At 54.9% G+C, this 56,449-nt stretch carries 58 protein-coding genes and 1 pseudogene (2 of these 59 only partly in view); 27 read left to right on the top strand and 32 right to left on the bottom strand.

Annotated elements, in window-relative coordinates; all coding sequences use genetic code 11:
- Positions 1-359, top strand: partial view of an EAL domain-containing protein gene (locus ACOTZP_RS11405; RefSeq protein ID WP_271075239.1) — the 3' end only. Its footprint begins 1,240 nt before the window's first position; the window shows 359 of its 1,599 coding nt (coding positions 1,241-1,599); the start codon falls outside the window, past its left edge; the stop codon is at positions 357-359.
- 6 nt (positions 360-365) lie between these two features.
- On the opposite strand, the gene yoaE is transcribed toward ACOTZP_RS11405, so the two are convergent.
- Positions 366-1,925 (bottom strand): CNNM family cation transport protein YoaE, encoded by a 1,560-nt coding sequence (gene yoaE / locus ACOTZP_RS11400; RefSeq protein ID WP_023300354.1) that lies wholly within the window; start codon positions 1,923-1,925, stop codon positions 366-368.
- A gap of 463 nt (positions 1,926-2,388) precedes the next feature.
- Here yoaE and manX point away from each other — a divergent pair, with 463 nt between their 5' ends.
- The 5 genes from manX (at position 2,389) to mntP (ending at position 6,543) form a co-directional block, all read left to right on the top strand.
- Positions 2,389-3,351, top strand: a complete 963-nt coding sequence (gene manX / locus ACOTZP_RS11395) for a PTS mannose transporter subunit IIAB (RefSeq protein WP_022651434.1) — start codon at positions 2,389-2,391, stop codon at positions 3,349-3,351.
- A gap of 47 nt (positions 3,352-3,398) precedes the next feature.
- Entirely contained in the window at positions 3,399-4,199 is an 801-nt protein-coding gene (gene manY / locus ACOTZP_RS11390) for a PTS mannose transporter subunit IIC (protein ID WP_022648448.1), read from the top strand.
- Between the two features lie 12 nt (positions 4,200-4,211).
- On the top strand, positions 4,212-5,063 hold the full coding sequence (locus ACOTZP_RS11385; RefSeq protein ID WP_006810994.1) for a PTS mannose transporter subunit IID: 852 nt from the start codon (positions 4,212-4,214) through the stop codon (positions 5,061-5,063).
- A 54-nt stretch (positions 5,064-5,117) separates the two neighbouring features.
- A complete protein-coding gene (locus tag ACOTZP_RS11380; protein WP_022648449.1) occupies positions 5,118-5,576 on the top strand; it encodes a DUF986 family protein in 459 nt (152 codons plus the stop codon).
- A gap of 400 nt (positions 5,577-5,976) precedes the next feature.
- On the top strand, positions 5,977-6,543 hold the full coding sequence (mntP, locus tag ACOTZP_RS11375; RefSeq protein ID WP_032622454.1) for a manganese efflux pump MntP: 567 nt from the start codon (positions 5,977-5,979) through the stop codon (positions 6,541-6,543).
- On the opposite strand, the gene rlmA is transcribed toward mntP, so the two are convergent.
- The 6 genes and pseudogenes from rlmA to mgrB all read right to left on the bottom strand — a co-directional run bounded on the left by rlmA (position 6,540) and on the right by mgrB (position 10,898).
- Entirely contained in the window at positions 6,540-7,355 is an 816-nt protein-coding gene (rlmA, locus tag ACOTZP_RS11370) for a 23S rRNA (guanine(745)-N(1))-methyltransferase (RefSeq protein WP_063138111.1), read from the bottom strand. The genes mntP and rlmA overlap by 4 nt on opposite strands.
- 39 nt (positions 7,356-7,394) lie before the next feature.
- Positions 7,395-9,140 (bottom strand): peptidoglycan glycosyltransferase FtsI, encoded by a 1,746-nt coding sequence (gene ftsI / locus ACOTZP_RS11365; protein ID WP_421633711.1) that lies wholly within the window; start codon positions 9,138-9,140, stop codon positions 7,395-7,397.
- A 216-nt stretch (positions 9,141-9,356) separates the two neighbouring features.
- The gene (gene cspE, locus ACOTZP_RS11360) at positions 9,357-9,566 is read right to left on the bottom strand and encodes a transcription antiterminator/RNA stability regulator CspE (RefSeq protein ID WP_001062678.1); all 210 of its coding nucleotides are present in this window, start codon (positions 9,564-9,566) and stop codon (positions 9,357-9,359) included.
- A gap of 12 nt (positions 9,567-9,578) precedes the next feature.
- Positions 9,579-9,723: pseudogene (locus ACOTZP_RS11355) on the bottom strand (DUF2627 domain-containing protein).
- 669 nt (positions 9,724-10,392) lie between these two features.
- Complete coding sequence (locus tag ACOTZP_RS11350; protein ID WP_023300358.1) at positions 10,393-10,680, bottom strand: YebO family protein; 288 nt, start codon at positions 10,678-10,680, stop codon at positions 10,393-10,395.
- Between the two features lie 74 nt (positions 10,681-10,754).
- Positions 10,755-10,898 carry a PhoP/PhoQ regulator MgrB gene (gene mgrB / locus ACOTZP_RS11345; RefSeq protein WP_003859906.1) on the bottom strand — a complete coding sequence of 48 codons (144 nt, stop codon included), beginning with the start codon at positions 10,896-10,898 and terminating at the stop codon, positions 10,755-10,757.
- Positions 10,899-11,058: 160 nt separating this feature from the next.
- Between mgrB and ACOTZP_RS11340 the strand changes: the two genes are divergently transcribed.
- Positions 11,059-11,298 (top strand): YobH family protein, encoded by a 240-nt coding sequence (locus ACOTZP_RS11340; RefSeq protein WP_022648454.1) that lies wholly within the window; start codon positions 11,059-11,061, stop codon positions 11,296-11,298.
- Positions 11,299-11,361: 63 nt separating this feature from the next.
- Here the strand turns inward: ACOTZP_RS11340 and kdgR are convergent, their stop codons facing one another.
- Positions 11,362-12,153 carry a DNA-binding transcriptional regulator KdgR gene (gene kdgR / locus ACOTZP_RS11335; RefSeq protein WP_022648455.1) on the bottom strand — a complete coding sequence of 264 codons (792 nt, stop codon included), beginning with the start codon at positions 12,151-12,153 and terminating at the stop codon, positions 11,362-11,364.
- A 178-nt stretch (positions 12,154-12,331) separates the two neighbouring features.
- Here kdgR and ACOTZP_RS11330 point away from each other — a divergent pair, with 178 nt between their 5' ends.
- The gene (locus tag ACOTZP_RS11330) at positions 12,332-13,705 is read left to right on the top strand and encodes an MFS transporter (protein WP_022648456.1); all 1,374 of its coding nucleotides are present in this window, start codon (positions 12,332-12,334) and stop codon (positions 13,703-13,705) included.
- 51 nt (positions 13,706-13,756) lie between these two features.
- On the opposite strand, the gene htpX is transcribed toward ACOTZP_RS11330, so the two are convergent.
- The 4 genes from htpX to ACOTZP_RS11310 all read right to left on the bottom strand — a co-directional run bounded on the left by htpX (position 13,757) and on the right by ACOTZP_RS11310 (position 18,180).
- On the bottom strand, positions 13,757-14,638 hold the full coding sequence (gene htpX / locus ACOTZP_RS11325; RefSeq protein WP_271075238.1) for a protease HtpX: 882 nt from the start codon (positions 14,636-14,638) through the stop codon (positions 13,757-13,759).
- Between the two features lie 193 nt (positions 14,639-14,831).
- On the bottom strand, positions 14,832-16,880 hold the full coding sequence (prc, locus tag ACOTZP_RS11320; protein WP_003859896.1) for a carboxy terminal-processing peptidase: 2,049 nt from the start codon (positions 16,878-16,880) through the stop codon (positions 14,832-14,834).
- Between the two features lie 19 nt (positions 16,881-16,899).
- Positions 16,900-17,586, bottom strand: coding sequence for an RNA chaperone ProQ (gene proQ / locus ACOTZP_RS11315; RefSeq protein ID WP_003859895.1), 687 nt, complete (start codon positions 17,584-17,586; stop codon positions 16,900-16,902).
- A gap of 96 nt (positions 17,587-17,682) precedes the next feature.
- Positions 17,683-18,180, bottom strand: a complete 498-nt coding sequence (locus tag ACOTZP_RS11310; protein WP_006811006.1) for a GAF domain-containing protein — start codon at positions 18,178-18,180, stop codon at positions 17,683-17,685.
- A gap of 132 nt (positions 18,181-18,312) precedes the next feature.
- Between ACOTZP_RS11310 and yebS the strand changes: the two genes are divergently transcribed.
- The 4 genes from yebS (at position 18,313) to ACOTZP_RS11290 (ending at position 24,062) form a co-directional block, all read left to right on the top strand.
- Complete coding sequence (gene yebS, locus ACOTZP_RS11305; protein WP_022648459.1) at positions 18,313-19,596, top strand: membrane integrity lipid transport subunit YebS; 1,284 nt, start codon at positions 18,313-18,315, stop codon at positions 19,594-19,596.
- Positions 19,565-22,198 (top strand): PqiB family protein, encoded by a 2,634-nt coding sequence (locus ACOTZP_RS11300; RefSeq protein ID WP_022648460.1) that lies wholly within the window; start codon positions 19,565-19,567, stop codon positions 22,196-22,198. Before yebS ends, ACOTZP_RS11300 begins: the two co-directional genes overlap by 32 nt.
- Before the next feature lie 56 nt (positions 22,199-22,254).
- Complete coding sequence (gene rsmF, locus ACOTZP_RS11295) at positions 22,255-23,718, top strand: 16S rRNA (cytosine(1407)-C(5))-methyltransferase RsmF (RefSeq protein ID WP_154849531.1); 1,464 nt, start codon at positions 22,255-22,257, stop codon at positions 23,716-23,718.
- A gap of 104 nt (positions 23,719-23,822) precedes the next feature.
- On the top strand, positions 23,823-24,062 hold the full coding sequence (locus tag ACOTZP_RS11290; protein WP_003859885.1) for a YebV family protein: 240 nt from the start codon (positions 23,823-23,825) through the stop codon (positions 24,060-24,062).
- A 34-nt stretch (positions 24,063-24,096) separates the two neighbouring features.
- On the opposite strand, the gene pphA is transcribed toward ACOTZP_RS11290, so the two are convergent.
- On the bottom strand, positions 24,097-24,741 hold the full coding sequence (gene pphA, locus ACOTZP_RS11285; protein WP_271075237.1) for a protein-serine/threonine phosphatase: 645 nt from the start codon (positions 24,739-24,741) through the stop codon (positions 24,097-24,099).
- Between the two features lie 167 nt (positions 24,742-24,908).
- On the opposite strand from pphA, the gene ACOTZP_RS11280 reads away from it, so the two are divergent.
- Positions 24,909-25,889, top strand: coding sequence for a VirK/YbjX family protein (locus tag ACOTZP_RS11280; protein ID WP_271075236.1), 981 nt, complete (start codon positions 24,909-24,911; stop codon positions 25,887-25,889).
- 45 nt (positions 25,890-25,934) lie between these two features.
- Complete coding sequence (locus ACOTZP_RS11275) at positions 25,935-26,132, top strand: hypothetical protein (protein WP_032609507.1); 198 nt, start codon at positions 25,935-25,937, stop codon at positions 26,130-26,132.
- A gap of 125 nt (positions 26,133-26,257) precedes the next feature.
- Here the strand turns inward: ACOTZP_RS11275 and ACOTZP_RS11270 are convergent, their stop codons facing one another.
- From ACOTZP_RS11270 to yobA, 3 genes are read right to left on the bottom strand one after another with little or no spacing between them, the layout of a single operon-like run.
- Positions 26,258-26,596 (bottom strand): YebY family protein, encoded by a 339-nt coding sequence (locus ACOTZP_RS11270; RefSeq protein ID WP_022648464.1) that lies wholly within the window; start codon positions 26,594-26,596, stop codon positions 26,258-26,260.
- 16 nt (positions 26,597-26,612) lie between these two features.
- On the bottom strand, positions 26,613-27,482 hold the full coding sequence (gene copD / locus ACOTZP_RS11265; RefSeq protein ID WP_271075235.1) for a copper homeostasis membrane protein CopD: 870 nt from the start codon (positions 27,480-27,482) through the stop codon (positions 26,613-26,615).
- 1 nt (position 27,483) lies between these two features.
- Positions 27,484-27,855 (bottom strand): CopC domain-containing protein YobA, encoded by a 372-nt coding sequence (gene yobA / locus ACOTZP_RS11260; RefSeq protein ID WP_271075249.1) that lies wholly within the window; start codon positions 27,853-27,855, stop codon positions 27,484-27,486.
- A gap of 137 nt (positions 27,856-27,992) precedes the next feature.
- Between yobA and ACOTZP_RS11255 the strand changes: the two genes are divergently transcribed.
- From ACOTZP_RS11255 to exoX, 3 genes are all read left to right on the top strand, one after another.
- Complete coding sequence (locus ACOTZP_RS11255; protein ID WP_003859784.1) at positions 27,993-28,223, top strand: DNA polymerase III subunit theta; 231 nt, start codon at positions 27,993-27,995, stop codon at positions 28,221-28,223.
- A gap of 111 nt (positions 28,224-28,334) precedes the next feature.
- Positions 28,335-28,973: a nitrilase-related carbon-nitrogen hydrolase gene (locus tag ACOTZP_RS11250; protein WP_421633710.1), complete on the top strand. Its 639-nt coding sequence runs from the start codon at positions 28,335-28,337 to the stop codon at positions 28,971-28,973.
- Positions 28,974-28,997: 24 nt separating this feature from the next.
- Entirely contained in the window at positions 28,998-29,660 is a 663-nt protein-coding gene (gene exoX, locus ACOTZP_RS11245) for an exodeoxyribonuclease X (protein WP_271075233.1), read from the top strand.
- Here exoX and ptrB read toward each other — a convergent pair.
- On the bottom strand, positions 29,642-31,717 hold the full coding sequence (ptrB, locus tag ACOTZP_RS11240) for an oligopeptidase B (protein ID WP_271075232.1): 2,076 nt from the start codon (positions 31,715-31,717) through the stop codon (positions 29,642-29,644). The genes exoX and ptrB overlap by 19 nt on opposite strands.
- A gap of 75 nt (positions 31,718-31,792) precedes the next feature.
- Positions 31,793-32,443, bottom strand: a complete 651-nt coding sequence (locus tag ACOTZP_RS11235; RefSeq protein WP_022648470.1) for a tellurite resistance TerB family protein — start codon at positions 32,441-32,443, stop codon at positions 31,793-31,795.
- Between the two features lie 172 nt (positions 32,444-32,615).
- Here ACOTZP_RS11235 and purT point away from each other — a divergent pair, with 172 nt between their 5' ends.
- Positions 32,616-33,794, top strand: coding sequence for a formate-dependent phosphoribosylglycinamide formyltransferase (gene purT, locus ACOTZP_RS11230; protein ID WP_271075231.1), 1,179 nt, complete (start codon positions 32,616-32,618; stop codon positions 33,792-33,794).
- A 74-nt stretch (positions 33,795-33,868) separates the two neighbouring features.
- Here the strand turns inward: purT and kdgA are convergent, their stop codons facing one another.
- The 3 genes from kdgA to zwf all read right to left on the bottom strand — a co-directional run bounded on the left by kdgA (position 33,869) and on the right by zwf (position 38,071).
- Positions 33,869-34,510 carry a bifunctional 4-hydroxy-2-oxoglutarate aldolase/2-dehydro-3-deoxy-phosphogluconate aldolase gene (gene kdgA, locus ACOTZP_RS11225; RefSeq protein ID WP_206227745.1) on the bottom strand — a complete coding sequence of 214 codons (642 nt, stop codon included), beginning with the start codon at positions 34,508-34,510 and terminating at the stop codon, positions 33,869-33,871.
- Between the two features lie 39 nt (positions 34,511-34,549).
- Positions 34,550-36,361, bottom strand: a complete 1,812-nt coding sequence (edd, locus tag ACOTZP_RS11220; protein ID WP_023300442.1) for a phosphogluconate dehydratase — start codon at positions 36,359-36,361, stop codon at positions 34,550-34,552.
- Positions 36,362-36,595: 234 nt separating this feature from the next.
- Positions 36,596-38,071: a glucose-6-phosphate dehydrogenase gene (gene zwf, locus ACOTZP_RS11215; RefSeq protein ID WP_022648481.1), complete on the bottom strand. Its 1,476-nt coding sequence runs from the start codon at positions 38,069-38,071 to the stop codon at positions 36,596-36,598.
- Positions 38,072-38,425: 354 nt separating this feature from the next.
- On the opposite strand from zwf, the gene ACOTZP_RS11210 reads away from it, so the two are divergent.
- Complete coding sequence (locus ACOTZP_RS11210; RefSeq protein ID WP_003859769.1) at positions 38,426-39,295, top strand: MurR/RpiR family transcriptional regulator; 870 nt, start codon at positions 38,426-38,428, stop codon at positions 39,293-39,295.
- 114 nt (positions 39,296-39,409) lie between these two features.
- A complete protein-coding gene (pyk, locus tag ACOTZP_RS11205; protein WP_003859767.1) occupies positions 39,410-40,852 on the top strand; it encodes a pyruvate kinase in 1,443 nt (480 codons plus the stop codon).
- A 43-nt stretch (positions 40,853-40,895) separates the two neighbouring features.
- On the opposite strand, the gene lpxM is transcribed toward pyk, so the two are convergent.
- The 3 genes from lpxM to znuA form a co-directional block, all read right to left on the bottom strand.
- Positions 40,896-41,867 (bottom strand): lauroyl-Kdo(2)-lipid IV(A) myristoyltransferase, encoded by a 972-nt coding sequence (gene lpxM, locus ACOTZP_RS11200; RefSeq protein ID WP_032624045.1) that lies wholly within the window; start codon positions 41,865-41,867, stop codon positions 40,896-40,898.
- 119 nt (positions 41,868-41,986) lie between these two features.
- On the bottom strand, positions 41,987-43,306 hold the full coding sequence (mepM, locus tag ACOTZP_RS11195; protein ID WP_022648483.1) for a murein DD-endopeptidase MepM: 1,320 nt from the start codon (positions 43,304-43,306) through the stop codon (positions 41,987-41,989).
- Between the two features lie 15 nt (positions 43,307-43,321).
- A complete protein-coding gene (gene znuA, locus ACOTZP_RS11190; protein ID WP_032622452.1) occupies positions 43,322-44,266 on the bottom strand; it encodes a zinc ABC transporter substrate-binding protein ZnuA in 945 nt (314 codons plus the stop codon).
- Positions 44,267-44,343: 77 nt separating this feature from the next.
- On the opposite strand from znuA, the gene znuC reads away from it, so the two are divergent.
- Complete coding sequence (znuC, locus tag ACOTZP_RS11185; RefSeq protein ID WP_003859757.1) at positions 44,344-45,099, top strand: zinc ABC transporter ATP-binding protein ZnuC; 756 nt, start codon at positions 44,344-44,346, stop codon at positions 45,097-45,099.
- Entirely contained in the window at positions 45,096-45,881 is a 786-nt protein-coding gene (gene znuB, locus ACOTZP_RS11180) for a zinc ABC transporter permease subunit ZnuB (protein WP_022648485.1), read from the top strand. Before znuC ends, znuB begins: the two co-directional genes overlap by 4 nt.
- 52 nt (positions 45,882-45,933) lie before the next feature.
- Here znuB and ruvB read toward each other — a convergent pair whose 3' ends face one another.
- From ruvB to aspS, 6 genes are all read right to left on the bottom strand, one after another.
- The gene (gene ruvB, locus ACOTZP_RS11175) at positions 45,934-46,944 is read right to left on the bottom strand and encodes a Holliday junction branch migration DNA helicase RuvB (protein WP_006811035.1); all 1,011 of its coding nucleotides are present in this window, start codon (positions 46,942-46,944) and stop codon (positions 45,934-45,936) included.
- 8 nt (positions 46,945-46,952) lie between these two features.
- Positions 46,953-47,567 (bottom strand): Holliday junction branch migration protein RuvA, encoded by a 615-nt coding sequence (gene ruvA / locus ACOTZP_RS11170; RefSeq protein WP_022648487.1) that lies wholly within the window; start codon positions 47,565-47,567, stop codon positions 46,953-46,955.
- An 80-nt stretch (positions 47,568-47,647) separates the two neighbouring features.
- Positions 47,648-48,169: a crossover junction endodeoxyribonuclease RuvC gene (gene ruvC, locus ACOTZP_RS11165; RefSeq protein WP_014884319.1), complete on the bottom strand. Its 522-nt coding sequence runs from the start codon at positions 48,167-48,169 to the stop codon at positions 47,648-47,650.
- A 34-nt stretch (positions 48,170-48,203) separates the two neighbouring features.
- Complete coding sequence (locus ACOTZP_RS11160; protein WP_003859747.1) at positions 48,204-48,944, bottom strand: YebC/PmpR family DNA-binding transcriptional regulator; 741 nt, start codon at positions 48,942-48,944, stop codon at positions 48,204-48,206.
- A gap of 27 nt (positions 48,945-48,971) precedes the next feature.
- Positions 48,972-49,415 (bottom strand): dihydroneopterin triphosphate diphosphatase, encoded by a 444-nt coding sequence (nudB, locus tag ACOTZP_RS11155; protein WP_023300445.1) that lies wholly within the window; start codon positions 49,413-49,415, stop codon positions 48,972-48,974.
- Between the two features lies 1 nt (position 49,416).
- Positions 49,417-51,189 carry an aspartate--tRNA ligase gene (aspS, locus tag ACOTZP_RS11150; RefSeq protein WP_022648489.1) on the bottom strand — a complete coding sequence of 591 codons (1,773 nt, stop codon included), beginning with the start codon at positions 51,187-51,189 and terminating at the stop codon, positions 49,417-49,419.
- 263 nt (positions 51,190-51,452) lie between these two features.
- Between aspS and ACOTZP_RS11145 the strand changes: the two genes are divergently transcribed.
- Genes ACOTZP_RS11145 through cmoB form a run of 5 tightly spaced genes read left to right on the top strand, consistent with a single transcriptional unit; the run spans position 51,453 to position 55,033 of the window.
- Positions 51,453-52,019, top strand: a complete 567-nt coding sequence (locus tag ACOTZP_RS11145) for a hydrolase (RefSeq protein WP_022648490.1) — start codon at positions 51,453-51,455, stop codon at positions 52,017-52,019.
- A complete protein-coding gene (locus ACOTZP_RS11140) occupies positions 52,016-52,834 on the top strand; it encodes a DUF72 domain-containing protein (protein WP_126291684.1) in 819 nt (272 codons plus the stop codon). The genes ACOTZP_RS11145 and ACOTZP_RS11140 overlap by 4 nt, the downstream gene beginning before the upstream one ends.
- 51 nt (positions 52,835-52,885) lie before the next feature.
- Entirely contained in the window at positions 52,886-53,281 is a 396-nt protein-coding gene (locus ACOTZP_RS11135; RefSeq protein ID WP_003859737.1) for an MAPEG family protein, read from the top strand.
- A gap of 40 nt (positions 53,282-53,321) precedes the next feature.
- Positions 53,322-54,065 carry a carboxy-S-adenosyl-L-methionine synthase CmoA gene (gene cmoA / locus ACOTZP_RS11130; RefSeq protein WP_048965809.1) on the top strand — a complete coding sequence of 248 codons (744 nt, stop codon included), beginning with the start codon at positions 53,322-53,324 and terminating at the stop codon, positions 54,063-54,065.
- A complete protein-coding gene (gene cmoB / locus ACOTZP_RS11125; RefSeq protein ID WP_063146305.1) occupies positions 54,062-55,033 on the top strand; it encodes a tRNA 5-methoxyuridine(34)/uridine 5-oxyacetic acid(34) synthase CmoB in 972 nt (323 codons plus the stop codon). Before cmoA ends, cmoB begins: the two co-directional genes overlap by 4 nt.
- A gap of 198 nt (positions 55,034-55,231) precedes the next feature.
- On the opposite strand, the gene cutC is transcribed toward cmoB, so the two are convergent.
- Both cutC and ACOTZP_RS11115 read right to left on the bottom strand, forming a co-directional pair.
- A complete protein-coding gene (gene cutC, locus ACOTZP_RS11120; RefSeq protein ID WP_023300450.1) occupies positions 55,232-55,975 on the bottom strand; it encodes a copper homeostasis protein CutC in 744 nt (247 codons plus the stop codon).
- 78 nt (positions 55,976-56,053) lie between these two features.
- On the bottom strand, positions 56,054-56,449 hold the 3' portion of the coding sequence (locus tag ACOTZP_RS11115) for a VOC family protein (protein ID WP_023306486.1). 165 nt of this gene lie beyond the right edge of the window; 396 of the gene's 561 nt are visible here — the last part of the coding sequence; the start codon falls outside the window, past its right edge — the gene reads right to left on this strand; its stop codon occupies positions 56,054-56,056.

The raw sequence follows: 56,449 nt of genomic DNA, 5'->3' as shown, positions 1-56,449 counted from the left end.
TTGCGATTGATGATTTTGGTACGGGCAATAGTTCTCTTTCGTGGCTTGAAAAACTTCACCCGGACGTGCTGAAAATTGATAAATCCTTCACCACCGCGATCGGCACCGACGCCGTGAACTCAACGGTAACGGATATTATTATTGCGCTGGGCCAGAGGTTGAATATTGAACTGGTTGCAGAAGGGGTTGAAACCGAGGAGCAGTCACGCTATTTGCGCCGCCACAGCGTACATATTTTGCAGGGGTACTTGTATGCGCGGCCGATGCCGCTGCGGGAGTTTCCGAAATGGCTGGCGGAAAGTAACCCTCCGCCAGCCCGTCACAACAGACACATCGTGCCTTTATTGCCGTTACGCTAGATAGCGTTACTCTTCTTCGTCGTGTACAGAGTGCTCTTTAACAATACGAACCATATCAACGCGATAGTCGTTGGCTTCAACGATGGTAATTTGCAGCGGCGGCAGCTCAAGCACATCACCGATACGCGGGATCTGCCCGTTAACGGCAATCACCAGCCCCGCTACCGTGGCGATGTCTTCATCGTCATTGACCACGTTTTCGACGCCCAGCGTGTGCGAGAGCGCGTGCAGGTCGGTGGTGCCTTTCACCAGCCAGCCGTCACCGTCGGCAACGATTTCTGGCGTTTCATCCGCATCAGGGAATTCACCGGCAATGGCTTCCAGCACGTCCAGCGGCGTTACCAGACCTTGTACCACACCAAATTCGTTGGTGACGATAACAAAGCTCCCGCGAGCACGACGCAACACGCCCAGCAGGTTAATCGGATCCAGCGTCTCCGGCACCACGATGGCAGGCGACGCGGCCGCTACGGCCTCGACGTTGACGCCCTCTTCCAGCGCCACGAGCATCTCTTTCGCGCGCACCACACCGATGATCTCATCCAGCTCGCCCCGACAGACCGGGAACAGGCTGTGCGGCGAGGAGAGCAGCTGCTGGCGAATTTCGTCGACGCTCAGGTTGGCGTCCACCCAGCTGATTTCACCGCGCGGCGTCATAATGCCGCGCAGGGAGCGGGAGGCCAGCGAAAGCACGCCGTTGATCATGTAGCGTTCTTCTTCCACAAACGCGCCTTCCGGCACCGGAACCGGGTTACGGTTCTCGTTATCCGCCTGCACGTTCACCTGACGACGCCCGCCCATCAGGCGCAGGATCGCATCGGCGGTACGCGCGCGCAGCGGCTGATTCGACTGCTGCTTAATGAAGTTACGGCGCGCAATCTGGTTAAACAGCTCGATCAGAATCGAGAAGCCAATCGCGGCGTACAGGTAGCCTTTCGGTATATGGAAACCAAAACCTTCTGCCACCAGGCTCAGACCAATCATCAACAGGAAACTCAGACACAGCACGACGACCGTCGGATGTTGGTTGACGAAACGCGTCAGCGGTTTCGACGCCAGCAGCATTACCGCCATCGCAATCACAACCGCCGCCATCATCACCGGCAGATGGTTCACCATGCCAACCGCTGTAATCACCGCATCCAGTGAGAAGACCGCATCAAGCACCACAATCTGCAGGACCACCACCCAGAAGCTGGCATACCCCTTACCGTGGCCATCATCATGCTGCCGGTTCTCCAGCCGTTCATGCAGCTCTGTTGTAGCTTTGAACAGCAGGAAAAGCCCCCCCACCAGCATGATTAAATCACGGCCGGAGAAGGTGAAATCCATGACGGTGAACAGAGGCTTAGTCAGCGTAACCATCCACGAGATCACGGACAGCAGGCCCAGTCGCATGATCAGCGCCAGCGAGAGGCCGATCAGACGGGCTTTATCACGCTGTTTCGGCGGCAGCTTATCCGCAAGGATGGCAATAAACACCAGGTTATCAATACCGAGAACGATCTCCAGCACGACCAGCGTAAGCAAGCCTACCCAGATTGACGGGTCCATTAAGAATTCCATGACACGCTCCTGCTAAAGGAATGACAAAACGGTGCCCCGCTAATTTCGGGCATTTCAAAGGGAATGGGGGTCGATGCGTGGCGAAGGTCGCCGGTGAATAAGGCGCGGAATGGCCTGGAAGATGACTGACGTCGGTGACGGTCCATATAGTGGGCTGTAGCCCTATACTCCTGAATAATTAAACGGACGCTAAACATATCAGAGACAATGGGTTTTTAGCAAAGATTTACGTTCCTTTGCAAACTTCTGTAACACACGTGGTTTATCTTACAGAAAAATCTGTAAGGCGTAGCTAAATTACGGATCTTCATCACATAAATTATTTTTTCACTATCTAAAATAATTCGCGGAAGTCTTGGTTTTTTAGAACTCTAACCCTTATCTGAATCGATTCGGTTCGCCAATACGATTCTCAGTACGCCTGCCTGGCAGACGTATAAATGATAATAATAGGAGGTAGCAAGTGACCATTGCTATTGTCATAGGCACACATGGTTGGGCTGCGGAGCAGTTACTCAAAACGGCAGAAATGCTGTTGGGCGAGCAGGAAAACGTCGGCTGGATCGATTTCGTTCCCGGTGAAAACGCCGAGACGCTGATTGAAAAGTACACTGCTCAGCTTGAGAAGCTGGATACCAGCAAAGGCGTGCTGTTTCTCGTGGATACATGGGGCGGCAGCCCGTTCAACGCTGCCAGCCGCATTGTCGTCGATAAAGAGCATTATGAAGTCGTCGCCGGGGTAAATATCCCAATGTTGGTGGAAACCTTCATGGCGCGTGACGACAACCCAGGCTTTGACGAGCTGGTGGCGCTGGCGGTGGAAACCGGTCGCGAAGGCGTGAAGGCGCTGAAAGCACAGCCGGTTGAAAAACCTGCCCCTGCCCCTGCTGCACCAAAAGCCGCGGCACCGGCGAAGCCAATGGGTCCGAACGATTACATGGTTATCGGCCTTGCGCGTATTGATGACCGTCTGATCCACGGCCAGGTGGCGACGCGCTGGACCAAAGAGACCAACGTACAACGCATCATCGTGGTCAGTGACGAAGTGGCCGCCGACACTGTCCGTAAAACCCTTCTTACCCAGGTTGCACCGCCGGGCGTCACCGCGCACGTCGTGGATGTCGCCAAAATGATCCGCGTTTACAACAACCCGAAATATGCGGGCGAACGCGTGATGCTTCTGTTCACCAACCCGACAGACGTTGAACGCATTGTTGAAGGCGGCGTGAAAATCACCTCCGTTAACATTGGCGGTATGGCTTTCCGTCAGGGCAAAACGCAGGTCAACAACGCGATTTCAGTGGATGCGAAAGATATCGAGGCCTTCAACAAGCTGAATGCACGCGGTATCGAGCTGGAAGCCCGTAAGGTTTCCACGGATCAGAAACTGAAAATGATGGATTTGATCGGCAAAGTGGGGAAATAAGCCCGGGCCGGTTTTTCATATAGAGCTTATGTAATAGGAGAAGTGCAATGGAGATTACTACTCTTCAGATTGTGCTGGTGTTCATCGTCGCGTGTATTGCGGGTATGGAGTCCGTACTTGATGAATTTCAGTTCCACCGCCCTCTGGTGGCCTGTACGTTGATTGGCGCCGTTCTCGGTGACATGAAAACCGGTATCATCATCGGTGGTACCCTGGAAATGATCGCCCTCGGCTGGATGAACATCGGTGCGGCAGTTGCGCCAGATGCCGCGCTGGCGTCCATTATTTCGACCGTTCTGGTTATCGCCGGTCATCAGAGTATCGGTGCCGGTATCGCGCTGGCCATTCCACTGGCCGCGGCAGGCCAGGTGCTGACCATCATTGTTCGTACCATCACCGTTGCCTTCCAGCACGCGGCGGATAAGGCGGCCGATAACGGCAACCTGACAGCGCTCTCCTGGATCCACGTCTCGTCCCTGTTCCTGCAGGCGATGCGTATCGCTATTCCGGCCGTTATCGTGGCGATTTCCGTTGGGACCAGTGAAGTTCAAAGTATGCTGAACGCCATACCAGAAGTGGTCACCGGCGGTCTGAATATCGCGGGCGGTATGATTGTGGTCGTAGGTTACGCGATGGTCATCAACATGATGCGCGCAGGCTATCTGATGCCGTTCTTCTACCTTGGCTTCGTTACCGCTGCATTCACCAACTTCAACCTGGTTGCGCTGGGTGTGATTGGTGCGGTGATGGCGATTCTTTATATCCAGCTCAGCCCGAAATACAACCGTGTCGCGGGTGCCCCTGCGCAGGCTGCTGGTAACAACGATCTCGATAACGAACTGGACTAACAGGTGAGCGAAATGGTTGATATGACAAAAACTACCACTGAGAAAAAACTCACTCCGGGTGATATTCGTGGCGTGTTCATCCGTTCTAACCTGTTTCAGGGTTCATGGAACTTCGAACGTATGCAGGCGCTCGGCTTCTGCTTCTCCATGGTGCCGGCAATCAAACGCCTGTATCCGGAAAACAACGAAGCACGCCGTCAGGCAATTAAGCGTCACCTGGAATTCTTCAACACTCACCCTTACGTAGCGGCGCCTGTTCTGGGCGTAACGCTGGCGATGGAAGAGCAGCGTGCAAACGGGGCTGAGATCGACGATGGTGCTATCAACGGTATTAAAGTCGGTCTGATGGGGCCGCTGGCAGGCGTGGGCGACCCGATCTTCTGGGGTACCGTGCGTCCGGTCTTTGCGGCACTGGGCGCCGGGATCGCCATGAGCGGCAGTCTGCTTGGTCCCCTGCTGTTCTTTATCCTGTTCAACGCGGTGCGTCTGCTGACCCGCTACTACGGCGTGGCATACGGTTACCGTAAAGGGGTGGATATCGTTAAGGATATGGGCGGCGGCTTCCTGCAAAAACTGACTGAGGGGGCGTCAATCCTCGGCCTGTTTGTAATGGGGGCTTTGGTTAACAAGTGGACGCACGTGAACATCCCGCTGGTGGTATCGACGATCACCGGTCAGGATGGTCAGACGCGCGTCACCACCGTGCAGACCATTCTGGACCAGCTGATGCCTGGCCTGGTACCGCTGCTGTTAACCTTCGCCTGTATGTGGCTGCTGCGTAAGAAAGTGAACCCGCTGTGGATCATCGTTGGCTTCTTCGTCATCGGTATCGCGGGCTACGCCGTCGGCCTGCTGGGTCTGTAATAAAATGCGTTACCGACCGGGGGCTTGCCCCCGGTCTTTTTATCTGGAGGATGAATGACTGTCACGGACACCGTACTGGTTTTATTTATTGTTGCCCTTCTGGCTTACGCGATCTATGACGAGTTCATTATGCCTCGCCGCCACGGCGAGACGCTGCTGACCCTTCCCCTCTTACGCCGTGGGCGCATTGATGCGTTTATCTTCGCCGGTCTGGTAGTCATCCTGATTTACAATAATGTGACCAGCCACGGCGCAATATTAACCACATGGTTATTATGTGCGCTGGCATTAATGGCGATTTACCTGTTCTGGATCCGCTCGCCAAAACTCATTTTTAAAAAACACGGATTCTTCTTCGCTAATGTCTGGATAGAATATAACCGCATTAAAGAGATGAATTTATCCGAAGACGGAGTTCTGGTGATGCAATTAGAACAACGCCGCCTGCTCATTCGGGTCAAAAATATTGACGACCTGGAAAAAATCTACAAATTACTCCTTAAAACTCAATGAATTAATTTTATAGCATCGGCTATGTATTGTATTATTCTCATACCAGAAATATAGCCGATGCTATATCTCCCCTGCGAATTAACTTATATTTATTAACGATACTTTTACGCATAAACCTAAATGAAAATCGTTATCAACATAGTGGCTTTATAAAGCCATCTTCGTTGTTGTTTTATATTCTCAAAATATGTTAAGGTTGCGCCCGTCGTTGGGGAGTAGCCGATTTCCTGCCTGCGGGAAATGTACGTGTCAACATACTCGTTGCAAAACGTGGCGCGTACGGATCGTATTCAGCACACTTACTGTGCCAAAAGCGATCAGGCGAGACCATAGATACATCAACTGCTGTTTACTGGGGGCAGTGATGTGTCATATGGATATCCCCGGTCTGGACGCACTTATGAATATCTCCGCTACGATCCTTCTGGCTTTTGGCATGTCCATGGACGCATTTGCCGCCTCTATCGGTAAAGGTGCCACCCTCCATAAACCTAAATTTTCCGAAGCCCTGCGCACCGGTCTCATCTTTGGCGCAATCGAAACGCTGACGCCGCTTATTGGCTGGGGTCTGGGGATGCTCGCCAGCCAGTTTGTGCTGGAGTGGAACCACTGGATCGCCTTCGTGCTGCTGGTGTTCCTCGGCGGACGCATGGTAATTGAAGGTTTTCGTGGCAACAGCGATGAAGATGATGCGCCGCTGCAACGCCACGGCTTCTGGCTTCTGGTGACAACCGCTATCGCAACCAGCCTGGACGCAATGGCCGTCGGTGTCGGTCTGGCTTTTTTGCAGGTCAATATTATCGCCACCGCGCTGGCGATTGGCTGCGCCACGCTGATTATGTCAACGCTGGGGATGATGGTGGGGCGGTTCATTGGCCCGCTGTTAGGCAAACGCGCCGAAATTCTGGGCGGTATCGTGTTGATCGGAATCGGTGCCCAAATACTCTGGGCACACTTCGCGGGTTAATCTTCGCGCTGCCAGCAATGGATGCTGAAATCCGTCTGGCAGCGAAATTCTGTCTGTGCTGCCAGCGTTTCCCACACCTCTGGTTTTGCCCGCCACGCAAACGGCGTCATTTGCAGTAACGCCACCGCTTCACTTCCCTGCAACGTCATCTCATACGCCACTGACTGTGCCTGCTTTAACGCGAAGCCCGCCAGCTGTTCAGAGTGCGGCGCATGCAGGTGAACTTCATCATAGATCAGCCCTTTTAGCTCCAGCAGATGACGCGGTCCCGGCGTAACGGTGATAACCCACCCGCCGGGCTTAACGACGCGCGCCAGCTCCTCTGCCTTGCACGGGGCATAGATACGCACTACGGCGTCCATACTCGCTTCCTCAAACGGCAGGCGGTGGCTGGAGGCCACGCAGAACGTTACCGCTGAGTAGCGTTTTGCTGCTGCACGGATAGCCACTTTCGACACGTCCAGCCCGTAAGTTTCGGCGCCCTTCCCAGCCGCGACGTCAGCAAACGTGGCGGTGTAGTAGCCCTCGCCGCAGCCGATATCCAGCATGGTGGATGCGCCTTCTGTCAGATATTGACGGAGTAAGTCGACAACGGTATCCCTGAGCGGTTGATAGTGCCCGGCGTCAAGAAACGCCCGGCGCGCCTGCATCATCTCCGCGCTGTCACCCGGATCCCGGGAGCGCTTGTGCTGTACCGGCAGAAGATTGACATAGCCCTCTTTAGCCCGGTCAAACTGATGTCCCAGTGGACAGATAAACGTTTTCTCCGCGCGCGTCAGCGGCGCGTGGCAAAGGGGACAACTGAAAGACATGACAGCTCCAGGGCGAAAACCAAAAGGCGAAGTGTACCGCTATTCGCCAGGGTTATAAACGGCTGGGTGACGCATCACGATCAGATGGTCAGAATCTGCCGGCAGCCCGTCTGGCTTCACGTTTTCCAGGCGCAAGACGTTACCCATAATTTCACTGAACACGGGCGCGGAAACGGCCCCGCCGTAGTAGGCTCCGTTTTTCGGATCGTTGATCACCACCACCAGTGCAAAACGGGGATCGCTGGCGGGCGCAACGCCTGCTGTGTAGGCGACGTATTTATCCACATACTTACCGTGTTCATCGATTTTTTTGGCCGTCCCGGTTTTAATCGCCACACGATAGTTACGCACCGCCGCTTTGATCCCGCCACCGCCGGGTAACGCGACGCTCTCCATCATGTGTTCCACCTCGTGAACAATCTCCCCGGGCATCACCCGTTTGCCAATCACGGGGGGATCGATACGGGTGATGGACAGAGGCCGTTCAATGCCATAGCTACCGATGGTGGCATACACATGCGCCAGCTGGAGGGGGGTAACCATCAGGCCATACCCAAAGGCAAAGGTCGCCCTGTCTAACTGACTCCAGAATTTTCGCTGCGGCAGTAAACCTGAGCTTTCTCCCGTTAAGCCAAGCCCGGTACTCTCGCCAAAACCAAAGTTTTTATAGGTATCAAGTAACAGTTGCACGGGCATCGCGAGAGAAAGACGGGATACGCCCGTGTCGCTGGATTTTTGCAGGATCCCGGTCATTGTCAGCTCGGGGTAGTAGCCCACATCGCGAATACGATGGCCATCAATGGTGTAGGGATGCGTGTCTATCACGCTGTCAGGCTGCACCAGCCCCTGCTGTAGCGCCGTCATCAGCACCAGAGGTTTAACGGTCGAACCCGGTTCAAAGGTGTCGCTGATCGCGCGATTACGAAAGTCATCCAGCGTTGCCCCTTCCCGATTGTTGGGGTTGAAGTCAGGGAAGCTCGCCATCGCCAGAATTTCGCCCGTCTGGATATTAATCAGCACCGACGCGCCTGACTCGGCTTTATTCCACGCCACGGCATTATCCAGCGCGTCTTCGGTGATAGTTTGCAGGCGTTCATCGATACTAAGCTGGATATTATGTGCCGGTACGGGCGCCACCTCCGTGAGGTTCTCAACCACATGCCCGTATCGATCTTTCCTGACCAGCCGCACGCCTGCCTTCCCGGTGAGCTGCGTGTTAAAGCTTTTCTCGACGCCCTCAATACCCTGACCATCAATATTAGTGAAGCCAATCAGGTTTGCCGCCACGTGTCCGGCAGGATAAAAGCGGCGGGACTCATCGCGTAGGTTGATACCGGGAAGACGCAGCTTATCAATCCACTTTGCCTGGGAGGGATCAACCTGACGAGCTAGATAAATGAATCGCCCGTGCGGATTGCTGTTTATTCGCGATGCGAGCGTGCTCAGAGAAAGGTGTAAAGCATTTGCCAGGGCCTGCCAGCGCGAATCAAAGCCAATCCCCCCTTTATCAAGCACAGTTTTGGGATCGGCCCAGACGGCCTGGACAGGTACGCTTACCGCAAGGGGACGCCCTTCACGGTCAACAATCATCCCACGCGGGGCGTCTATCGCCACTTCGCGCAGAGAACGCATATCCTCCTGCTTCACCAGATTATCCGGTTTGATAATTTGTAGCCATGCCACGCGGCCTAACAGAAAAGCAAGGCTACAAAAGATGGCGAGACACAGAAGTGCAAAACGTGCCGGTGTAAAGTTTCCGTTGGCCGTTATTGTCTTTTTTTTCACTTTAACCCCAGGGCTGTTAATCAACGCCCTGATTTAACGGGAAAAAGGGATAATAAGGCGGGAAAACAATGCTAATAATCTCGCGGGTTTGCAACAAGATAATAACAGAGGAGGAATACGTAACATTTTGAAAAATAAGTGAATAAAAAAGCCCCGCATCGGCGAGGCTTATGTCTGAGATCGAAGCGCTGAGCGCTTCAGTCAGCAGTGATTCGATCAGATAGCAGTTACGTTAACCGCAGCTGGGCCTTTCTGGCCGTCCTGAATTTCGAACTCAACGTTCTGGCCTTCAGCCAGAGTTTTGAAGCCGTTACCCTGGATTGCAGAGAAGTGTACGAACACGTCTTTGCTGCCGTCAGCAGGAGTAATGAAACCAAAACCTTTAGACTCGTTGAACCACTTAACTTGACCTTTAATCTTTGCCATTTGCAAAATTCCTTAGAGTGTTTTCTTAGCCCGCAGGCTTTAACATAGATAAAACTGAGACATTACTGCTTGAGGCACTAATATAAGGTTCGGCAGAGAAGCGGTATTCAACGACAACGTGTTTACTCAGGACTTCTTTACTGAAAATGCCACACATAAACAGAACTGTACCTCGTTTGACCCAAAACGTGTTATCACACACAACGTTTAATATGGCAAGCCATTTTTAAACGTGTCTCGATCCGCCGCACAAATTCAGGCGTTACTCCATAACAATCTGCACAGTTATGCGAATTGTCAAATGAAGCGCCACCTGACCTCACCGCCCACAGGGTGCGCTGACGCGCCCTGTAATCAAAGACTTTTTAAACATAGCTCAATCATTTCAAAGCGTCCATCCCAATCCCTGAATTTCTTTAAAGGAATGACTGAGTTAGAACATTTTGTGAAAAGTTATGCTGAAAACATCGCAATGCACCAGAGTGTGACAGTGAATAAACGATGTTAAATACATTTTGCTAACTGTATTAAAATCCACCATTTAATAAGCGTTATTCTGCACCAAAATAATGAAATTTTTATGACTCTGCCTCAAAACAAGGCAAGCAAAACGTTTCGATAAAAATAAAACACTTCAGGAAAGTTAAAGCTCACAATTTATTCAACGAAACGGTATGACTTGTATAAGGATAAATATTCGCCAGTTTTCAGTATACTGAAACAGTAGTTAACTGCTGCTTAATTATATGTTGGGATGTTATGGGTTACATTTGATAAGGGAGGAGATTTACGCCGTACGTCAGGCCACCTCCCCGTTCCGGGCAGACTATCGTTCGGCCACCAGGCGAATGAACTCTTCCTCGTCTTGTTTTTGAGCATCAGCTTCCTTCGGCACCGCTTTCTCCTCCGGCTCGTTGGCTTCGCACAGACGACGCAGCAACGCAGTCTGCCGTTTCTGCTGATCGAGCAATGCTTCCAGCAGCTCAATCTGCTCGTTTGTGCGGGAGCTGGCGCGATTAACGAAGAACCACAGCACCAGTCCAACGACCAGCACCACTAAAGACATTACCAGGGATGCAATGCTCAGCAGCCCCGAATTCATTAACTCACCCATTTCACCACCTCAGTAAAAACAGTCATTTTACCACTGCAGCCACGTAAGGACATCGCTCAGTGCAAAAATAGCCACTACCAGGGGATAAACTTATTGATTGAACAAATGCCGCTAAAGAACTGTACATCCTGATCGCACATCACATTGATAGTCTGCGTCCACAGCACCACGCATGCTATCAGCACTATAATCAGAATTACCCAGCGTATTTTTTTCACTCCACACTCCGTCTTATGACCTGATGTAGCCAGGTTATCACGGCTATCTTAAACAGGGGCTAACTGTACCTTCAACAGACGCTTTTCGGAATCGTGCACTTGTTTCACTGCGTAAACCCGTTACGCTTACTCCATGACAACAAAGAAAAAAGAGGCATCGATGCGTTTACTCGTTCGTACGATAATTGTACTGGCACTTGTGTGGATCGGCCTGCTGTTAAGTGGGTATGGCGTATTAATGGGAAGCAAAGAGAATGCCGCGGGTTTGGGTATTCAGTGTAAATATCTCACCGCCCAGGGGGTAAGCACGGCTCAGTACATCCATTCCGACAGCGGGATCATCGGGTTAACCAACTGTCCTGTGCTGCGTAAATCATCTGTTGTGGTGGATAACGGCTAATCAGAGCTAAATTTCGCTTACAAAAACGCCGCAAGAGTGCGGCGTTTTTATTGGAGGCATTGATCAGAACGGGTATTCGTTATAGCCCATCTGCTCTGAAATTTTGCGCGCTGCGGTATGCAGAATTGCCACATACTCATGAAGTCGCTCTTCGGAGAAACGCAGCGTTGGGAAAGAGATGCTCAGTCCCGCAATGACAACGCCGAAGCGGTCAAACACCGGCACACCGATGCAGCGCAACCCTTCTTCCTGCTCTTCGTTATCTTCCCCATAACCCTGCTCACGCACTTTATCCAGCACGCTCAGTAGTTCATCCGTACTGGTAATCGTGCGATCGGTGCTGCGTTTGTATTCCACACCGTCAAGGATTTGCTTAACCTCTTCACGATCGCGCCAGGCCAGCAGGACTTTACCAATTGCGGTACTGTACAGCGGGTTACGACGACCGATGCGTGAATACATGCGCAGGTTGTACATGGAGTCAATTTTGTGGATGTAAACGATGCTGTCTTCATCCAGTGCGCCGAGGTGAATTGTCTCTTTCGTCAACCGCGAAAGTTCACGCATCTGAATGTCAGCGCTGCGGATCAGATCCACGTTCTGCAAGGCGCGGGCGCCCAATTCAAACAGTTTCAGGGTCAGAGAATATTTTTCTGATTCTCCTTCCTGCGCGACATAACCCAATGATTTCATCGTCTGCAAAAAGCGATAAACGGTGCTTTTCGACATCATCACACGCTGCGACAACTCTGTAATACCAATTTCACGCTCTTCTCCGAGCGCCTGCAAGATGCCAAACACCTTCAGCACGGAAGAAACAGAATCTGGCTGCTTATCCAAATCTGCGATTGCCATTTATCACCTCATGGAGAGTGTTTTATAAAAATCAGAACCGGTTTTTATTATAAATTCGTGTGATGCGCGCTGCAATCTATCTGGGTTTACTTCGTTACAAATCTGCGACATAAAACCGAAATAACGATGCTAAAATAGTTACTCTGAAAATAATTTCACACTGAGTCATTCTTTTCCCATGCAAAAAAACGTTTCTGATGGCCTGCCCTTACCACAGCGGTACGGGGCAATTGCCACTATTGTCATCGGCATTTCGATGGCTGTCCTTGACGGTGCGATTGCCAATGTGGCTCTTCCTACCATTGCCAAAGACCTTAATGCTTCTCCGGCAAGCTCCATCTGGATTGTGAACGCGTACCAGATAGCGATTGTGATTTCCCTTTTGTCACTCTCTTTCCTGGGCGATATGTTTGGTTATCGCCGGGTTTATCAGTGCGGGCTGGTGGTCTTTACTCTCACCTCGCTCTTCTGTGCCCTTTCCGATTCACTGCACACCCTTACGCTTGCGCGTATCGCACAGGGTTTTGGCGGTGCGGCGCTAATGAGCGTGAACACGGCCCTGATACGGCTTATCTATCCTCATCGCCATCTGGGGCGCGGCATGGGCATTAACTCCTTTATTGTGGCCGTGTCGTCCGCCGCCGGGCCGACGATTGCCGCCGCCATTCTGTCCGTTGCCTCGTGGCAGTGGCTGTTTGCCATTAACGTGCCGCTGGGCATTGTGGCGATCTTCTTCGCCCTGCGCTATCTTCCGGAAAATGGTCCGAAAAACACCATGCCACGTTTTGACCTGCCCAGCGCTGTGATGAACGCGCTGACCTTTGGCCTGCTGATTACTGCGCTGAGCGGATTTGCGCAGGGACAGTCTTTGTCGCTCATTGCCGCAGAAATCGTTGCCCTGCTTATCATCGGCTTTTTCTTTGTACGACGCCAGCTGGCGCTGCCCGTGCCGTTACTGCCGGTCGATTTGCTGCGTATTCCGCTGTTTTCGCTATCAATTTGTACCTCCATTTGCTCGTTCTGCGCCCAGATGCTGGCGCTGGTTGCGCTGCCATTCTTTTTGCAGAGCGTGCTTGGCCGTTCGGAAGTGGAAACAGGCTTGTTGCTCACACCCTGGCCTTTGGCAACCATGGTGATGGCCCCGCTGGCCGGGTACCTTATTGAGCGCGTTCATGCCGGACTGCTGGGGGCTATCGGGCTGATCGTCATGGCAGCAGGACTGTTTGCGCTGTCGCTCCTGCCCTCCTCGCCGGGGGATCTGGATATTATCTGGCGCATGATCCTGTGCGGGGCAGGTTTTGGTTTGTTCCAGTCACCTAACAACCACACAATTATCACCTCTGCCCCACGTCATCGCAGCGGTGGTGCCAGCGGGATGCTGGGTACGGCAAGACTGTTAGGGCAAAGCACCGGGGCCGCAATGGTGGCGTTGATGTTTAACCTTGCCGGGCAAAATGCGACACACGTTGCGCTGATTACCGCAGGGACACTGGCGACCCTCGCGGCTATCATTAGCGGCCTTCGTGTGACCCAGCCAAAGGCGCAGGCATAAAAAAACCGGGCGGAGATTGTCTCCTGCCCGGTTTTTTTCATCCGGCGGGTATTACTTCAGGTATTCGCCGCTTCGCAGCGCTTCAATACGTTTATCCAGCGGCGGGTGTGACATAAACAGCTCGCTCAGCGACTTTGATTTACCATTGATGCAGAAGGCCATCATGCTGTTTGCTTCCTGCGGCTCGTAGCTGGTTTTCAGACGTTGCAGCGCAGCAATCATCTTCTCACGACCCACCAGTTTCGCAGAACCGGCATCCGCGTGGAACTCACGATGACGGGAGAACCACATGGTAATGATGCTTGCCAGGATACCGAACACCAGCTCCAGCATCATTGAAACAGCAAAATAGATCAGCGGATTACCGTTGCTCTCTTCACCCTCATCACGGTTGCCACCCATAAATCCGGCAGCAATCTGCGCCAGAATACGGGAAATAAAGATAACGAAGGTGTTCACCACGCCCTGGATCAAGGTCATGGTGACCATATCGCCGTTAGCGATGTGGCTGATCTCGTGAGCAATAACCGCTTCCGCTTCGTCACGGCTCATGTTTTGCAGCAGACCGGTACTGACGGCCACCAGGGACGCGTCACGACGCGCACCGGTAGCAAACGCGTTGATATCCGGCGCGTGGTAGATCGCCACCTGCGGCATGGCTATGCCCGCCTGCTTTGACTGCTGAGCAACCGTGCTCATCAACCACTGTTCCATATCGTTACGCGGCTGCTCAATAACTTCACCGCCCACGGATTTCAGTGCCATCCACTTCGACATCAGCAGTGAAATGAAAGAGCCACCGAAACCAAACAGCAGCGCCATAATCAACAGACCCTGAACGCTGCTCGACTGAATTCCCGTCAGGCTTAGCACCAGCCCGAATACCACCATCACCGCCAGGTTGGTGAGCAGGAAGAGCGCGATTCGCATCATAATATTCTTTTAACCTCAGTTTAACAAAACGCACTATGCGATTACCCACATCGTATGGGTATTGCGGCTATTTTCAAGCATCCAGACGGCGTAAGTCACCAGAAAGACACAACTTTACACAATTGGAAATCTGCCTGACGGAAGGATGAGGAACAAAAAGAAACAGGCACAATTTCTTGTGCCTGTTGGGGGATTATTTTGTCGGAGCAGGTTGTACGGCAGGTTTCTCTTTTTCCAGCTTCGCGAGATCAAGCGCGATATGCACCGTCTCGTCCAGATACGGATCGGGCTCCTGGTAATCCTTAGGCAGATCGTCCAGTTTTTTGAGCAGAGGCTTGCCTTCACGTTTGAAGCGATCGTTGATACGCGCCAGACGTGTCGCGTCATCTTCATTGTTCTCTTTCTCACGCTGGGCGTAGTTCAGAGAGACAATGTTCCGTTTCGCTTTCAGAGCGTTGAAACGCGCGATGTCCTTCATGATGTACTGGAATTCCGGATCCTTCCCGATGCGGTCGTTGTGATTTTTCAGCAGTTCCGGACCGAACTGTTTCATATCACCCGATTTCACGAATGTCGCGGCATCAATGCTATCCCACGGCAGCGCGTTATCTTCAAACTTCTCGCCCGTTTCCGTCTCTTCGGTACCTGTCGGCATCATGATGTCCGGCGTCACGCCTTTGCGCTGCGTACTGCCGCCGTTAACACGGTAAAACTTCTGAATGGTGTACTGTACTGAGCCCAGCGCCGGCCATTCAGGGCGCAGCATCTGGTCGTAAATACGGTTCAGAGAGCGGTACTGCTGAACGGTGCCCTTGCCAAACGTCGGTTCGCCGACGATTAACGCCCGGCCGTAATCCTGCATGGCAGCAGCGAAGATTTCCGATGCAGAGGCGCTGAAGCGATCGACCAGCACCACCAGCGGCCCCTTATAGTAGACCACGCCATCGGTATCGGCATCTTCACGCACTTTACCGTTGTTATCGCGCACCTGAACCACCGGGCCAGACGGGATAAACAGCCCGGAGAGCGAGACGGCCTCGGTCAATGCCCCGCCGCCGTTGCTGCGCAGGTCGATGATCACACTGCTGACATTCTGCTTTTCAAGCTTCTGGAGCTGCACTTTTACATCATCGGTCAGGCCAACGTAGAAGCCAGGGATATCCAGAACGCCAACCTTCTCTTTACCCACGGTTTTCACCGACATTTTCACCGCGCGATCTTCCAGACGGATACGCTCACGGGTCAGAGTAACGATACGGGTTTTGGTCCCCTTTCCGGCTGGCAGGATCTCCAGGCGAACTTTGCTGCCCTTCGGCCCTTTGATCAACGCAACTACGTCATCAAGTCGCCAGCCAATCACGTCCACCATGCTCTTTCCGGTTTGACCTACACCGACAATACGGTCGCCTACGCTGATCGCTTTGCTTTTCGACGCAGGGCCACCGGCCACCATGGAGTTGATAACGGTATAGTCATCATCCATCTGAAGCACAGCACCGATACCTTCCAGAGACAGGCTCATTTCGGTATTGAACTGTTCGGTGTTACGTGGAGAGAGATAATTAGTGTGCGGATCAATTTCGTGCGCAAACGCGGTCATCGCCAGCGAGAAAACATCTTCACTGTTGGTCTGCGCCAGACGACGAATTGCGAATTTGTAGCGACGGTTTAACGTCTCACGGATCTCTTTCTCGTCTTTGCCTGTGAGCTTGAGGCTCAGTTCGTCATATTTGACTTTTCCGTCCCAGAGCGCATTCAGTTCAGCCTCATCTTTCGGCCATGGCGCTTTGCTGCGGTCCAGATTAAAGGTGTCGTTGCCGGTGAAGTCCATCGGACGTTCCAGCACTTTCAGCGCGTATTGATAACGCTCAAAACGGCGCTTTTGCGATAAGTTGTACAGATCGTAGAAAAGATCCAGCTTTCCGGAGCGCAGCTCATCACCCACTTCGGATTTGCGTTTAGCGAACTGTTCGACATCGCTGGCCAGCAGTACGTTATGGCTGTAATCCAGCAAGTTCAGATAACGGTCAAAGATTTTGGCCGAAAAGGCCTGATCGAGATCGAACTGACGATAGTGCGAACGAGTAAAGCGCGACGTCACGCGCTCACTCACCGTCGCGTGCTGAGTCTCTTCCTTAAGAACCGGAATTTGATCAACACGCGTAATATCGTCCACAGCGAAAGCGTGGCCTGTTATAGCAAACAGGCCAGCCAGCGCGGTGAGCTTAAAAAAAGTGTTCATGCCAGGCTCGGCCTCCGTTTCAGAACAACAAGTGTTCTGCGCGTACAATCATTGACATACCAGAAGTCAGCTGTACACGAACGCCATCTTTGGTGATTTCCAGTACGGTGGCATCCATCGCATTGTTACCCGCTTTAACCTTCAGAGACTGACCTACGCTCAGGGCGTTGATGTCCGAAACTGGGGTGTGGCGCGGCTCTTCGCGCGGCGCACGTGGGGCTTTAGCTGCTGGTTTGTCAGCACGCGGTTTGCGATCGTTATTTTCAGTACGACGCGGTGCCGGACGCGGTTTACGCTCGCGACGAGGGGCGTCTTCCTGACCGTTTGCCGCTGCGGCTTCGCGTTTTTTGGCCTGCTGTTCAGCACGCTGTGCCTGAACGCGAGCTTTAGCTTCTTCAAGCTGCTTACGCGCATGTTCTACGTGCTGCTCGTCCAGCTCACCACACGGGTTGCCGTCAAGGTCGACACGGGTCGCACCCGGCTTGATACCGTACAGGTAACGCCAGCTCGAGGTATAAAGGCGCAAGGCAGAACGAAGCTGCGTTTTGCTGAGGTTCATCTCCCCCTCAACGCGCGCGACCAGATCCTGAAAGATACCGACTTTCAGAGGACGCGCTTCACCTTCAGCGCTGAAGCACTGCGGGAAACGCTCGGCCAGAAATGCGATAACTTCTTTACTGCTATTCAACTTAGGTTGATTTTCCATGAAATTTCCTGATTACAACGGACGTTGCCAACAAGCGCAGGCATGAACAGGCGACATTATAATGACGCTATCAGTAAATGCTACGTTATCCGTTGATTATCCTGCGACGCTCGCAAAGAATTTATGATAATCGGTCTCTGCCAGAACATTTTCCAGGTTTGCGGCCAACGCGCGCAGCCCCTGCTCATCCTCGGCAGTAAAGCGGCTGAAGACCGTGCTGTCGATATCCAGAACGCCAATAATCTGATTTTTAACCACCAGCGGCAGTACGATTTCAGAATTGCTGCTGGCATCGCAGGCAATGTGGCCGTCAAACGCATGTACATCTTCGACACGCTGAACCTGACGGGTCGCCACTGCGGTACCGCACACGCCGCGACCTACCGGGATGCGTACGCAGGCGAGTTTCCCCTGGAAAGGCCCCAGCACCAGCGTGTCGCCTTCCAGCAGATAAAAGCCCGCCCAGTTCACGTCAGAAAGGCGTTCGAACAGTAACGCACTGGTATTTGCCAGAGTGGCTAAGAAACTGGTTTCCCCTGCCATTAATGCCTTAAAATCGCGATTCAGATCCGCGTAGAATTCTGTTTTGTTCATTATTCAATCACTTAGTTATCTTACATAATTACCGCATAGCCTATTAAAATAAGCATTAAATGCGCTCATGCTCAAGATGAATCCGTTCATGAGTTATTATAACTTTCAACAATACTTATCTGTGTGCGACTGATGGCCCTAAAAACACCCCAAATTACGCCGACAAGAAAGATCGTTGTCCGTACGGTAAGCCAGGCTCTGCCTCGTGCACATTATCAGCGTTGTCCCCAGTGCGATACGCTTTTTATGTTGCCGAAGATGAAATCGCACCAAAGTGCTTTTTGCCCTTGCTGCGATGCCAAAATTCGCGATGGCCGGGACTGGTCATTGACGCGTCTGGCGGCAATGGCGGTTACCATGCTGCTGCTGATGCCGTTCGCCTGGACCGAGCCGCTGTTAAAGCTCTACCTGCTTGGCGTGCGTATTGACGCTAACGTATTGCAGGGGATCTGGCAGATGACGCGCGAGGGCGATCCGCTCACCGGCGCTATGGTGCTGTTCTGCGTCGTCGGCGCACCGCTGGTGCTGGTCGCGGCAATTGCCTACCTGTGGTTTGGCAACATTCTGGGGATGAACCTGCGCCCTGTCCTGCTCATGCTGGAAAAGCTCAAGGAGTGGGTGATGCTGGACATCTATCTGGTGGGCGTCGGCGTGGCCTCCATTAAGGTGCAGGATTATGCGTTTTTACAACCCGGCATTGGCCTTTTTGCGTTTATTTCACTGGTCCTGCTGAGTATTTTGACCCTGATTCATCTGAATGTTGAACAGCTTTGGGAGCGATTTTACCCTCAGCGTCCCGCGACCCGGCCTGATGAAAACCTGCGCGTCTGCCTGGGGTGCCATTACACCGGTTTTCCGGATAAACGCGGGAGGTGTCCTCGCTGCCACATTCCGTTAAGATTGCGGCGCAACAACAGCCTGCAAAAATGCTGGGCGGCGCTTATCGCCTCACTGATATTTTTATTCCCGGCCAATATGCTGCCGATCTCCGTAATTTATGTGAACGGCGCCCGACAGGAAGATACTATCCTTTCGGGGATTATCTCTCTGGCGCACAGTAACGTGGGGGTTGCCGCCATTGTGTTCATCGCCAGTATTCTGGTGCCCTTTACCAAAGTGGTGGTGATGTTTACGCTACTTATCAGCATTCACTTTAAATGCGAACAAGGACTACGCACCCGCATCCTGCTTCTGCGATTCGTGACCTGGATTGGTCGCTGGTCGATGTTGGATCTGTTCGTGATTTCGCTGATGATGTCGCTCATCAATCGCGATCAGTTACTTGCTTTTACCATGGGACCCGCAGCTTTTTATTTCGGCTCTGCGGTGATATTGACTATTCTTGCAGTGGAATGGCTGGACAGCCGCTTACTTTGGGACGCACATGAGTCAGGAAACGCCCGCTTCGCCGACTGAAGCGAGAATTAAAACAAAACGCCGCATTTCGCCATTCTGGTTGCTGCCTGTCATCGCGCTGATGATCGCAGGCTGGCTTATCTGGACGAGCTATGAAGATCGCGGAAGTACCATCACGATTGATTTCCAGTCTGCGGACGGCATTGTCGCCGGACGTACCCCCGTTCGCTTCCAGGGGGTGGAAGTGGGTACCGTGCAGGATATTTCCCTCGGCAAAGGGCTGAACAAAATCCAGGTCCGGGCGAGCATTAAGTCTGACATGCAGGATGCCCTGCGCGCCGAAACGCAGTTCTGGCTGGTCACGCCTAAAGCCTCCCTGGCCGGCGTTTCCGGGCTGGATGCGCTTGTGGGCGGTAACTATATCGGCATGATGCCTGGCAAAGGTGAGCCACAGGATCACTTTGTTGCGCTGGATACCCAGCCGAAATATCGGCTGAATAACGGCGATCTGATGATCCACCTCCGCGCGCCGGATTTGGGCTCGCTGAACAGTGGTTCTCTGGTCTATTTCCGCAAAATTCCGGTTGGCCGCGTTTACGACTACGCCATTAACCCGAACAAAGATGGCGTGACCATTGATGTACTGATCGATCGCCGTTTTACCAACCTGGTAAAAAAAGGCAGCCGCTTCTGGAACGTCTCCGGCGTCGATGCTGACCTGAGCTTAAGCGGTGCGAAAGTGAAGCTTGAGAGCCTGGCGGCGCTGGTGAATGGCGCTATCGCCTTCGACTCACCTGCTGACTCCAGCCCTGCCGCCGCAGAGGATACCTTTGGTCTGTACGCCGACCTGGCGCACAGCCAGCGAGGTGTCATCGTCAAGTTGACCCTGCCGGATGCCAAAGGCCTGAAAGCCGGTTCGACCCCGCTGATGTACCAGGGTTTAGAGGTCGGGCAACTGACAAAATTAACCCTCAACGCGGGCGGCTCCGTTACCGGCGAAATGACGGTGGATCCGAGCGTTGTGGACCTCCTGCGGGAAAAAACACGCATCGAGCTGCGTAATCCGAAGCTCTCCCTCAGCGACGCTAGCATCAGTTCCCTGCTGACGGGAAGCACCTTTGAGCTGATCCCCGGTGAAGGTGCGCCGAATAAAAACTTTGTCATCGCGCCGGCGGATAAAGCTCTGCTGCAAAAACCGGGCGTGTTGACGGTTAAGCTGAATGCGCCGGAAAGCTATGGTATCGAAGCCGGTCAACCGCTAATCCTGCACGGTGTGCAGGTGGGTCAGGTTCTGGAACGAAAGCTGACGGAAAAAGGGGTCTCCTTCTCCGCCGCCATCGATCCGCAGTACGGCAACCTTGTGCACGGCGACAGTAAATTTGTGGTGAACAGCCGGGTCGACGTGAAGGTGGGTCTGGACGGCGTTGAGTTCCTCGGCGCCAGCGCCAGCGAGTGGGTTAACGGCGGGATCCGCATTCTGCCGGGCAGCAAAGGCGCGCTGCGTGAGAGCTATCCACTGTTCGCCAATCTGGACAAAGCCATTGAAAACAGCCTCGGCGACCTGCCGACCACCACGCTGACCTTAAGCGCTGAAACGCTGCCGGATGTCCAGGCAGGCTCCGTCGTGCTTTATCGTAAGTTTGAGGTCGGAGAAGTGATCACCGTTCGTCCTCGTGCGGACGCGTTTGATATCGAACTGCATATCAAGCCGGAGTATCGCAAGCTGCTCACGCCAAACAGCGTGTTCTGGGCTGAAGGCGGCGCGAAAGTGCAGCTCAACGGCAACGGGCTGACCGTACAGGCGTCTCCCCTCTCCCGTGCCCTGCGCGGTGCGATCAGCTTCGATAACCTGAGCGGCGCGGGCGGCAACATGCGTAAAGGTGACAAGCGGATCCTCTTCCCGTCTGAAACCGCGGCGCGCGCCGTCGGGGGACAGATTACCCTGCACACCTTTGATGCCGGTAAACTGGCAGAAGGCATGCCTATCCGCTATCTCGGAATTGATATCGGGCAGGTTCAGAAGCTGACGCTGATCACCGCGCGCAATGAAGTTCAGGCTACCGCCGTGCTTTATCCGGAATATGTACAGACGTTCGCCCGGGCAGGCTCGCGCTTCTCGGTGGTTACGCCGCAAATTTCTGCCGCAGGGGTTGAGCATCTCGACACCATACTTCAGCCGTACATTAACGTTGAACCGGGTCGGGGCAACGCGCGTCGTGAGTTTGAGTTGCAGGAGGCGACCATCACCGATTCCCGTTATCTGGACGGTCTGAGCATTGTGGTTGAAGTACCGGAAGCCGGTTCGCTGGGCATCGGTACGCCGGTCCTGTTCCGCGGTATTGAAGTGGGGACAGTAACAAGCCTGACGCTGGGTAATCTGTCCGATCGCGTGATGGTTGGCCTGCGCATCAGCCAGCGTTATCAGCATCTGGTTCGCAACAACTCAGTGTTCTGGCTCGCTTCAGGCTACTCGCTGGACTTCGGCCTGACCGGTGGCGTGGTCAAAACGGGGACCTTTAACCAGTTCATTCGCGGCGGCATTGCCTTCGCGACGCCGCCTGGCACGCCTCTGGCGCCTAAGGCGCAGGCAGGAAAACACTTCCTGCTGCTGGAAAGTGAACCGAAAGAGTGGCGTGAATGGGGAACGGCGCTGCCGCGTTAATCTCGCAGGCTCCGGTGTCAACGCGCCGGAGCCTTTATGTTACACTGCGCGCCTGAATGTTTCCCTGTGGTGTGCCCGTGGCTCAAAACTCCGTATTTCTTCCTGAACAATTCCTCGCACAGATGCGCGAGGCGCTTCCTGCTCATCTCTCTTTCGACGATTTCGTCGCCGCCTGCCAGCGCCCTTTGCGTCGAAGTATTCGCGTCAATACGCTGAAAATCAGCGTCGGAGCGTTTCTGGATCTCGTCTCCTCCTACGGCTGGCAGCTGACGCCGGTGCCGTGGTGTGAGGAAGGGTTCTGGATCGAGCGGGATGACGAGGAGAGCCTGCCGCTCGGCAGCACCGCCGAGCACCTGAGCGGGCTGTTTTATATTCAGGAAGCCAGCTCCATGCTGCCGGTTGCCGCGCTGTTTGCCGACGGAAACCAGCCTGAGCGGGTGATGGATGTCGCGGCGGCGCCGGGCTCTAAAACCACGCAAATTGCCGCCCGGATGAACAACCGGGGCGCGATCCTCGCCAACGAATTTTCCGCCAGCCGCGTCAAAGTCCTGCACGCCAATATCAGCCGCTGCGGGATCCACAACGTCGCGTTAACACACTTCGACGGTCGCGTGTTTGGCGCTGCCTTGCCGGAAGCTTTTGATGCCATCCTGCTCGACGCGCCCTGCTCCGGCGAAGGCGTAGTGCGTAAAGATCCTGATGCGTTAAAAAACTGGTCCGTTGAAAGCAACCTGGAGATCGCCGCCACGCAGCGTGAACTGATCGACAGTGCGTTTCATGCCCTGCGCCCCGGTGGAACGCTGGTTTACTCCACCTGCACGCTGAACCGCGATGAAAACGAGGACGTCTGCCTGTGGCTCAGGCAACGCTATGCGGATGCCGTCGAGTTTCTGCCGCTGGACACCCTCTTCGATTCGGCCAGTCACGCGGCCACCCCTGAAGGCTTCCTGCACGTCTTCCCGCAGATTTACGATTGCGAGGGGTTCTTTGTCGCACGACTGCGTAAAACCCGCGCCGTCGATCCTCTGCCTGTTCCTAAGTTTAAGGTCGGCAATTTCCCGTTCGCGCCGGTCAAAGGCCGTGAGGCGGCACAGGCGCAAGCGGCTGCCAGCAAAGTGGGACTGCACTGGGATGAGAGCCTGCGCCTCTGGATGCGTGACAAAGAGCTGTGGCTGTTCCCGGTCAACATCGAACCGCTGATTGGTAAGGTGCGTTTCTCCCGCCTCGGTATTCGCCTGGCGGAGATCCACAACAAAGGCTATCGCTGGCAGCACGAAGCGGTCATTGCGCTGGCAGGAAGTGAGAACTCCTTCGCCCTAACGCATCATGAAGCGGAAGAGTGGTATCGCGGTCGTGACGTTTACCCGGAAGACGGCCCGTCACAGGATGAAGTCATCGTGACGTATCAGGGCTATCCGCTCGGGCTGGCGAAAAAAGTCGGCTCGCGGCTGAAAAACAGCTATCCGCGTGAACTGGTACGCGATGGTCGCCTGTTTACCGGTAACAGCCGCACTGACTGAAAAAACGCATTTTTTTACTGGCGATTTCGCTCTCCTTGTCTAGGATCAAAAATGGGTGACTGCACTGGTCATACCAGATTTTGGGCAACAAACCGGAGAGCATTATGACGAAAACCAGCGTACGCATTGGCGCTTTCGAAATCGACGACGCTGAATTGCGCGGCGAATCACAAGGCGAACGAACGTTAAGTATTCCCTGCAAATCCGATCCGGATTTGTGCATGCAGCTGGACGCCTGGGATGCAGATACCAGCGTCCCGGCAATCCTTGATGGGGAACATTCCGTTCTGTACCGTGAGCATTACGACAGTAAAACCGATGCCTGGGTCTTGCGTCTTGCATAACCCAAAGAGAACCCGCCCGAAGGCGGGTTATTTATTACTGAAGCTGCGCCAGCGTCAGAAAGCCCCCGAACACCGCCCCCGTATCAATGTAGTGCAGATTGTTGAAATCGTAGCGCTTGTCCACAGGCGTATGTCCGAACCAGAAGTGATCCGCACCGCTAATGCCCTGCCCTCTACCCACCATAAAGCCCATTAACCGGTCGCGATCCCACAGCACCCGCTGGGCATCTACCGGCTTATGCCAGGCATATTCGGCGGCGGGATAATCCGCATGAGCAATCACGTTCAGACCGTTTTTGCAGGTTATTTCAATAATGTGCGGTAAGTCCCGACACGCGTCGAGTAAATCCTGGGCCTGCTTTTGTTGAGCGACCGTAAGCCCGGTAAACCAGTTACCGCCATTTATCTTCCAGAGACTAAAATCATTATTTTCAAGCGCATCTAACGCCATTTGCTCGTGATTACCGCGTACCGCATAAAACCACTTTTCCTGCATCAGCTGTAAACATTTCATGCTGTCGGGACCGCGGTCGATAATATCCCCCACCGAGATAAGCAGATCCGCAGCAGGATTAAAATGCCGTCGTTTCAGCTCATCCATAAGCCACTGATAGCAACCATGAATATCGCTGACAACCCAGACATGACGCCAGTGTTCTCCCTCTATTTTCTGATACATAACGCCTCCTGTAAGAAGTATAGCTGCCACAGAAAATGTCATGCGCTGGCGTTGGATATCGCGAATCCAAACAAACCATAAACCAGCCGGAAATAAAGATCGCTGCGCTATTAATCCCTTATTCCCTGGCCTTTAAAATAATGCGGAATAAAAAGAGGGATTTTCACGTGTCAAACATACACCTGCAAAACGATGTTTTTTATCCGCATCGTACAAATATTATTTCTGAACTGGTGAGAGGGAAACGCGTTCCCGGCCCAATCTGGCACAAACGTGATTACCGGTTAAAGTTCCTTCTGCGCTCGCTTTTATTCTGGTCCTCCACCCATCGCATGCTGGAGGCGCTATCCGGGCGCGATGATTTCGACAGGCTGCTCACCTCTCAAATTACCTTGCCGAGCAAAACTCACCGCCAGTATCTGATGCGTGGCCTGAACTCAAACGACCGGGCCGATGCTATCGTCAGCCACTATCAGTGGATTGATAGTCTGACAAATACCGCCCTCGCCCACGCGCTGACCAATCCGCAAGAGGTGCCGGTTGTCCGGTTCGAGGCAAAAAACGGCGAAATCTATACCGTCCACGCCTCGTCCGCAGGTAAGGCTGAACGTGAAGGCGAAAGCACGCTTTGGCTGCATGACAATGACAACACGCTGCTTGCCAGCCTGACGTTCTGTGTCGCACGCAGTAACGGCCGTATGGTGCTGGTGATCGGCGGCCTCCAGGGTCCCCGTCGTCATGTTTCACGGGAGGTGATTAAGCAGGCTACCCGTGCCTGCCATGGGCTTTTCCCGAAACGCGTGCTGATGGAGGTGATCTTCCAGCTTGCCTCACGCTCGAACATCAGCGCGATTTTTGCCGTCAGCGATGAAGGCCATGTTTTCCGCGCGCTGCGCTACCGTCTGAGCAAAGGGCGTCATTTTCACGCCAGCTACGACGAGTTCTGGGAAGGCCTGAACGGAAAGAGACTCTCCCCCTTCTGCTGGCAGTTGCCGCTCCAGATGGAGCGTAAAGCACTGGAGGAGATTGCCAGCAAAAAACGCGCCGAATACCGTCGCCGCTTTGCGTTACTTGATGATATTGCGGCTTCCGTACATGCGCGCATTGATCCCGCACTCGTCTCAGGCAAAATACAAACAAAAATTTAACAAAACAGCCAAAAAGGACTGGACTTACGCCTGCCGGGTTGTGGTATGTTTGAAGCAGGCGCACAGGAAGTGAACCTTCTGCTGAGACGAAAACCGGATTTTATCGTTTATTTTCATGCAGATAAAAAGAGACCGAATACGATTCCTGTATTCGGTCCAGGGAAATGGCTCTTGGGAGAGAGCCGTGCGCTAAAAGTTGGCATTAATGCAGGCTCAATCGCCTTGCCCTTTAAGAATAGATGACGACGTCAGGTTTTCCAGTCCACAGTAAAAGTGGTCTGAAAAAAAGCGTCAGAACATCACTAAATGTGAAAAACCGCAGAGCTTTTACAAGCACCTGCGGTTTCTTTTTACTGGAAACCTGACGGCTAGCAGAGCTTTTTAGCGCGCTCAATAAACGGTGCCAGACTCTTCTTCTGCCCGGGGTTTGCCGGGTCATCCACCTGGATCACGCTGACAGGCTGTCCGTTACTTTTCCCGCTGGCAACCTGCTGCTCCGCTACGTCATTTAACGGATACTGCACGAGCGTACTGGGATTGATGACATACAGCGCGTTACCGGGACGGCAGGTGAGCATGACCTCTTCACGATTAAATGCCCAGTTGTCCTTACCCACTTCAAACCTGCTGACGGTGATGACCTGCGGCGCGGCCAGCGCACTGCTGGCACAGGTGAGAAGTAAAAGAGAAAGCAGTGTCTTTTTCATAAATTATTTAACCTTGTCAGAAGGGTTCCCAGGTCGCGAACAGGCTGACGGCCACCAGTACCAGCGCGCCCAGCACCACTTCTGCCTGTGTCATCCTGATAAAAATCTGTTGTTCCCGCCCGGCATCAGGGCGAAAGCGTGGCACAAGAAAATACCGATTCGCCAGCGCAATTGCCACCATCATGATGACCAGCGCACATTTGAACAACAACAGCCGTACATAAGGCGCTTCCCACGGCACGTCTATGCCCACAATAAAGAGCGTATTGATTATCCCGGTCAGCAGCACGCCCGCCACGGCATAATGCCCCACGCGGGAGAAGCGCATCATGGTAAAGATAGCGGCTGGCTGCCAGCGGCCTTTCGCCAGCCGCATACAGAACAGCAGCGGCAGTAGACCGCCCACCCAGGTGGCGGCGCAGAGCAGGTGAAGCGCATGGTTCAGACGATGCAACGCACCCGGCGCGCCACCGTTCATCGCGGCATGTCCCACGCCCGCCAGCAGCACCAGTTGCCCCATCGCGAGCAGTAACAGCCGTGAGCCCTTTTGCGGGGTAAGCCATGCAGCACCCGCGGTCACAGCGGCCAGCACCATTTGCCACAGCCAGACGCCACCAAACTGCGTGCCCAGCACGCTGCGCCAGACCGCCGGGCGAATGACATCACCCCAGCCATTGCCCATTAACCCACTTTGCAGGCCGAACATCAGCAGAGCAGCCATCAGGCTGATTAAGGCCGCGATATTCTGCTGGCGCTGGAAACGCTGCGTCATGAGGCGCTGCAACGAAGACGGTGCAAACCAGACACTGTATAACGCGTTGCCGAACAGTAGTATCAGCGCAACAAAATGGATAAAGCGAAACGCTATGTAGCTCAGGGCCAGCATACTATTTCACGCTAAAGTGATAGCTGCCCTTGGTTTTGTGGCCGTCCACGGAGACCACATGCCAATCCACCGTATAGGTGCCGGTCGTCAACGGTTTCTCAAGAGGAACAATCAGCTTTGCGTTATCCTTCTTGTCACGCTTCACCCCGCCGGTCTGGATTTTGTGCTGCTGCGCGTCCGTCACCACGACGCCGCTGAAGGCAGGTTCAATGCCTTCCGAGAAATTCAGGGTAATGACATCGGGTGCCGTCGCGACGGTATTTTCCTGCGGGGATTGTTGCTTAAGGTGCGCATGGGCCAGAGCTGATGGCGCGATTGCCGAAGAGAGCAGAAACACCAGCGCACACGCGACGCGGGAAGGGGTAAAGTGCATCACAATCATTCCTTTTCGTTATGCCTGAATGCTAAAGAATAACTCTGTATAATTTACGAGTCGAGGAACATCCTTTGCTCCCTTGTCATCGTTGAACAATCGCGGTAACGTTGCCGCCGCAGAAAAAGGAGAAGGAAATGAACGTTAACCTGGCCGCCCTTCCTCAGGACGAGATGGACAAAGTGAATGTCGATCTCGCCGCCGCGGGGGTCGCATTCAAAGAGCGTTACAACATGCCCGTCGTGGCTGAAGTGGTAGAGCGTGAACAACCCGCGCATCTGCGCGACTGGTTCCGCGAACGTCTTATTGCGCATCGCCTCGCCTCCGTTAATCTCTCGCGCCTGCCGTACGAACCTAAAGTTAAATAAGCTTAACGTCCCGTTACACTTCCTTACGCGTTATGTGGCAGGATAAGAAAACCCTGATAAATTTAGGTGTAATCTTAAAATCCCAGCGACTTAGTGTATAAGGAAGTCACGATGTCACGATGGACTATTGCCGCGGCTCAGTATGCTCCGCGGCACAACTGTGTTGATGAGCACGTAAAACATCACCTGCACTTTATTGACGAGGCTGCCTCACATGGGTGCGAATTAGTCGTCTTTCCGGAGCTTTCGCTTACTGGCCCTGGCGGAACAACCTTACCCCCACCCCCTGACGATTTGCAGCTTGCCCCCCTCCTTCACGCGGCGCAGTCACGTTTCATCACGGTGATTGCCGGTATTACGCTCCAGCAACAGAAAGGACTCGCGCTTTTCACCCCTAACCTGTCGACCATCCGGCGTTATCCCCAGGGTAACGGTGCGGGTGTTATTCCTGGCAATAAACGGTTAACCATCGTTGATAATCAGGCTGACGCCCCGGAACTGGACCCAGAGGCAACGCTGTTCACCAGCAGCCTGGCGGTGGGTGAGCAACGCTGGCGGCAATCCATCAGTTCGTTACAACGCTTCGCGCATAAGTACGCCATCGCGGTATTAATGGTGAACGCGCGCAGCGGTAGCGCCTTATGGGATGAAAAAGGTCAGCTGATCGTGCGTGCCGATAAGGGAGAGTTGCTGTTAACCGGTTCTTTGGGCCGACAGGGTTGGCAAGGGGATATCATTCCATTAGGCTAGGCATTTTAGGATCAGGAGCGATCAATGCTGCGCGTTATCGATACCGAAACCTGCGATTTGCAGGGTGGAATTGTGGAAGTCGCCTCTGTCGACGTGGTTGACGGAAAGATAGTCAATCCAATGAGCCACCTGGTGCGCCCGGACCGTCCCATCAGTGCGCAGGCGATGGCAATTCATCGCATTACGGAATCGATGGTGGCGGATAAGCCGTGGATTGAAGAGATCATCCCTCTTTACCACGGTAGCCAGTGGTATGTCTCCCATAACGCCAGCTTTGACCGCCGCGTGCTGCCGGAGATGCCCGGTGAATGGATTTGCACCATGAAGCTGGCGCGCCGTCTGTGGCCGGGGATCAAATACAGCAATATGGCGCTGTATAAGTCGCGCAAACTAAGCGTGCGGACGCCGGAAGGGCTGCATCATCACCGCGCCCTCTATGACTGCTACATCACCGCAGCGCTCCTGATTGATATCATGAATACTTCCGGCTGGACGCCGGACGATATGGCGACCATTACCGGCCGCCCCGCCCTACTGACCACCTTCACGTTCGGTAAATATCGTGGAAAACCGGTATCGGAAGTGGCGGACAACGATCCGGGCTATCTGCGCTGGCTGTACAACAACCTCGACAGAATGAGCCCGGAACTGCGCCTGACGCTGAAGCATTATTTAGGCGAAGCCTGAGTTCCCGCGCGGCCTGGCAGCGTATTCTGCGCCAGGCCAATCAAAAAGGCGTACTCCAGCGCCACCCCTTCATAGGATTTAAATCGCCCTGATTTCCCTCCGTGCCCCGAGTCCATATCGGTACACAGCAGCAGCAGATTATCGTCAGTTTTTAGCTCACGCAGCTTCGCCACCCATTTCGCGGGCTCCCAGTACTGCACCTGGGAATCGTGCAGGCCGGTGGTCACCAGCATATGCGGATAGGCTTTCGCCTCGACGTTATCGTACGGACTGTACTCTTTCATGTAGCGGTAATAGGTTTCATCCTGCGGGTTCCCCCACTCCTCAAACTCCCCGGTGGTCAGCGGAATGGTTTCGTCCAGCATGGTCGTCACCACGTCCACAAACGGCACCTGAGCGATAACGCCTTTAAACAGTTCAGGCCGCTGGTTTACCACGGCTCCCATTAACATGCCTCCGGCGCTGCCCCCCATGCCAAAGCAGAGTTGCGGATCGCCATAACCCTGCGCGATCAGCGCATCGCAGACATCAAGGTAGTCATTGAAGGTATTTTTCTTTTTGAGAAATTTTCCGTCTTCATACCAGTGCTGACCCAGCTCGCCGCCGCCGCGAATATGGGCAATCGCATAAACAAAACCGCGGTCGAGCAGGCTCAGCCTGCTGCTGCTGAAATCGGCGTCCATGCTGGATCCGTAGGAGCCGTAACCGTAGATGAGGATGGGGTTTTTACCTTTGTTGAAGTGATCCTTGTGGTAGACGAGAGACACGGGGACTTCAACGCCGTCGCGCGCGGTCACCCACAGGTGTTCACTGCGATAATTTTCCGACTCAAATCCCCGGACCTCAGCCTGTTTAATCACCTGACGCTGCCCGGTGTCCATATCCAGCTCAAACAACGTGTCCGGGGTAGTCATTGACGAATAGCCGTACCGCAGGCGGGACGATTCCGGTTCCGGGTTAAAGCCGATCCACGTCACGTAAGCCGGGTCATCGAACGCAATGCCCACCACTTCGCGGGTTTTGCGGTTGATTTGGCGGATACTGGTCAGTCCGCGCTGACGCTCTTCCACCACCAGCCAGTCGGTAAACAGGGTGAACCCCTCCAGCATCACCTGATCGCGCGCAGGAATTAACACTTCCCACTTCCGTTCATCGCGCACTTTGGTTTTATAAAGGCCAAAGTTTTTGCCCTCGCGGTTCGAACGCAGGTAAAAGCTGTGCTGGAAGTGATCCAGACTGTACTCATGATCTTTACGGCGCGGCAGGAAGCACAGCGGCTGGGCATCCGGCAGTTCGGCATCCAGCAGCAGCACCTCAGAGGTAGTGGCGCTGGCAAGGAAGATAATCACGTAGTGGCGAGACGAGGTTTTATGCAGGCTGACGTAGAACGTCTCGTCTTTTTCTTCATACACAAGCTCATCGTCGGCGGAATCAGTCCCCACCGTATGACGCCAGACCTGATAAGGCAGCAGCGTTGAGGCATGCTTTTTAACGTAGTAGACCGTTTCTGAATCGTTACCCCAGACGAAATCGGGGGAGACATTATCCAGCATTTCGGGATACCAGTTTCCCGTTTCAAGATTGCGGAAACGCAAACCGTACTGGCGGCGGGAGAGGTAATCCTCAGCCAGCGCCATAATGGCGTTATCGGGGGAAATGGACATGCCGCCCAGCGTATAAAACTCACTGTGGGCAGCACGTTTGTTAGCATCCAGCAGGATCTCCCATTCGTCCCACTCGGCGCTTAGCACAGACTGGCGCTGGTAGATGGGATATTCGTTTCCCGGCTCATAAATATGGCGATAGCGATAACCGTTTTTGCACCACGGGGCAGAGACATCACGCTGGGGGATACGCTGCACCATTTCGTTCAGGAGCTGATCCTGAAGCGCCTGCTGGCTGGCCATGACCTGGCGGCCATAGTCGTTTTCCTCGTGCAGATAGTCGAGCACCTCTGGCCGGGAACGAGAATCGTCCCGCAGCCAGTAGTAGTTATCGATACGCGTATCGCCATGCGTGGTGATCGCATAAGGAGTACGTCGGGCTTTTGGAGGCATGGCATTCTTACTTTTTCGTTTTACATCCTATAAGGTTGGCAAAACACGCGTATGATGCAAGCGAAACATGGCCTTCTAGCCCGCGAGGGTCTGCTTCTGCTGCTGAATATCCTGCTCAATTCCCTCACGAACGTCCTGTGGGATCTTCAGCGCATCACCCAGGGCGTTCAGGTAGCTGCGCTCCATAAAGTGATCGATATCGATGGCGGCACAGCTCAGAAAATAGAGTTCCAGCGCCTCTTCTTCGTTTTTCACGCTTTGCGCCAGACGCTGCGGATCGAGCGGCTGTTCGATGGCCTGCGCCACCAGCGCCCTGCCCTGCTCCTCAACGCCCGCTTCCCGCATCTGCTGCTCAATCGCAGCACGTTCACTGGCATCAATATGCCCGTCGCTCTTGGCCGCAAAGACCAGGGCGAGGATCAGACGCTCGGTGCGTAAATCTAACGGCGATACCTGCTTCCCGTACTGCGGTTCATCCTGATGCGCGTTGCGCACCTTGTCTTTGTATTTGTTCCATAAGACGGAGCCTGCAATAGCCCCTCCGCCCGCCAGCAGCGCGCCGGTACCGTATTTGGTAAGCAGTTTCCGCGATGATTTATTGGCAACCAGCAAACCGGCCAGCCCGCCGAGCGCACCCGGCACAAGCAGCTTGCTCAGACCCTGCTCGCCGGACGACGAGCCTTTTTGTCCCAACAGGGATTGCAGTTGATTCATCCAGCCTGACATATTTTTCCTCACGTAACAGTGCGTAACCTTCACAGCCTAAGCGAGCGGGTGTCAGGAAATGTCTGTCAGTGCTAAAGAAGCGCAAATTTCTCCCCTGTCCGGGTTATCCCTATACAAGACATACGCAAACGTTTTCGTTTATACTGCCCGCATCTTTTTCAGGGGGATTTTTATGACTCGTTTAGGAACTGCGCTGCGTCCTGCCGCGACGCGCGTCATGCTGTTGGGATCGGGTGAACTGGGTAAAGAAGTGGCCATTGAATGCCAGCGTTTGGGTGTGGAAGTGATTGCGGTGGACCGTTATGCGAATGCGCCCGCCATGCACGTCGCGCATCGCTCGCACGTCATCGATATGCTTGACGGTAATGCCCTGCGGGCGTTAATTGCCGACGAAAAACCGGATTTCGTGGTACCTGAAATTGAGGCCATTGCCACTGAGATGTTGGTTGCCCTTGAACAGGAAGGCCAGCGCGTGGTGCCCTGTGCCACAGCGGCAAAACTGACCATGAACCGGGAAGGCATTCGTCGCCTGGCGGCAGAAGAATTACAGCTCCCGACCTCCAGCTACCGTTTTGCCGGGGATAAAGCTGCGTTTCTCCAGGCCGTAGAGGAGATTGGCTACCCGTGCATCATTAAGCCGGTAATGAGCTCCTCTGGCAAAGGGCAGAGCTTTATCCGCGACAGCAGCACGCTGGACAAGGCCTGGGACTATGCCCAGCAGAGCGGCCGTGCCGGAGCCGGGCGCGTCATCGTAGAAGGTGTAGTGAAGTTTGATTTTGAAATTACCCTGCTCACCGTCAGCGCCGTGGACGGTGTTTATTTCTGCGACCCGATTGGTCATCGCCAGGAAGACGGCGATTATCGCGAATCCTGGCAGCCGCAGCAGATGAGCGCGCTGGCGCTTGCACGCGCGCAGGAGATCGCCCGCAAAACGGTGCTGGCGCTGGGCGGCTACGGCCTGTTCGGCGTGGAATTGTTTGTTTGCGGCGACGAGGTGATCTTCAGCGAAGTCTCCCCTCGCCCGCACGATACCGGGATGGTCACGCTGATTTCGCAGGATCTCTCCGAGTTCGCGCTGCACGTACGTGCTTTCCTCGGCCTGCCGGTTGGCGGCATCCGTCAGTACGGCCCTGCAGCCTCGGCGGTGATCCTGCCGCAACTGACCAGCCAGAATGTCACCTTTGACAACGTCGAAGGTGCGGTAGGCGCAGGCTTGCAGGTTCGGCTGTTCGGCAAACCGGAGATCGACGGAGCCCGTCGTCTGGGCGTGGCATTAGCGACCGGGGAAAACGTGGACGAAGCCGTCGCGAGAGCAAAAAGAGCGGCTGCAAACGTCAGCGTAGCAGGATAAAAAAACGGGCCGAAAGGCCCGTTTTAACTGTCTGGCTGGCCGGGTTAGGCGCAGCCGACACCCGGCAAACAAACTTACTGTTTCGCGCCTTCTACCGCTTCGCGAGCCAGTTTAGTAATGCGATCCCAGTCGCCTGCTTCCAGCGCATCCGCCGGAACCAGCCAGGAGCCACCGATGCACAGCACGCTTTTCAGCGCCAGGTAGTCGCGGTAGTTGGCCGGAGAGATGCCACCCGTTGGGCAGAAACGCACCTGGGAGAATGGGCCTGCAATCGCCTGCAACGCTTTGGTGCCGCCGTTCGCTTCAGCCGGGAAGAATTTAAACTCTTTCAGGCCGTAGTCCATGCCCAGCATCAGTTCAGAAACGGTGCTGATACCCGGGATCAGCGGAATAGTACCTTCGGTTGCGGCTTTCAGCAGCGGCTCGGTCAGGCCCGGGCTGATGGCAAACTGTGCGCCCGCTTCGGTCACTTCCGCCAGCTGCTGCGCATTCAGAACCGTACCAGCACCGATGACCGCTTCCGGCACTTCTTTGGCGATAGCGCGAATCGCATCCATCGCACAGGCAGTACGCAGGGTCACTTCCAGAACACGAACGCCACCCGCAACCAGCGCCTTCGCCATTGGGACAGCGTGCTCCAGTTTGTTTACCACAATAACCGGCACGACAGGGCCAGTAGTCAGGATTGCTTCTGCACTTGTTTTCCAGTTTTTCATCAGAGTTTTCTCTCGCCAGATCGTTAAAATCAAGTCGTCTTAAAACGTAATACAGGTTGCGCCCTGCTCCGCACCGGAGAGTTTCTCACGCAACGCACCAAACATCTCGCGTCCGGTACCCACTCGGGATGCGCTCAGGTCAGGAATATGTGGCTGACGCGCCGCCAGCTCTGCTTCGTCCACCAGCAGGGTTAACTCGCCTGTCTGACCGTTAACGCGGATCATGTCTCCATCATGGACTTTCGCCAGCAGGCCGCCGTCGTAGGCTTCCGGGGTGACATGAATCGCTGAAGGCACTTTACCGGATGCCCCCGAGAGGCGTCCATCGGTCACCAGCGCAATTTTGAAACGGCGGTCCAATAATACACCAAGCGGCGGCATAAGTTTATGTAATTCTGGCATCCCGTTCGCTTTTGGTCCCTGATGACGCACCACGACTACGCAGTCTTTATCAAGCAGACCCGCGTCGAAGGCAGGTAAAACGTCGTGCTGGCTTTCAAACACCACCGCCGGGGCTTCGATAACCTGATTCTCTTCCGGCACGGCAGAAGTTTTCATTACGGCACGCCCAAGGTTACCGCTCAGCACTTTGGTGCCGCCGTGAGGAGAGAACGGCTGTTCGAAGGTCGCGATAACCTGAGGATCGAGCGAGTTGCTCGCCCCCTCGCGCCAGTCCAGCTCACCGTTGTTCAGCCACGGCTCAAGGGTATAGCGATGCAGGCCAAAGCCCGCCACCGTGTTGACATCCTCATGCAGCAGGCCGCCTTTCAGCAGCTCGCGCATCAGCACCGGCACGCCGCCCGCGGCCTGGAAGTGGTTAATGTCCGCCGGACCGTTCGGGTACAGACGCGCCATCAGCGGTACCACGGAGGAGATCTCGGAGAAGTCATCCCAGTTGATCAGAATGCCCGCCGCGCGCGCCATCGCGACAAGGTGCATGGTATGGTTGGTTGAACCGCCGGTCGCCAGCAGGGCGACAATCCCGTTGACGATGACTTTTTCATCCACCATTTTGCCCATTGGCATCCACTCGTTGCCGTTACCGGTCAGACGCGTCACCTGACGGGCTGCGGCTTCGGTCAGCGCTTTACGCAGTGGCGCATCCGGCTGGATGAACGACGAGCCCGGCAGCTGCATCCCCATAAACTCCACCACCATCTGGTTGGTGTTGGCCGTACCGTAGAACGTACAGGTGCCCGGCGCGTGATAGGACGCGGCTTCCGCTTCCAGCAGCGCCTGACGGTCCGCTTTTCCTTCGGCATACAGCTGGCGGATACGGACTTTTTCCTTATTTGGCAGACCGCTTGCCATCGGGCCTGACGGCACAAAAATCGCTGGCAGATGGCCAAACGACAGCGCGGCCATCACCAGCCCCGGGACGATTTTGTCGCATACGCCCAGGTAGAGCGCGCCATCAAACATATTGTGAGAGAGGCCCACTGCCGCCGACATGGCGATCACTTCGCGGCTCAACAGAGACAGCTCCATACCGTCCTGTCCCTGAGTCACGCCATCACACATGGCCGGCACGCCGCCTGCAACCTGGCCCACCGCGTTCACGCTGTGCAGCGCATTGCGGATGATAGACGGGTAAACCTCATACGGCTGGTGGGCTGAAAGCATGTCGTTATAGGAGGTAATAATGGCGATATTGTTACGCAGCATGCTTTTCAGCGCGTCTTTATCACCAGGCTGGCAGGCGGCAAAGCCGTGGGCCAGATTCCCGCAGGCCAGCTGTGAGCGATGGACCGTTTCACTCTTCGCCTGTTCGATGCGGGCAAGGTAGGCAGCACGGGTCTCTTTCGAGCGTTCAACGATGCGTTGTGTTACGCGTAACAATGTCGGATTCATAAAAGCTCCTCTAATTTATCTGTCCAGGCTCGGGAGTTTACACAGTTTCTGACGGTTGTTAACAACGCTGAAACGCCTGATATCCGGAGCGCAGGGGCAAAATGTCTGAAGGGAGTGTAATAAAAAAAGCTCCGCGGGTGAATCCACGCGGAGCTTAAAAGATTAAAAATTATGCCACTTGCTGTGTTAGATCATGTTACCGGTAAAATAACACCTTTGGGCTAGAGATGGGGGTTATTCAAACTCGTTCCAGGAGCGGCCATCACGGGTGATCATCGCAACGGAGGCGACAGGTCCCCATGTTCCCGCCTGATACGGTTTTGGCGCGTCCTGGTCGGCTGCCCACGCTTCGGTGATTGAGTCCACCCACTTCCACGCCTCTTCCACTTCATCGCGGCGGACGAACAGCGCCTGGATACCACGCATGGTTTCCAGCAGCAGACGCTCGTAAGCATCGGCCAGATGCGTCTGGTTGAAAGTTTCAGAGTAACTCAGGTCGAGCTTGGTGGTTTGCAGGTTGTGTTTGTGATCAAGACCCGGCACTTTGTTCAGGATCTGAATATCCACACCCTCGTCCGGCTGTAAACGGATGGTCAGTTTGTTCTGCGGCAGTTCCTGCCAGGATTCTTTGAACAGGTTTAGTTCCGGATTTTTGAAGTAGACCACCACTTCGGAGCATTTTGCCGGCAAACGTTTCCCGGTACGCAGGTAGAACGGCACGCCGGCCCAGCGCCAGTCGTCGATATCCACGCGGATCGCCACAAACGTCTCGGTGTTGCTGGACTTGTTCGCGCCCTCTTCTTCCAGATAGCCAGGGACTTTTTTCCCCTGGGCAAAACCTGCGGTGTACTGGCCGCGCACGGTTTTCTCACGCACGTTGGAGCGGTCAATACGGCGCAGTGATTTCAGCACTTTCACTTTGGCGTCACGAATGCTGTCGGCCGTCAGATCTGACGGTGGAGACATGGCAATCATGCACAGAATTTGCAGCAGGTGGTTCTGGATCATGTCACGCATCTGGCCGGCCTGGTCGAAGTAGCCCCAGCGGCCTTCAATGCCCACCTCTTCCGCCACGGTAATTTCCACGTGGTCGATAGTGCGGTTGTCCCAGTTGTTCACAAACAAGGAGTTGGCAAAACGCAGCGCCAGCAGGTTCAGAACCGTCTCTTTACCCAGATAGTGGTCAATACGGTAAACCTGACACTCCTCAAAGAACTCGCCCACCTGGTCGTTGATTTCACGCGAGGTTGCCAGCGACGTACCCAGCGGCTTCTCCATCACCACGCGCGCCGGTTTGGCGTTCAGCTTCGCTTCGCCCAGACCTTTGCAGATGGCGCCGAAGGTGCTTGGCGGCATGGCGAAATAGTTAATGGTGACGCGATTTTCCTGGTCCAGCATTTCACCCAGACGGGTAAAGGCGCTTACATCGTTGACGTCCAGATTGCAGAAATCGAGACGCCCGCTCAGCTTATCCCAAAGGCTTTCATCGATTTTCTCTTTCATGAAGGTTTCGAGCGCCTCGCGCACGACTTTGGTATAAGCCTCCTTATCCCAGTCGGCGCGCCCTACCCCAAGGATTCGGGTATCGGGATGGATCTGGCCCGCTTTTTCGAGCTGATACAGGGAAGGCAGCAATTTTCGGCGTGCAAGATCGCCTTTCGCGCCGAAAATGACCAGGTCACATGCCTGGGCTGTTTGCGTTACCGCCATGTCATTCTCCTCAGTTAGATCTCCTGGTACTCTGCCAGGTATCGTTGTAATTTTATTACAATGCACTGTACTGCTTTTACGCGTTTCCTGAAACCATTAGCGCTTAACGACGCGTGCGATACGGTGATTTTTCGTCGCCGGTGCCATAATGCCCGTCTGGTGACGCAACTAATGTCGATTCTTTGCGCAACAGGGTCAGAGCAAAACCCGACGTCGATCAAGTAATGAAAAAAAACAACAACATTTCTTGTCGACGATTACCCTTTCGGGTGTCCCGGGGGTAATATCGGCTAAATCGAATCAAGGTTTCATCTCTATGAAATCGTTTATGCCCTCACGAGCGTCTTGTTAACAATGAACATGCTGGAAAAAATCCAGTTTCAACTGGAACACCTTAGCAAATCCGAGCGCAAAGTGGCTGAAGTTATTCTCGCCGCGCCCGCTCAGGCGATTCATTCAAGCATCGCCGCTCTGGCACAGGAATCGGGCGTCAGCGAACCGACGGTCAATCGATTCTGTCGTAGTCTGGACACCCGCGGCTTTCCTGATTTTAAACTGCATCTGGCACAAAGTCTGGCAAACGGTACCCCGTATGTTAATCGCAATGTAGATGAAGACGACAGTGTTGATGCTTACACCGCAAAAATATTTGAATCGGCAATGGCCACGCTCGACCATGTTCGCCAGTCTCTGGACATGAGTTCAGTGAATCGCGCGGTCGATCTTCTTACGCAGGCCAAACGGATTGCTTTCTTTGGCCTTGGCTCGTCCGCCGCCGTGGCGCATGACGCCATGAATAAGTTCTTTCGCTTTAACGTGCCGGTGATTTACTCCGATGACATTGTGCTGCAACGCATGAGCTGTATGAATTGTAGCGAAGATGATGTCGTGGTACTCATCTCCCATACGGGCCGCACCAAGAGCCAGGTGGAGCTGGCGCAACTCGCGCGTGACAACGATGCGATGGTCATCGCCCTGACGACGGCAGGTACGCCGCTGGCCCGGGAAGCAACGCTCGCCATTACCCTGGACGTACCGGAAGACACCGACATGTACATGCCGATGGTCTCCCGCCTGGCGCAGCTGACGGTCATCGACGTGCTGGCGACCGGTTTTACTTTACGCCGGGGCGCAAAATTCCGGGATAACTTGAAGCGGGTCAAGGAAGCCCTGAAAGAATCGCGTTTTGATAAAGAATTGCTTATAAAGAGCGATGTTCCCTAATAACGACGATGTACGATTTACGGCATTCGGTCCCCTCGCTACTGCCTTGCGATAGATGAAGGCCGATTCTATGTTCACGCAACACCAAAGTTGTTTCAGTCAACGGAGTATTACATGTCCAGAAGGCTTCGCAGAACCAAGATCGTCACCACCCTAGGCCCGGCCACCGACCGCGATAATAACCTCGAGAAAATTATCGCCGCGGGTGCCAACGTGGTGCGCATGAACTTCTCTCACGGTACGCCAGAAGACCATAAATTACGTGCCGACAAAGTGCGTGAAATCGCAGCTAAACTGGGCCGCCATGTTGCTATCCTCGGTGACCTGCAAGGTCCAAAAATCCGCGTATCGACCTTTAAAGAAGGCAAAGTCTTCCTCAACATCGGCGATAAATTCCTGCTGGATGCCAACCTGAGCAAAGGCGAAGGCGATAAGGAAAAAGTGGGTATCGACTACAAAGGTCTGCCTGCTGACGTTGTGCCTGGCGACATCCTGCTGCTGGACGACGGACGCGTACAGCTGAAAGTGCTGGAAGTTCAGGGTATGAAGGTGTTCACCGAAGTGACCGTCGGCGGCCCGCTCTCCAACAACAAAGGCATCAACAAACTCGGCGGTGGCCTGTCTGCCGAAGCGCTGACCGATAAAGACAAAGCGGATATCGTGACCGCAGCGCAGATCGGCGTGGATTATCTGGCCGTCTCCTTCCCCCGCTGCGGCGAAGATCTGAACTATGCTCGCCGCCTGGCGCGTGATGCAGGCTGCGATGCGAAAATTGTTGCGAAAGTGGAACGCGCTGAAGCGGTCTGCGATCAGGACGCGATGGACGACGTGATCCTGGCGTCTGACGTGGTGATGGTTGCCCGTGGTGATCTGGGCGTGGAAATTGGCGACCCTGAACTGGTCGGTATCCAGAAAGCGCTGATCCGTCGCGCGCGTCAGCTGAACCGCGCGGTGATCACCGCCACCCAGATGATGGAATCCATGATCACCAACCCAATGCCAACCCGTGCGGAAGTCATGGACGTGGCGAACGCCGTGCTGGATGGTACTGACGCGGTGATGCTGTCAGCAGAAACCGCTGCGGGTCAGTATCCGGCGGAAACCGTGGCCGCCATGGCGCGCGTCTGCCTGGGTGCGGAGAAGATCCCAAGCATTAACGTCTCCAAGCACCGCCTGGATATCCAGTTCGACAATGTGGAAGAAGCGATTGCGATGTCCGCGATGTACGCAGCCAACCACCTGAAAGGGGTCACGGCGATCATCACCATGACCGAATCTGGCCGTACCGCGCTAATGACGTCTCGCATCAGCTCCGGTCTGCCGATCTTCGCCATGTCCCGTCACGAGCGTACGCTGAACCTGACGGCGCTGTATCGCGGCGTGACGCCAGTCTACTTCGACAGCACCAACGATGGCGTGGCCGCCGCGCACGATGCTGTGAACCTGCTGCGCGACAAAGGTTATCTGGTATCCGGTGATATCGTTATCGTGACGCAGGGTGACGTGATGAGCACCATCGGCTCAACCAATACCACCCGCGTACTAACCGTAGAGTAAGCTCCGATCCCCTCTCCCCTAAGGGGAGAGGGGTGAAGGTTTCCTATTTCTTCGGGAAAAGCTCTTTACGCTTGTACGGCTCTGTTTCGCCAGGTTTACGCGTTTTGAGCAACTTCAGGATCCACGTATATTGCTCCTTATGTGGCCCCACCAGCACTTCCACCTCTTCATTCATGCGGCGTGCAATGGTGCGATCGTCCGCGGTCAGCAGATCGTCCATCGGCGGACGAACCTCAATGCTCAGGCGATGCGTTTTACCGTCATAAACCGGGAACAGCGGGATCACGCGGGCGCGGCAGACTTTCATCAGGCGACCAATCGCGGGTAGCGTAGCTTTATAGGTCGCGAAGAAATCGACAAACTCGCTGTGCTCAGGACCGTGATCCTGATCGGGCAGGTAGTAGCCCCAGTAACCCTGACGTACGGACTGAATGAAAGGCTTAATGCCATCGTTTCGGGCGTGCAGACGTCCGCCAAAGCGACGGCGCACGGTATTCCAGACGAAATCGTAGATTTTGTTTCCCTGATTATGGAACATCGCCGCCATTTTCTGGCCCTGCGATGCCATTAACATTGCCGGAATGTCGACCCCCCAACCGTGCGGCACCAGGAAAATCACTTTTTCATCATTGCGACGCATCTCGTCGATGATTTCCAGCCCTTTCCAGTCAACGCGGTCGACGATCTTTTCCGGCCCTTTCAGCGCCAGTTCCGCCATCATCGCCATGGCCTGTGGCGCGGTAGTATACATGTCATCAATGATTGCTTCGCGTTCGACGTCGGTTTTATCCGGGAAGCAGTACAGAAGGTTTATTTGCGCCCGGCGGCGTGCGCTTTTACCTAAGCGCCCTGCCAGGCGCCCCACATTGCCGAGCACCGGATCGCGGAGGGAAGCAGGTAGCAACGCCATGCCAGCAAACACGTATACGCCAAGCCAGGCGCCCCAGTTACGCGGGTGGCGAAAGGATTTTTCAAACTCGGGAATGTACTCAATATTGTTTTTTTTGGTTTCCATGCGGGTTCCAGGGTCTGGTGACGCAAAAATATATTCAGATAGTGTAGCGAGGCAGCCGTCCGCGTACAAAAGAAAAAGCCGGCGCACACTGACGCCGGCTTATTTTTGAGGGTGTTAGCTTAGTCGAAGCGCAGCTGTGGCATCACCTCTTTCACCTGCGCCAGGTAATCTTTGCGATCTTTCCCGGTCAGCCCTTCGGTGCGCGGCAGTTTCGCCGTCAGCGGGTTAACCGCCTGCTGGTTGATCCACACTTCGTAGTGCAGGTGCGGCCCCGTCGAACGGCCTGTGTTACCGGACAGCGCGATGCGATCGCCACGTTTCACTTTCTGGCCCGGTTTGACCAGCAGTTTACGCAGGTGCATGTAGCGGGTGGTGTACGTACGACCGTGACGAATAGCCACGTAGTAGCCAGCAGCACCACTGCGTTTCGCCATGACCACTTCACCATCACCTACCGCCAGCACTGGCGTGCCCTGCGGCATGGCGAAGTCAACACCACGGTGCGGCGCTACGCGACCCGTTACCGGGTTCAGACGACGCGGGTTAAAGTTGGAGGAGACGCGGAACTGTTTCGCCGTTGGGAAACGCAGGAAGCCTTTTGCCAGGCCCGTACCGCTGCGGTCATAGAACTTACCGTCTTCCGCGCGAATGGCGTAGTAGTCTTTGCCGTCTGAACGCAGACGAACACCCACCAGCTGGCTCTGCTCGCGCTTACCGTCCAGCATTTCGCGGGACATCAGGACAGAGAACTGATCGCCTTTTTTCAGTTTGCGGAAATCCATCTGCCACTGCATGGCTTTGATCACCGAGCTGATTTCAGCGCTGGTCAGGCCAGCATCGCGGGCACTGGAAACAAAGCTGCCGCCGACGGTCCCTTTCATCACGCTGTTAACCCAGTCGCCCTGCTGCATTTCACTGGTCATTTTGAAACCGTTTGCGGTGCGATCGTAGGTGCGGGTTTCGCGACGGGACATCTCCCAGGTCAGACGTTGCAGATCGCCGTCGGGCGTTAAGGTCCAGGAAAGCTGCTGACCAATTTTCAGGTTACGCAGCTCTTTATCGGATGCGGCAAGCTGGCTAATGTTGCCCATGTCGATACCGTACTGGTTCAGGACGCTGCTCAGCGTATCGCCAGTAGAAACAACATATTCATGAATGCCGGTTTCATTCTGGATCTTGTCATCCAGCTCATCCTGGGGAATAGCTTCATCTTCCTGTGCGGCCTGATCGATAGGCTCGCTGGCCTCAGGCAACAGAGAGCGGATCTCGCTCTTCTCCAGTTCGATGGTTTTAATAATAGGGGCAGAACTCGGGTGGTAAACATAGGGCCGCCAGACGGCGACCGCTAACGTGAGAACTGTAAGCGACCCCAGCATAACGCGGTGGGGTCGAGGCAGATTGTTAAATGCCAGGGCGACAGAGCGGGCTATCTGTTGCACGTATTCACTTCCTCGTTAATCTCCTTTCAGGCAGCTCGCATACTGATTCGCCAGTTGGCTGAGGAACTGCGAATAGCTCGCTTTGCTCAACTGGATGTTCGTACCTAGCGGGTCAAGGGTTCCCATGCGCACGGATGTTCCCCTGGCCACGGCTTCTACGACCGCTGGCCTGAACTGTGGCTCAGCAAAAACGCATGTCGCTTTTTGCTCAACCAACTGTGTTCTGATTTCATGTAAACGCTGCGCACCAGGCTGAATTTCAGGGTTGACGGTAAAATGCCCCAATGGGGTCAGACCGTAATGTTTCTCGTAATACCCGTAGGCATCATGAAAAACGAAGTACCCTTTTCCTTTAAGCGGTGCGAGCTCGTTACCTACCTGTTTGTCGGTTGCGGCTAATTGAGCCTCAAAATCCTTCAGGTTGGCGTCGAGTTTGATTCGACTTTGCGGCATAAGTTCCACTAATTTGTCGTGGATTGCAACCGCTGTAAGCCGCGCTATCTCTGGGGAGAGCCAGAGATGCATGTTGTATTCACCGTGATGGTGATGGTCGTCACCTTTTTCGCCATGAGCATGGTCGTGGTCGTGTTCGTCGCCCTCGTCCTCAGCCCCTTTCATCAGCAACGGTTTCACAGCGGACAGCTCACCAATCGTCACCTGTTTCTCCGCAGGGACCTGTTTAGCGGATTTCTGCATGAACGCTTCCATCTCAGGACCAATCCAGACGACTAAGTCCGCGTTCTGTAAGCGTTTTACATCAGACGGACGCAGAGAATAATCATGCTCGGAGGCCCCGTCAGGCAGAAGAACCTCTGTGTCCGTCACACCGTCGGCGATGGCAGCGGCGATAAAGCCAAGTGGTTTAAGCGAAGCGACAACGGCAGCGTTAACATCTTGTGCTGTTGTCCCCCAAAGAGCAGCGGATAATGCTGCGAAAAGAAGCGTATTTTTCTGTAACATAATGCGACTAATCATCGTAATGAATGCGTGGAATGTGATATTATAACATTCGATGACTTCTGCAAGCTTAAATTGACATGACGACTTTAGTTTCTCTTGAAAATGTTTCGGTCTCATTCGGCCAGCGCCGCGTCCTTTCTGACGTGTCGCTGAATCTGAAGCCCGGCAAAATACTCACGCTGCTCGGCCCTAACGGTGCAGGCAAATCGACGCTGGTGCGCGTCGTATTAGGCCTGGTAGCCCCTGACGCAGGTGTTATCGTCCGCGAGGACAAATTGCGTATCGGCTATGTGCCGCAAAAATTACATCTTGATGCCACCCTGCCCCTGACGGTGAGCCGCTTCCTGCGTCTCCGTCCCGGTACGCGTAAAGCGGATATCCTACCGGCGCTAAAACGCGTTCAGGCGGGACATCTTGTTGAGGCGCCTTTGCAAAAGCTGTCGGGCGGTGAAACCCAGCGCGTATTGCTTGCCCGCGCCCTGCTCAGCAGCCCTCAGCTGCTGGTCCTGGACGAGCCGACGCAGGGTGTCGACGTCAACGGTCAGGTTGCGCTGTACGATCTTATCGACCAGCTCCGTCGGGAGCTTAACTGCGCGGTGCTGATGGTCTCCCATGATCTGCATCTGGTAATGGCCAAAACCGACGAAGTGCTGTGCCTGAACCATCACATCTGTTGTTCCGGCACGCCGGAAGTGGTGTCAATGCATCCCGAATTTATCTCCATGTTTGGCCATCGTGGCGCCGAACAGCTGGGCATCTATCGCCATAATCACAATCACCGCCATGATTTACAGGGACGAATTGTCCTGCGTCGGGGAAATGGACACTCATGATTGAACTGTTATTGCCCGGCTGGCTGGCCGGGATTATGCTTGCCTGCGCCGCGGGTCCACTCGGCTCGTTTGTCGTCTGGCGCAGAATGTCCTATTTCGGCGATACGCTGGCCCATGCGTCATTGCTGGGTGTCGCGTTTGGTTTGTTGCTGGACGTGAACCCTTTTTATGCGGTGATTGTCGTCACGCTGCTGCTGGCCGCCGGTCTGGTCTGGCTGGAAAAACGCCCTCACCTGGCCATTGATACCCTGCTCGGCATTATGGCGCACAGCGCCCTGTCGCTGGGCCTGGTGGTGGTGAGCCTGATGTCCAACATCCGCGTGGACCTGATGGCCTATCTGTTCGGCGATCTGCTGGCCGTCACGCCCGAAGATCTGATTTCCATTGCCATTGGCGTGGTGGTGGTGCTCGGGATCCTGCTGTGGCAGTGGCGGAATTTACTGGCAATGACCGTCAGCCCCGATCTGGCCTTTGTCGACGGCGTGAAGCTTCAGCGCGTGAAGCTGCTCTTGATGCTGGTGACGGCGTTAACCATCGGGGTAGCGATGAAATTTGTTGGCGCGCTGATCATCACGTCGCTGTTGATAATCCCTGCCGCCACGGCGCGTCGTTTTGCGCGTACGCCGGAGCAAATGGCCGGTATCGCGGTGATAATCGGGATGATCGCAGTGACGGGCGGATTAACCTTCTCGGCGTTTTATGACACGCCAGCGGGGCCGTCGGTGGTATTGTGCGCGGCGGTGTTGTTTATTTTCAGTATGATGAAAAAAACCGCGCAGTAGTCAGCATGTCCCCGGTGGCGCTTCGCTTACCGGGGCTACCATTAATCGCTACTTACGGCATCGCGGGCGGCGTAATGCCGAAATGATTCCACGCCCGCACCGTCGCCATACGACCACGCGGGGTACGCTGTAAAAAGCCCTGCTGGATCAGATACGGCTCCAGCACATCCTCGATAGTCTCACGCTCTTCGCCAATTGCCGCCGCCAGGTTATCCAACCCCACCGGCCCGCCAAAGAACTTATCCAGCACTGCCAGCAGCAGCTTACGGTCCATATAGTCAAAGCCTTCGGCATCAACGTTCAGCATATCCAGCGCCTGCGCAGCAATGTCAGCCGAAATGGTGCCATCGTGCTTCACCTCGGCAAAATCACGCACGCGACGCAGCAGGCGGTTGGCGATACGCGGCGTACCGCGGGAACGTTTCGCCACTTCAAACGCTCCCTCTTCGCTCATATCCAGCCCCATGTAGCGCGCGCTGCGACCCACAATATGCTGAAGATCGGGCACCTGATAAAACTCCAGACGCTGCACGATACCAAAACGGTCACGTAGCGGTGAGGTCAGCGAGCCGGCTCGCGTCGTGGCACCAATCAGAGTAAACGGTGGCAGATCGATTTTGATCGAGCGCGCGGCCGGGCCTTCGCCGATCATGATATCCAGCTGGTAATCCTCCATCGCCGGATAGAGCACTTCCTCCACCACCGGTGACAGGCGGTGGATTTCATCGATAAACAGCACGTCATGCGGTTCGAGGTTGGTCAGCATCGCCGCCAGGTCCCCTGCTTTCTCCAGCACCGGGCCGGAGGTGGTACGCAGGTTAACGCCCATTTCGTTGGCGACGATATTCGCCAGAGTGGTTTTACCTAACCCCGGCGGACCAAAAATCAACAGGTGATCGAGCGCATCGCCGCGCAGCTTTGCCGCCTGGATGAAAATCTCCATCTGAGAACGAACCTGCGGCTGGCCAATGTACTCATCCAGCAGTTTTGGACGGATCGCGCGATCCACCACGTCATCTGGCTGAATGGTGCCTGCCGATACCAGGCGGTCTGCTTCAATCATCCTTTACCTCACAATGCAGCGCGCAGCGCTTCACGAATCAGAGTTTCACTGCTGGCATCCGGTTTGGCAACTTTACTCACCATACGGCTGGCCTCCTGAGGTTTATAGCCCAGCGCCACCAGCGCGGCAACCGCTTCCTGCTCGGCATCATCATCCGTCGCTGGCCCGCCCGGTGAAGTCAGCACCAGATCGGCTGCCGGAGTGAACAGATCGCCATGCAGACCTTTAAACCGGTCCTTCATCTCGACAATCAGGCGCTCGGCGGTTTTCTTGCCGATGCCCGGAAGTTTAATTAACGCAGCCGGATCTTCGCGCTCAACGGCATTCACAAACTGTGGCGCTGACATACCGGACAGAATCGCCAGCGCCAGCTTGGGCCCGACGCCGTTGGTTTTGATTAATTCGCGGAACAGGGTGCGTTCCTGTTTGTTATTGAATCCGTACAGCAGCTGAGCGTCTTCACGCACCACAAACTGGGTAAAGACAACCGCCTCTTTGCCCGCCTCCGGCAACTCGTAGAAGCAGGTCATCGGCATATGGACTTCATAGCCCACGCCACCCACTTCCAGCAGCACTAACGGGGGTTGTTTTTCAATGATGATGCCTCTGAGTCTGCCTATCACGTGACGCTCCTGCGTTCTGGATGAAATTAACTGCCGACATAATAAAAAAAGGCTGGATAAACATCCAGCCTGATTTGTCATTATCGTAATCTGCCTCGCGCCAGATTGAGCCGCGACTCACTCATTTGCATCGCGTTCTGGCTGACGTGGCAGTGGGTAATCGCAATGGCCAGCGCATCGGCGGCGTCGGCCTGCGGGTTCGCCGGGAGCTTCAGCAGGGTACGCACCATGTGCTGCACCTGGCTTTTCTCCGCGCTACCTATGCCCACCACCGTCTGCTTAACCTGACGGGCCGCGTATTCAAACACTGGCAGGTCCTGGTTCACGGCGGCAACTATCGCCACGCCGCGCGCCTGCCCGAGCTTTAACGCCGAGTCAGCGTTCTTCGCCATAAAGACCTGCTCGATGGCGAAAAAGTCCGGCTGAAACTGGGTGATGATCTCCGACACGCCCGCATAAATGAGCTTCAGGCGCGACGGCAGATCGTCCACTTTGGTACGAATACAGCCGCTGCCGAGGTAGGTTAGCTGGCGTCCCACCTGACGGATAACGCCATACCCGGTGACGCGTGAGCCGGGGTCAATCCCGAGGATAATCGACATCACGCGTCTCCCGTAAACGGTTTACAGGCTCTCATCAGAGAGTCGCTGCAACCTCATCAGAGATTTCACCGTTGTGATACACTTCCTGCACGTCGTCGCAGTCTTCGAGCATGTCGATCAGACGCAGCAGTTTCGGTGCGGTTTCTGCATCCATGTCCGCTTTTGTGGAAGGGATCATGGACACTTCAGCGTTATCCGCTTTCAGACCTGCCGCTTCCAGCGCATCGCGCACGGCACCCATCTCTTCCCATGCGGTGTAGACATCGATAGCGCCGTCGTCGTAGGTCACAACGTCTTCCGCACCGGCTTCCAGCGCCGCTTCCATGATCGCATCTTCGTCGCCTTTCTCGAAGGAGATGACGCCTTTTTTGCTGAACAGGTAAGCAACGGAACCGTCAGTGCCCAGATTACCACCGGTTTTGGTGAACGCGTGGCGCACTTCCGCAACGGTACGGTTACGGTTGTCGGACAGGCACTCTACCATCACCGCCGTACCGCCAGGACCGTAACCTTCATAAATGATGGTTTCCATGTTCGCGTCTTCATCACCGCCAACGCCACGTGCGATTGCACGGTTCAGGGTGTCTCGCGTCATGTTGTTGGACAGGGCTTTATCCACCGCCGCGCGCAGACGTGGGTTAGAGGCCGGATCGCCGCCACCCAGACGCGCCGCTGTTACCAGCTCACGAATGATTTTGGTAAAGATTTTACCGCGTTTGGCATCCTGTGCCGCTTTACGGTGTTTGGTGTTGGCCCACTTACTATGACCTGCCATAAAAAGTTCTCCAAAAATCGCGCCTTCTCAGGCAGCGTTAATTACAAATTCTTCTATCGCCTGCCGGTTGCTCCATGACTTGGTCAGTGCGGCGGCATCCGCCGCATCCACCCAGCGGTAGGTCAGGTGTTCCGTGAACACGATCTCCCGCTCATGGGGAAGCGCAAGGCAGAACCACGATTCCGTATTGCGCTCAATTCCCGGTGCATAGCGATGACGTAAATGGCTAAAAATTTCAAACTCCACCGTGCGCTGACAGTCCTTCAGGGTCAGTTGCTCGCGAGCAACGTCAATGGCGACCTCTTCCTTTACTTCACGCGCGGCGGCCTGCGGCGCGGACTCCCCCTCTTCCAGACTGCCGGTAACCGACTGCCAGAAATCCGGATCGTCGCGCCGCTGCAACATCAGCACCCGCTTCGAGTCTTCTGCATAAATGACCACCAGAACCGAAACGGGACGCTTATATGCCATATCAGTTTTTCTCTTCCTTCTTCACCACCTCAATGCCCAGCTCAGCCAGCGCGGCCGGGTTGGCAAAGCTTGGCGCTTCAGTCATCAGACACGCCGCTGCGGTGGTTTTCGGGAAGGCGATAACATCACGGATGTTGTCGGTGCCGGTCAGCAGCATGGTCAGACGGTCAAGACCAAAGGCCAGACCCGCGTGCGGAGGCGTACCGTATTTCAGGGCGTCCAGCAGGAAGCCAAACTTCTCGCGCTGCTCCTGCTCGTTAATGCCCAGAATGCCGAACACGGTCTGCTGCATTTCACCGCTGTGAATACGCACGGAGCCGCCGCCCACTTCGTAGCCGTTGATAACCATATCGTAGGCATTCGCTACCGCATCTTCCGGTGCAGCCTTCAGTTCCGCCGCCGTCATGTCTTTTGGCGAGGTGAACGGGTGGTGCATCGCGGTCAGGCCGCCTTCACCGTCGTCTTCAAACATCGGGAAGTCGATCACCCACAGCGGCGCCCATTTGCTTTCATCGGTCAGGTTCAGGTCTTTGCCGAGCTTCAGACGCAGCGCGCCCATCGCATCCGCAACGACTTTCTTGTTGTCTGCGCCGAAGAAGATCATGTCGCCGTCCTGCGCGCCGGTGCGCTCCAGAATAGCTTCCACGATGTCCGCATTCAGGAATTTCGCAACAGGGCTGGTAATGCCTTCCAGACCTTTAGCACGCTCGGTTACTTTAATATAGGCCAGACCTTTCGCACCGTAGATCTTGATGAAGTTGCCGTAGTCGTCAATCTGCTTACGGCTCAGCGCAGCACCGCCCGGTACGCGCAGGGCAGCCACGCGGCCTTTCGGATCGTTAGCCGGACCAGCAAAGACCGCGAACTCAACGGCTTTCACCAGGTCTGCCACGTCCACCAGCTCCATTGGGTTACGCAGGTCTGGTTTGTCGGAGCCGTAGCGACGCTCGGCTTCCGCGAAGGTCATGATTGGGAAATCGCCCAGCTCAACGCCTTTCACGTCGTTCCACAGGCTACGCACCAGGGCTTCCATCACCTCACGCACCTGCCCGGCGGTCATGAAGGAGGTTTCCACATCGATCTGGGTAAATTCTGGCTGACGGTCTGCACGCAGATCTTCATCGCGGAAGCATTTCACGATCTGATAGTAGCGGTCGAAGCCGGACATCATCAGCAGCTGCTTGAACAGCTGTGGTGACTGTGGCAGCGCGTAGAATTTGCCCTTATGGACGCGGGATGGCACCAGGTAGTCGCGCGCGCCTTCCGGCGTGGCTTTGGTCAGCATCGGGGTTTCAATATCGAGGAAACCGTGGTCATCCATAAAGCGACGCACCAGGCTGGTGATTTTCGCACGGGTTTTCAGGCGCTGAGCCATCTCCGGGCGACGCAGATCCAGGTAGCGGTATTTAAGACGCGCTTCTTCGGTGTTGACGTGGTTGGAGTCCAGCGGCAACGCTTCTGCGCGATTGATAATCACCAGATCGGACGCCAGCACTTCGATAGCACCGGTCGCCATATCGGCGTTGATGTTTTTCTCGTCACGCGCACGCACGGTGCCCGTCACCTGAATGCAGAACTCATTACGCAGCTCAGAGGCCAGCTTCAACGCATCAGCGCGATCCGGATCGAAGAACACCTGAACGATACCTTCGCGGTCACGCATATCAATAAAGATAAGGCTACCAAGATCGCGACGACGATTGACCCAACCACACAGGGTGACCTGCTGCCCGACGTGGGACTGACGCAGCTGCCCGCAATATTCTGTACGCATGAGATATCCCTTAATTAGCCGCAGGCTGATTGTCGCCTGTCTTACAGGCTACGATGTCGCAGCTTTCTGTATGTCACAACTGGATGAAAAAAGGCGGCTATTATACTGGAAATTCTGCCGCACGATAAGAGCGAAGCACGGCCTGACGCGTGTTTGCTGTGCTCTTATTGTCTATTCTCACAAAAATTAACAAAATTATCCGACCGATAACAGGCCATCCCGTCGTAAGGTGTAAAAAAGCAATTAATTTTACTGGAGTGACAATGTTAACGCTTGATGCCACCAAAACCGCCCTTGTGGTCATTGATTTACAGGAAGGGATCCTGCCTTTTGCCGGTGGTCCACACACCGCTGACGATGTTGTAAGCCGTGCTGCGCGTCTGGCGGAAAAATGCCGGGCCAGCGGTGCGCCTGTCGTCATGGTGCGCGTCGGCTGGTCCACTGATTTCGCCGAAGCGCTAAAGCAGCCAGTTGATGCTCAGGCCCCGGCGCATGCGCTGCCGGACAACTGGTGGACATACCCGGTCTCGCTCGGTAAACGCGACAGCGATTTAGAAGTCACCAAACGCCAGTGGGGCGCATTCTATGGCACTGACCTGGAGCTCCAGCTGCGCCGTCGCGGGATAGACACTATTATTCTGTGCGGGATCTCCACCAACATCGGTGTGGAATCCACCGCCCGTAACGCCTGGGAGCTGGGCTTTAACCTGGTGATAGCGGAAGATGCGTGCAGCGCAGCCTCTGCGGATCAGCATCAGGGCAGCATGACCCATATCTTCCCGCGTATTGGTCGCGTGCGCAGCACGGATGAGATCCTCAGCGCGCTATGATGTACGTGGGTTTGCCCCAGTGGTCGCACCCGAAATGGGTGCGCCTGGGTATTACTGGCCTTGAAGAGTATGCCCGACACTTTAACTGCGTGGAGGGCAATACCACGCTGTACGCTCTGCCACGCACGGAGATCGTCGAGCGCTGGCGCGAGCAAACCACCGACGATTTCCGCTTTTGCTTCAAATTTCCGGCAACCATCTCCCACAACGCCGCACTGCGAAACTGCGATGATTTAACCTACGAGTTTTTCACCCGGATGTCGCCCCTGGCAAACCGTGTTGGCCAGTACTGGCTCCAGCTTCCCGCCACGTTCGGCCCGCGCGATCTACAAGCCCTCTGGCAGTTTCTCGACGCCCTGCCCCACGATTTCACGTACGGTGTGGAGGTGAGGCATCCAGATTTCTTTGCCAAAGGTGACGCGGAGAAAGCGCTGAATCGCGGCCTGCATGAACGATCGGTCAACCGCGTGATCCTCGACAGCCGCCCCGTGCACAGCGCAATCCCGCACAGCGAAGCCGTTGTTGATGCCCAGCGCAAAAAACCGAAAGTACCGGTTCACGCCATTGTTACCGCGCAGAACCCGATGGTGCGGTTTATCGGCAGCGATAACATGCAACAGAATGAAGAGATGTTCGCCGTCTGGCTGCAAACGCTCGCGAAATGGGAGCAAACCACCACTCCGTACCTGTTTTTACATACGCCGGATATTGCCCAGGCACCTGAACTGGTCGATGCTCTCTGGCAGGCCTTGCAGCAGGCGGTTCCGTCGGTTGGCCCCGCGCCGTCCATCCCACAACAATCTTCTCTTTTCTGAAATCACCCCCTATCATAGAGACGTGCCATCTGCCAAAAACAGGGAGTTAGTATGGTCAGCGCGCTGTATGCGGTGTTAGGTGCATTACTGCTGATTAAATTTTCATTTGATGTTGTGCGCCTGAGAATGCAGTACCGCGTCTCCTACGGTGACGGGGGCTTTTCTGAGCTGCAAAGCGCAATCCGGATCCACGGCAACGCGGTCGAGTACATTCCCGTCGCGTTAATTTTACTGCTGTTAATGGAGATGGATGGCGCTGAAACCTGGATGGTGCACGTCTGTGGGCTGCTGCTGATTGCAGGTCGTTTGATGCATTATTATGGTTTTCACCACCGCCTGATCCGCTGGCGTCGTTCCGGCATGAGCGCGACCTGGTGCTCGCTTTTGCTGATGGTGCTGGCTAACCTTTGGTATATGCCGTGGGAGTTGGTTTTCTCCTTCCATTAGCGCACAATATGCCCCTTTATTTTTCCCGGATTTTTACGTTATGTCAGATCGCGACACGCTTTTTTCCGCGCCTATCGCCAGCCTGGGCGACTGGACCTTTGATGAACGGGTAGCCGAAGTCTTCCCGGATATGATCCAGCGCTCTGTTCCCGGTTATTCCAATATCATCTCCATGATCGGCATGCTGGCGGAGCGTTTCGTTCAACCCGGCACGCAGGTCTATGACCTGGGCTGTTCGCTAGGAGCGGCAACGCTGTCCATTCGTCGTAACGTTCATCACGATGGCTGCAAGATTGTGGCTGTCGATAACTCACCGGCCATGGTTGAACGCTGCCGTCGCCACATTGACGCGTATAAAGCCCCTACGCCTGTGGAGGTGGTTGAAGGCGATATCCGCGATATCGACATCCAGAACGCCTCGATGGTGGTCCTGAACTTTACCCTTCAGTTCCTGGTGCCGGACGATCGTCAGCGGTTGCTGGATAAAATTTATCAGGGTCTGAACCCGGGCGGCGCGCTGGTGTTGTCTGAGAAATTCAGCTTTGAAGACGCCAGCGTGGGCGAATTGCTGTTCAATATGCACCATGATTTCAAGCGTGCAAACGGCTACAGCGAGCTGGAGATCAGCCAGAAGCGCAGCATGCTTGAAAACGTCATGCTGACGGATTCCGTTGAAACCCACAAAGCGCGCCTGCGCAAAGCCGGATTTGAACACAGCGAACTGTGGTTCCAGTGCTTTAACTTTGGTTCTCTGGTGGCGCTGAAAGCCGGAGACGCAGCATGATCGAGTTCGGTAATTTCTATCAGCTGATTGCCAAAAACCACCTATCCCACTGGCTGGAAACCCTGCCTGCGCAAATTGCCACCTGGCAGCGCGATCAGCAGCATGGTCTGTTGAAGCAGTGGTCCAACGCCGTGGAGTTTCTGCCTGAACTGACGCCTCATCGTCTGGATTTACTGCACAGCGTGACGGCGGAGAGCGAAGAGCCGCTCCCGGCCGGGCAGATCAACCGCATTGAAACGCTGATGCGTAACCTGATGCCGTGGCGCAAAGGGCCGTTCTCGCTGTACGGCGTGAACATCAATACCGAATGGCGCTCAGACTGGAAGTGGGATCGCGTTCTGCCGCATTTATCCGACCTGACCGGGCGCACCATTCTGGACGTGGGCTGCGGTAGCGGCTATCACATGTGGCGCATGATCGGCGCAGGCGCGCATCTGGCCGTCGGTATCGATCCGATGCAGCTGTTCCTGTGCCAGTTTGAAGCGGTGCGAAAGCTGCTGGGTAACGACCAGCGTGCGCACCTGCTGCCGCTGGGTATCGAGCAACTCCCTGCTCTGAAAGCCTTTGATACCGTGTTCTCGATGGGCGTGCTGTACCACCGTCGTTCCCCGCTGGAGCATCTCTGGCAACTGAAAGATCAGCTGGTCAGCGGCGGTGAGCTGGTGCTGGAAACGCTGGTTATCGAAGGGGATGAACATGCCGTTCTGGTGCCAGGCGATCGCTATGCGCAGATGCGCAACGTTTACTTCATCCCTTCCGCGCTGGCGCTGAAGAACTGGCTGGAGAAATGTGGGTTTGTCGATGTACGCATCGCCGATGTGTGCGTGACGTCGGTTGAGGAACAGCGCCGCACCGAATGGATGATCACCGAATCGCTGGAGCAGTTCCTCGACCCGGACGATCACAGTAAAACCATCGAAGGCTATCCGGCCCCGATGCGTGCGGTGCTGATTGCAACGAAGCCGTAGTATTTATCCCCTCACCCCGGCCCTCTCCCCAAAGGGGCGAGGGTGAAAAGACCGCACCGTGCAGTCCCCTTTCCCCTTTGGGGAGAGGGTTAGGGTGAGGGGCAAGAATAAAAAAAGGCCCCTGTTGAAATTGCAGGGGCCTGGTACAAGCAAGCATCATATTGGGCGACATGATGCGCGGTAAAAATCGGTACGTTGCTACACGTGATGACGTTCAATCAGCGATTTCATTTCCGCAACCGACTCTCCATCCACACCGTAGCGCGAGTACTCATCCGCTTCAGCATCCGTCGACATTGACAACCCTGTATTGCGATAACGCATGGGTGAAGGTATCCATTTACCCGCCGAGCTGTGTAGCTCTTCCACCCCTGCGTTTAAAAACAGTTCCAGATTGCTGGCGCGTACTCCTGCGCCCGCCATGATTATTGGAACACCGGAATGTGCTTTTAGTTCCGTAATTAATTTCAGTCCTTTTTCAGCCGAGGGCTGCTGGCCCGACGTCAGAACGCGCGCCACGCCCAGTTCTGCCAGCGTATCAAAGGCTTGTATCGGATCCTGACACATATCGAACGCACGATGAAAAGTGACCGCCATTCCCTGGGCTGCGCGCATGACCTGGCGCATACGCGAAAGATCGATGTTTCCGTCTTCGTCCAGCACACCGATCACCAGGCCCGGAAAACCGGAATCACGGACGAGGGCGATATCCTCAAGCATGGCACTGAACTCACCCGCCGTATAACAAAAATCACCGCCGCGCGGGCGAATAATCGGGTGCACCGGAATGGTGATGGCCTGACGGGCTGATTTCAGCACGCCAAAGGACGGGGTTAATCCCCCTTCTTTCGGTGCCGCGCAAAGCTCGATGCGATCGGCCCCCTGCCGTTGCGCAGTGACGGCACACTCCACGCTGTAACAACAAATTTCCAGCAGCGCCATGTCATCCTCCTTAAATTTCACTCAACGTACCATCGTGGCACGTTGCCCGATTCGTGTCTGGATCGACGCTCACAGTGCTTACGCTTCGCTGGCGACGATCTGCTCAATAGTCCAGGGATGGAATTTCACCGTCACGCTGCCGTCCGTTACGGCAAGCGTAGGGTTCGGTAAGCGTTCGCGCTCACCTTTTGGCGAGCTGGTTTTGACGAAAATACCCGGCTGGCTTAACCCCTCGTCGGACAGCAGCGCCAGCGCACGGGCGTTCAGCGTCTCGGGCTCCCCAGGCAGAACAATTTCGATATGCTCCCAGCCTTCGTGCGGATAACGCTTCTCTCCTGGCCAGGGCAGTTCCACAACGGTGAATTGCCAATGCGCCACCGTAACCGGCGCGTGAAGTTTGAACAGGCAAATCGGGCGACCGTTAATGATATTCTCTGACAGCAGTTCTCCGCACTGCTCAAAGCCACGCCGCCA

It is taken from the genome of Enterobacter cloacae complex sp. SYL001, from assembly GCF_049237025.1.
GTDB classification, from domain to species: Bacteria; Pseudomonadota; Gammaproteobacteria; order Enterobacterales; family Enterobacteriaceae; genus Enterobacter; species Enterobacter intestinihominis.
This window is presented reverse-complemented; position numbering and strand designations above follow the sequence as displayed.

Coding starts and splice junctions, on each gene's coding strand:
- aspS (WP_022648489.1), bottom strand. CDS start 51,189: ATGCGTACAGAATATTGCGGGCAGCTGCGTCAGTCCCACGTCGGGCAG.
- proQ (WP_003859895.1), bottom strand. CDS start 17,586: ATGGAAAATCAACCTAAGTTGAATAGCAGTAAAGAAGTTATCGCATTT.
- ACOTZP_RS11210 (WP_003859769.1), top strand. CDS start 38,426: ATGAACATGCTGGAAAAAATCCAGTTTCAACTGGAACACCTTAGCAAA.
- ACOTZP_RS11135 (WP_003859737.1), top strand. CDS start 52,886: ATGGTCAGCGCGCTGTATGCGGTGTTAGGTGCATTACTGCTGATTAAA.
- kdgR (WP_022648455.1), bottom strand. CDS start 12,153: ATGGCAATCGCAGATTTGGATAAGCAGCCAGATTCTGTTTCTTCCGTG.
- ACOTZP_RS11330 (WP_022648456.1), top strand. CDS start 12,332: ATGCAAAAAAACGTTTCTGATGGCCTGCCCTTACCACAGCGGTACGGG.
- ACOTZP_RS11350 (WP_023300358.1), bottom strand. CDS start 10,680: ATGGGTGAGTTAATGAATTCGGGGCTGCTGAGCATTGCATCCCTGGTA.
- ACOTZP_RS11385 (WP_006810994.1), top strand. CDS start 4,212: ATGGTTGATATGACAAAAACTACCACTGAGAAAAAACTCACTCCGGGT.
- rlmA (WP_063138111.1), bottom strand. CDS start 7,355: ATGTCTTTCAGTTGTCCCCTTTGCCACGCGCCGCTGACGCGCGCGGAG.
- ACOTZP_RS11250 (WP_421633710.1), top strand. CDS start 28,335: ATGTCACGATGGACTATTGCCGCGGCTCAGTATGCTCCGCGGCACAAC.
- exoX (WP_271075233.1), top strand. CDS start 28,998: ATGCTGCGCGTTATCGATACCGAAACCTGCGATTTGCAGGGTGGAATT.
- ACOTZP_RS11340 (WP_022648454.1), top strand. CDS start 11,059: ATGCGTTTACTCGTTCGTACGATAATTGTACTGGCACTTGTGTGGATC.
- lpxM (WP_032624045.1), bottom strand. CDS start 41,867: ATGGAAACCAAAAAAAACAATATTGAGTACATTCCCGAGTTTGAAAAA.
- ACOTZP_RS11140 (WP_126291684.1), top strand. CDS start 52,016: ATGATGTACGTGGGTTTGCCCCAGTGGTCGCACCCGAAATGGGTGCGC.
- htpX (WP_271075238.1), bottom strand. CDS start 14,638: ATGATGCGAATCGCGCTCTTCCTGCTCACCAACCTGGCGGTGATGGTG.
- ACOTZP_RS11160 (WP_003859747.1), bottom strand. CDS start 48,944: ATGGCAGGTCATAGTAAGTGGGCCAACACCAAACACCGTAAAGCGGCA.
- yebS (WP_022648459.1), top strand. CDS start 18,313: ATGGCCCTAAAAACACCCCAAATTACGCCGACAAGAAAGATCGTTGTC.
- pyk (WP_003859767.1), top strand. CDS start 39,410: ATGTCCAGAAGGCTTCGCAGAACCAAGATCGTCACCACCCTAGGCCCG.
- edd (WP_023300442.1), bottom strand. CDS start 36,361: ATGAATCCGACATTGTTACGCGTAACACAACGCATCGTTGAACGCTCG.
- znuB (WP_022648485.1), top strand. CDS start 45,096: ATGATTGAACTGTTATTGCCCGGCTGGCTGGCCGGGATTATGCTTGCC.
- manY (WP_022648448.1), top strand. CDS start 3,399: ATGGAGATTACTACTCTTCAGATTGTGCTGGTGTTCATCGTCGCGTGT.
- copD (WP_271075235.1), bottom strand. CDS start 27,482: ATGCTGGCCCTGAGCTACATAGCGTTTCGCTTTATCCATTTTGTTGCG.
- ptrB (WP_271075232.1), bottom strand. CDS start 31,717: ATGCCTCCAAAAGCCCGACGTACTCCTTATGCGATCACCACGCATGGC.
- kdgA (WP_206227745.1), bottom strand. CDS start 34,510: ATGAAAAACTGGAAAACAAGTGCAGAAGCAATCCTGACTACTGGCCCT.
- ACOTZP_RS11290 (WP_003859885.1), top strand. CDS start 23,823: ATGACGAAAACCAGCGTACGCATTGGCGCTTTCGAAATCGACGACGCT.
- cmoA (WP_048965809.1), top strand. CDS start 53,322: ATGTCAGATCGCGACACGCTTTTTTCCGCGCCTATCGCCAGCCTGGGC.
- zwf (WP_022648481.1), bottom strand. CDS start 38,071: ATGGCGGTAACGCAAACAGCCCAGGCATGTGACCTGGTCATTTTCGGC.
- cmoB (WP_063146305.1), top strand. CDS start 54,062: ATGATCGAGTTCGGTAATTTCTATCAGCTGATTGCCAAAAACCACCTA.
- znuA (WP_032622452.1), bottom strand. CDS start 44,266: ATGTTACAGAAAAATACGCTTCTTTTCGCAGCATTATCCGCTGCTCTT.
- ruvC (WP_014884319.1), bottom strand. CDS start 48,169: ATGTCGATTATCCTCGGGATTGACCCCGGCTCACGCGTCACCGGGTAT.
- ruvB (WP_006811035.1), bottom strand. CDS start 46,944: ATGATTGAAGCAGACCGCCTGGTATCGGCAGGCACCATTCAGCCAGAT.
- znuC (WP_003859757.1), top strand. CDS start 44,344: ATGACGACTTTAGTTTCTCTTGAAAATGTTTCGGTCTCATTCGGCCAG.
- ACOTZP_RS11145 (WP_022648490.1), top strand. CDS start 51,453: ATGTTAACGCTTGATGCCACCAAAACCGCCCTTGTGGTCATTGATTTA.
- yobA (WP_271075249.1), bottom strand. CDS start 27,855: ATGCACTTTACCCCTTCCCGCGTCGCGTGTGCGCTGGTGTTTCTGCTC.
- ACOTZP_RS11380 (WP_022648449.1), top strand. CDS start 5,118: ATGACTGTCACGGACACCGTACTGGTTTTATTTATTGTTGCCCTTCTG.
- ACOTZP_RS11255 (WP_003859784.1), top strand. CDS start 27,993: ATGAACGTTAACCTGGCCGCCCTTCCTCAGGACGAGATGGACAAAGTG.
- ACOTZP_RS11270 (WP_022648464.1), bottom strand. CDS start 26,596: ATGAAAAAGACACTGCTTTCTCTTTTACTTCTCACCTGTGCCAGCAGT.
- nudB (WP_023300445.1), bottom strand. CDS start 49,415: ATGGCATATAAGCGTCCCGTTTCGGTTCTGGTGGTCATTTATGCAGAA.
- pphA (WP_271075237.1), bottom strand. CDS start 24,741: ATGTATCAGAAAATAGAGGGAGAACACTGGCGTCATGTCTGGGTTGTC.
- ACOTZP_RS11310 (WP_006811006.1), bottom strand. CDS start 18,180: ATGAACAAAACAGAATTCTACGCGGATCTGAATCGCGATTTTAAGGCA.
- ACOTZP_RS11235 (WP_022648470.1), bottom strand. CDS start 32,443: ATGTCAGGCTGGATGAATCAACTGCAATCCCTGTTGGGACAAAAAGGC.
- cspE (WP_001062678.1), bottom strand. CDS start 9,566: ATGGCAAAGATTAAAGGTCAAGTTAAGTGGTTCAACGAGTCTAAAGGT.
- purT (WP_271075231.1), top strand. CDS start 32,616: ATGACTCGTTTAGGAACTGCGCTGCGTCCTGCCGCGACGCGCGTCATG.
- ACOTZP_RS11275 (WP_032609507.1), top strand. CDS start 25,935: ATGTTTGAAGCAGGCGCACAGGAAGTGAACCTTCTGCTGAGACGAAAA.
- mntP (WP_032622454.1), top strand. CDS start 5,977: ATGAATATCTCCGCTACGATCCTTCTGGCTTTTGGCATGTCCATGGAC.
- prc (WP_003859896.1), bottom strand. CDS start 16,880: ATGAACACTTTTTTTAAGCTCACCGCGCTGGCTGGCCTGTTTGCTATA.
- ACOTZP_RS11300 (WP_022648460.1), top strand. CDS start 19,565: ATGAGTCAGGAAACGCCCGCTTCGCCGACTGAAGCGAGAATTAAAACA.
- cutC (WP_023300450.1), bottom strand. CDS start 55,975: ATGGCGCTGCTGGAAATTTGTTGTTACAGCGTGGAGTGTGCCGTCACT.
- rsmF (WP_154849531.1), top strand. CDS start 22,255: ATGTTTCCCTGTGGTGTGCCCGTGGCTCAAAACTCCGTATTTCTTCCT.
- yoaE (WP_023300354.1), bottom strand. CDS start 1,925: ATGGAATTCTTAATGGACCCGTCAATCTGGGTAGGCTTGCTTACGCTG.